The organism is Streptomyces sp. NPDC051018, from assembly GCF_044456085.1.
Lineage (GTDB): Bacteria > Actinomycetota > Actinomycetes > Streptomycetales > Streptomycetaceae > Streptomyces.
The window spans coordinates 115343-155986 of the sequence record NZ_JBITFN010000019.1 but is presented as its reverse complement, the minus strand read 5'-3'; the positions used below and the strand labels follow the sequence as shown (position 1 = coordinate 155986).

Genomic DNA, 40644 nt, shown 5'->3' with positions numbered 1-40644 from the left:
TCAGCCACGTGATCATTCTGGCCTCGGCCCGCCACGCAGGGAACCACCCACGCGGCGGGCCGTCACGAGGCAAACATTGCCTGATACGGCACTAGCGATCGGTTACCGTTCTGCTTCCGGTAGTACCTGATCCTCGCCCCGATCGGCAACTTCGGTGTTTCCCGCATCCGTCCTCCCGTAATGCACCAGCGTAGGACGGACCTTCCCACTATGGAGCCTTTCCGTAACTATCGAGGGACACATGGTGATCAAGCTTGCAGAGGGTCAACGTATGCCTCAACTCGTTCTCTGGGACATCGACCACACCCTCATCGCGTCGCGTGGCGTCGGACGCAGACTCTCCGCAGCGGCGTTCGAGCGGGTGACCGGCCAGCCCATGCGGAGTCAAGCGACGATCGACGGCAGAACGGAGGCGCTGATCTTCCGGGAGACGGCACAGTTGCACGGGCTCTCGACCGACCGTGCCGACTTCCAGAGGTTCGCGCGGGCCCTCACGGAACTGTACGTTCAGCACGCCGGGAAGCTCAGGGAACAGGGCTCCGCCCTCCCCGGCGCCGCCGCTGCACTGGACGCGCTCGCCATCGCGGGCGTTCGTCAGACAGCGGTGACCGGCAACGTGCGTGCCGTCGCAGAGGTCAAGCTGGACGTTTTCGGCCTTGACACTCACATGGAGTGGGAAGTCGGCGCGTACGGAGAAGACGCCGACCTCCGCCCCGCCCTCGTTGACCTCGCCCTGACCCGCTCCTCGGTCACGGCGGCGGAAGCCGTACTGATCGGCGATACCCCTGCGGATGTCGAAGGCGGTCTTGAGACAGGTGTGCGCGTCGTCGCTGTCGCTACAGGCCGCAGCTCCGCATCCGATCTACGCGCCTCGGGCGCAGACATCGTCCTGGAAGACCTCACCGACTTGGATCTCCTTCTCAGGGCCATTGCCACGACAGGTGATCAAGGATTCTGACGCTATAGACGCAGGACGCTGTGGTCCCCCGCTGCTACCGAACTTGATTGGGTGATGTCGGGGTCGTTCGCCTGACGGCGGTCGGTCCTGTCGGGGGTCTTCGGGCCCCTCAGGCCTCAATCACACCCACGACCTCTCCCACACCATCATCCCAACCTCCAAGAATCGACGGATACACGGGCATCTCAGATGAATCACCTCACAGAGGCCATTTCGAAACTGCGTCGGTGGATCAAGGCTTAGTCGTCCACCCGGGGCGGCAGTTCGGGATTTTTGAAGCGGTGCCACGCATCGCGTGCTTTCCCGGCGGAGTCGATCACGTCCGGGACCTGGTCCAGCAGACCCTTCAGAGCGAAGAGCAGCACAGAAGCCACGCTGGCGATGGCGAGAATGACAATGATGACGGTGCTGTCCACCGACCCTGACCTTCCCTGTTGTGGGTCGGATCGGGTGCGCGGGCAGCCTCGATCCGAACCCTACGGTTCGGACCGAGACACCCGCGCTGACGCACGAACGCGCAAATGTTCTCGGACAGGCTGATGCGTGCATCAGCCTGTTGGTACGGGTGGTGCCCGCCGTCATCTTCTCGGTTGCGACTTAGCGTGCGTCGGGCTGGTTTGCGGCCCCGCAAGCCTACGAGTGTGTCAGCAGGGGAATCAGCATTGCGCTGAACATCCACCATGGTGCATCGGAGACCATTGCGGCCTCCGATGACTACCAGTTTAGCGCAGACCGGTCAGCAGCGGGTTAAGACACAACTAGGTCGTTTCTGATGGCTTTTGGGGGGCTGGGTGGATCTCGTGGTTCTCCGGGCAGGTGGCATGTATGGTGCGGTGACACGAGCTCACGGACGCGCAGTGGTAGAAGATCGAACCTCTCCTTCCCGCTAATGGCAAGCCGGGCGGGCAGTGGGCGGATCACCGCAGGGTGATCAACGGGGTGCTGTTCCGGGCCCGCGTGGCGCGCCTTGGCGTACCGGGCACGTACAAGTCCTTGTGCGCGAGCTGGTTCGGGCGAGTGCGCGTTCTGGACGCCGCCGCGCAGATCGCGGCCCGGGTTCGGACTGCGCCACCAGCTCGCCAGCATCGACACCATCCGCACCCCCACCGGCCCTCAGCCTCGATCCGCATGACGAAGGACGTCCGTGAGCAGCAGCACCCGGCACACGATCACCACGACTCACAAGGAGCAGGCCCGCCTCATCTGGGACTACCACCAGATGGGTCACGAACTCCGCCCGGCGGACGTGGCGATCGGCCTCGGTAGCCACGACCTCGGTGTCGCCGCCACCACGGCCCGCCTCTACCACCAGGGCCTGGCCAAGATCATCGTGTTCACCGGCGGCACCAGCCCCACCACCCGCAACACGTTCCCCCGCGGCGAGGCCGTCCACTACCGCGAGCACGCCCTCACCCTCGGCGTCCCCGACCACGCCATCCACACCGAGCCCCACGCCACCAACACCGGCCAGAACATCACCTACAGCCGCGAACTCCTCGCCCAGAACGGCATCGAACCCCACACAGTCATGCTGGTCACCAAGCCCTACATGCAACGCCGCGCCTACGCGACCACTCGCCACGTATGGCCCGGGCCTGAGGTGATCTGCGCCTCCGAAGACCTGCCCTGGGAGAACTACCTCGCCGGAATCGGCGACGAGCGACTCGTGGTCGACATGCTCGTCGGCGACCTCCAGCGCGTCATCGAATACCCGCACCTCGGCTACGCCATTGAGCAGGACGTACCCAACGAGATTCGCAACGCCTACGAGGCCTTGGTCGACGCCGGTTTTACCAGCCGTCTCATCACCTGAACCCGCAGCGCCACCGACCGTTCCCACAGCATGACGACAGATGGCCACCATCTGCCCCATTGCCACGGACCGAGCGTGCGCAGCCGGCCCGGTCCGCCGACCGCCTGACCGAGTACGTCAGGGTGAAGGGTGCCGCATGACCCCGCTCACGTACGAACGCCACGATGGCCAGACCGCCCGCAGGCGACTCGACGACTTCCTCTCCGCCTATGAGGAGGTCTACGCCGAGCCCCCGTACAACGAGGGCCCCAGCGACGTCGCGCAGTTCATCGACCACTACCTGGTTCACGTCCAGCGGGACGGGATGCGCCTGGTCATCGCCCGCGACGGCGAGGAGGTGGTCGGGTTCTCGTACGGCTACCTGCTGCCCGCCGACACCGGCTGGTGGAGCAATGTGGACCAGGACCTCTCCGCCGACTTCACGCGCGAGGACGGCACCCGCACCTGGGTGATCCTGGAACTCGCAGTCCGCAAGCCGTGGCGCCGACGCGGGATCGCCGCCGCCCTGCACAGCGCGCTCCTCGACGGTCTGGCCGTCGAGCGCATTACCCTCACCGTCCGGCCGGAGCCCGAAGCCGCCCCCGCACAGGCCGCGTACGAGAAGTGGGGTTACCGCACCGTCGGCATCTCCCATCCCTGGGAGGATGCCCCGTACTACCGGGCGATGGTCCTCGACCTCGTCGGCCGCGCCGGGTAGACCCGATATGACGAAGGCACCCCGTTCGATTCCAGAGAGCGGGGCGCCGTGCTTCCCGCGCGAGCGGGGATGGACCGAAGGTATCCGGACTACGTTTCGCGGCTTTCCGCTGCCACCCATGACAGATACTCGGCCGACCCGCCGTCTACGGGCAACACGATCCATTGCGGCACCTCGTATCCATGGGTAGCGGCCACCCACGCGGCCAGCTCGGGCAAGCGCTCCCGCGTCGTCTTGTACGAAATGCGCCACTCCGTCTCCGACTGCACCGCACCTTGCCAGCGGTAAACCGCCCTGAGCGGAGGGTCAATGTGGGCGCCCGCCGCCAGCCTGCGGTCCACCGCCCCCCGCGCCAACTCCATTGCCTTCGTCTCGTCATCGATGGTGGTTTGTGCAACTACGACGTCTGCGGCCACGCCAACTCTCCCTGGTCCGGGGATACCGTCACCAGCAGACTAGTCATCCACCGCAGCCCCTTCGCCTCGGACCTGCCAGAGGACGTCACGCAGAACACGTGCCCAGACGACGAGAGGATCGCCGAGCGTGGAATTGCAGCACCAGCGGACTGTCCAAGATCGGCTCGCTGCCGAACCCGACGTCTTGTTCGTCTACGGGACGCTCCAGTTCCCGGAGGTTTTGCAAGCGCTGTTGGGGCGGATACCCCGCAGCACCCCAGCTATCGCGCGCGCGTGGCGCGCTGCTGCCCTCGACCGGAGGGTCTATCCCGGTCTGGTCGAAGCTGAGCAGGACGCGAACGGTCTTCTTCTGGACGATCTGAGTGCCAAGGAATGGCGGGCTCTCGACAGTTTCGAGGATGACAAGTACGCCCTCCGGGAGATCCACCTCGTCGGCGGCGCACATGGGTGGGCGTACATCTGGCCGGGCATTGACGTACTTCCGGAGAACTGGGATCCGACGCGCTTCCGCACCGATCACCTGACTGCCTACGCAGCACGCTGTGGAGCGCTCACGGCGCGACGGGTCTCACCAGCCTCCTGACAGATGCCGCTGAGAAAGAGACAAGGCACCCCGCTCGGTTCCGGAGAGCGGGGTGCCGGGCTCACTTCCCTTCGGGCGGTCGCTCCTCGTCGTACTCCGGGCACAACTGCGACAGGCGACGATTCGCCTGGTCCACGGCATCCCTCAGCGAGTGGTTGACGCGCGGGCGGACGGGGCCGGAGGGCTCAGGGCTTCGCGTACGGCGATTCGGGCTGGGGGCCGCTGCCCTCGCGGGCCGCGATCCACTTGTCGTGCAGCCACATCTGCGTGCCGCGCCGGCCCTCGGAGTCGTCCCAGCGGATATCGCGCTCGTAGGTGATGATCTCGCCCTTGTCGTTGACGATCACCCAGGTGTAGAGGCCGTTGTCGTGGCGGCTCTTGACCTTGGCGCCGGAGACGGTGTGCTCGGTTCCGGCCTGGTCGCGTACCTCCTCGTCGTGACGGTTCACCCACTGCACGTCGAGCCCTTCCGCGTGCTCCGGGACGAAGCGCTCCATCCAGTCGAAGGCCGCCTTCTCCGCGGCTTTCTCCGCGGCCTTGTCGGAGGACACGGACGAGGAGGCCGCGTCCAGGGTCATCCGGGTGTAGCCGAGCAGGGTGCCCCGGCCGTCCACGACGGTGGTGATGTGCTCCCCGCCGAGGGTGCGCTGGGCACCGCGCTCGTAACGGACGACGGTCACCGGGCGGTCGTCGTGCTCGTCCTCGCGGACCTGTACGGGCCGCCAGCCGTCCGGGACCGCGAGCCCCGCGTCGGTCAGGGACTCCTGGGACTGCCGGGTGGCGGAACGCTCCTTGGCGCTGCCCGGGGGTACGGGTTTCACGTTCTTCTTCTCCTGGTTCTCCGTGCCGCCGCCCGTCGGCCCGGTGGCCGGGGCGGAGGCCGTGGTGGTGGGGGACGCGTCGCTGTCGTCGGCGTTGACCAGCAGCGCCGTGCCCAGCACGCAGACTCCGCCGAGAGCGAGGGCCGGGATGAGGATGCGAGATCGCATGGGCTTGTCGTTCCTTCCTTGTGGTGAGGGCCTTCCGTGAATGTGAGCGCCTTCCGTGCGGTTCCGGCGGTGGTGGTGCGCCCTGGCCATGGGGCCGTCCCTGTGGCCAGGTGCCGGGCCGTATCGGTCCGGCACCCGCGGTGATCAGCGGCGCAGGCGCTGCCCCGTGGCCGCCAGCGCCGCACCGGCGCACAGGACTCCGGCGATCACGGCGGAGACGGTCGCGAAGCCGTCGCCGGAGGAGGTCGCCAGCAGGGGGCCGAGGCTCGCACCGGCGAAGAGGGCGAACGTGTAGAGCGCGACCGCCGCGCCCCGGGCCGGACCCGCCTGCGATCCGATGGCCTCGACGAGGGCGGGCGCGGTGACCGCGACTCCGAGGACGAAGACGAACAGCAGGGCCCCGAGGACCAGGGGACCGAGGCCGTCACCGGAGCCGAGCAGGGCGGTCGCCCCGCTCACCGTGCCCGCCAGGAGCAGGGCCCCGACCACCCGGTGCGCGGCGGGCAGCCGGACGAGGAAGGGGGTGAGCAGCGGTATCAGCACCATGGCGGGCAGCGAGCCGGCCCGCAGGAGCAGCATCGCGTCGGGCCGGCCGGTCAGCGAGGGCGGGCCCATGACCTGGAGCGCGGTGTAGAGGGCGACGAAGCCGCACAGCAGGGTGACCGTGGCCAGCAGAAACAGGATCAGGGAGGGCTTGGTGAGCAGTCGGCCCATGGCCCGGTAGGCGTCCATGGCCGAGGCGGCGGCGGTGCTCCGGTCGGGCAGGAGCACGAGGTGCAGCAGTACCGCGCCGCCCACCATGGCCATGGCGCAGATCAGGAAGACCGCCTGCCAGTTCCAGGCCTCGGCCACGGACTGGGAGAAGATCTGGCCGAGGACACCAGCCGAGAGGAACGAGCTGGTCAGCCAGGTCATCGCGGCGACTCGCCGGGCCGGTTCGACCCGTTCGGCGATATAGGCGAAGGCGGCGGGCGCGAAGGCGGCCGCCGCCAGGCCCTGCACGGCACGGACGGCGCAGCCCGTCACGAGTCCGGGCGCCATCGTGACGGCGACCGTGGCGAGGGCGGTGAGCAGCAGCCCGGCGACGATGACCCGGCGCCGGCCGAAGCGGTCCGAGAGAGGGCCGGAGAGCAGGAACCCGGCGGCGTATCCGAAGCCGAAGGCGGTGGTGGCCCAGCCGGCCGCCGAGGTGGTCGTGGACCAGGAACCGGCGAGGTCGTCGAGGACCGGGAGCATCGTGTAGAGCTGCCCGACGACCAGGATGCCCACCGCGCACAGGGCCGGGACGGACTTCCCGAAGGAGGCGGCGCCGGTCCCTGCCCCGCCCCCGTACGGGGCAGGGACCGGCGCCGGGATCTCGACCGGGCCCGGCGCACGGACCGAGGTCGGGGCCGGGGCACCGACTGAGGTCGGGGCGCCGAACGCGGCTGAAGCGCCCGTGGTGCGGGGCGAGGCCGGCGCGGGGGCCGGCGTACCGACCCGGAGCGCCGACTGCGGTGTGACGTTCGAGTCGGTGGTCATGTCCTGTATTCGACCAACCAACTAGTTGGATGTCAAGAGAAGGCCAACCATTCGGTTGGGTAAGGTGGGGGCATGGCAAGAGACACAGCCGTGACGAAGCAGAAGCTCCTGGCGGCCGCGCGGCAGGAGTTCGCCGCCCTGGGGGTGGCGGGGGCCCGGGTCGACCGCATCGCGGAGCTGGCCGGAGTCAACAAGGAGCGGGTCTACGGCCACTTCGGGAGCAAGGAGGGGCTGTTCGCGGCGACGGTGAGCGCCGCGATGGAGGAACTCACCGAGGAGGTGGGCACGCCGGGCGACGACATCGCGGCCTGGGTGGGGTCGGTGTACGACTTCCACCGCGAGCGGCCGGAGCTGCTGCGGCTGCTGCTGTGGGAGGCGCTGAGCCGTGGCGAGGGCGAACTGCCGGGCGAGCAGCGGCGCGCCGAGGGCTACGCCCTGAAGGTGGAGGCGCTGGCGGACCGGCTCGGTGTCGAGCCCGGCCCCCGTACGGCCGTCGTGCTGCTCTCCCTCATCAGCCTCGCCGCCTGGCCGAACGCGGTGCCTCAGCTCACCCGATTGATCCTCGGCTCCCACGCGGACGCGGCCGACTCGCCCGAGGCCGTCCGTGGCACCGTCGTGGAGCTGGCATCGGGCCTGGTGCGGGGGTTCGGCGAGGCCGGAACGGCGGAGTAGTCCGGGTGGACCCGGTTGCGCCGGGTACCTCCGCGCGGCCCGTCACGGTCAAGGGATCCATCGGACCCTCGGGCTCGGGGGCGGAGTGAGCGGGATTCCGGTCACCGCCCCGGCAGGGGCGCCGGATCCCGGACCGCCCGGCCTGTTCCGGGGAGTCGCGGGCGCCCGGCCGCCGCGTACGACCGCCGCCGGGCAAGGCGGTCGAGAAGGGCATCGGCGAGACCTTCGTGCGAGCTTCTGAGGCCCACCCCGCTCCTCCGCGCGGGCCCCGGAGGCCCGCCCCGCACCTCCGTACGAGCTCCTGGGGCTCACTCCGCTCCTCCGTGCGGGCCCCTGAGGCCCCGCTTCAGGGCTCCGCGCGCTCCCGCGCCACGGGCTTCCGCAGCCGTCGGTCCAGTGCCATCGACAGCTCGGCCTCCACCACACTCCGCGCCAGCGGGCGGAGCCGGTCCGCGTCCTCCCCGGGGGCGTGCTCGGCCACCATTCCCACGAAGAGGTCCGCGAGGGCGTCCGCGTGGGCGCGGACCTGCCGGCCCGCCTCCAGGACCGCCGAGAGCGGCACACCCTCCCGTACCAGCGCGGAGGAGGCCTCCAGCAGCCTGCGGCTGATGTGCACGATCATGTCGCCGTCCGTGGCGAGATAGCCGAGGCCCAGCGCCGCCGCGAAGTTCTCCGGGGTGACCTCGCCCTCGAAGTGGTCGGCCAGTTCCTCGGGTGTGAGGCGGACCGGGGTCTCCTCGGTGGGTTCACCGAGGCCGAGGACCTCGCCGACGTCCCGCCCGCTTTCGAGGGTCGCGGCGAGGTCGGCGATGCCGTTGAGGGTGTGGCCGCGCTCCAGCAGGGCGGCGATCGTCCGGAGCCGGGCGAGATGGCGGTCGTCGTACCAGGCGATACGGCCCTCACGGCGAGGCGGCTGGAGCAGGCCCCGCTCGCGGTAGAAGCGCACGGTGCGCACCGTGATACCGGCCTGTCCGGCCAGCTCTTCCATCCGGTACTCATGTCCGTGTGCCACGGGGTGAAGCCTATGTTGTACCGCCGGTAACTCATCCTGTCGTCCCTCTGTCCGGGGTACTTTCGCTGCTCTACTCTTCTTATCGTGCCAGTGATTACTGGCGCGGTTGTGTGGGTGACACGTTCGGCGAGAGGCGGCGGCATGGGTCGGCGAGAGCGGGTACAGCACCACGGGCAGAACGTACGGCGGCCGGAAAGGCACGGGACCGTCCCGGAAGGCCGCGAGGGCGTACCGCCCGGACAGAGCGCACCGCGCCATGACCCCGCACCGCACCACGGCCCGGCGCCGGACCCCCGGCATCCGCCGGAGACACCACACCCGCGGCCCACGCAGGACTGGCAACAGCACACAGAGGACTCACGGCACGCACAGCACGCGCGGCACGCACAGAACTCACAGCACACACAGAACACGCGGAACTCACGGCACACACCGGATCCGTCGGGTCCACGGCATGTCCGCGTCGCCGTCATCGGGTCCGGTTTCGGCGGGCTCGGCGCCGCCGTCCGGCTCCGCCGGGAGGGCATCACCGACTTCGTCGTCCTGGAGCGGGCCGCCTCGGTCGGCGGCACCTGGCGGGACAACAGCTATCCGGGCTGCACCTGTGATGTGCCCTCGCATCTGTACTCGTTCTCCTTCGCCCCTCATCCCGACTGGCCCCGCACCTTCTCGGGGCAGCAGCACATCCGCGCGTATCTGGAGCGGGTCACCGACACCTTCGGGCTCCGCCCGCACATCCGCTTCGGCCATGACGTACGGATGATGACCTGGGACAACGACGAGCTGCGCTGGCGGATCGAGACCAGCGGCGGCGACTACACCGCCGATGTGGTCGTCTCCGCGACCGGCCCCCTCTCCGACCCGAAGATCCCCGAGATCCCCGGACTCGCGGAGTTCCCCGGCAAGGTCTTCCACTCCGCACGCTGGGACCACGACTACGACCTGCGCGGCAAGCGCGTCGCCGTGATCGGGACGGGCGCGTCCGCGATCCAGATCGTGCCCCGGATCCAGCCGGAGGCGGCCCGGCTGACGCTCTTCCAGCGGACCCCGGCGTGGGTCCTGCCGAAGGCGGACCGGCGGACGACGGCCCTGGAGCGCACGCTGCACCGGCGGCTGCCGTTCACCGCGTCGGCCCGGCGCGGACTGCTCTGGGGCGTACGGGAGTTGCAGGTCCAGGCGTTCACCAAGCGGACGAGTGTCCTCGGGCTGGTCGAGAAGGTGGCCAGGGTCCATCTCGCCACATCCGTCAAGGACCCGGCGCTGCGGGCCAGGCTGACACCCTCGTACCGCATCGGCTGCAAGCGGGTCGGGCTGTCCAGCGACTACTACCCGGCCGTCACCCGCCCCAATGTGGAGGTGGTGGCGTCCGGACTCGCGGAGATCGAGGGCTCCACCCTCGTCGCGTCCGACGGCACCCGGGCCGAGGCCGACGCGATCGTCTTCGGCACCGGATTCCATGTCACCGACCTCCCGATCGCGGACCGGGTCGTCGGCGCGGACGGCATCACCCTCGCCGAGGCGTGGAAGGACGGCATGAAGTCGCTGCGCGGAGCGACCGCGTCCGGGTTCCCCAACTGGATGTCCGTCATCGGCCCCAACACGGGCCTCGGGAACTCCTCCATGATCCTGATGATCGAATCCCAGCTGAACTATCTGGCCGACTATCTGCGGCAGTTGAGCGTTCTCGGCGGCCGTACCGCGCTCGACGCCCGCCCGGCCGCCGTGACCGCGTGGAACGACCGGGTGCAGGAGCGGCTGAAGCGGACCGTGTGGAACACCGGCGGCTGCACCAGCTGGTATCTGGACGCGGCGGGACGCAACACCACCGTCTGGCCCGGTACGACGGGCGAGTTCCGGCGGGCGACACGGGAGGTCGACCTCGGGGAGTACGAGATCCTGCGGGCCGGCCCGCCGACGACGGCCGGCCCGCCCGAGCCGGCACCCGCCGCCGAACCCGCGCCCGAGACCACACCCGTCTCCGCGCCCGGAGCCACGGCGAAGAGCTCCGCCCCCGAGAAGGCCGCCCCCGAGAAGGGCGACCCCTCGGAGCCGACCCCGGCCGAAGAGGCCCTCGGATGAGCGCCAGGACCCTGTCCGCCGTCTCCGCCGACGGCACCCGGATCCACACCGAGGTGTACGGCCCCGAGGACGCGCCCACCGTCGTCCTCGTCCACGGCTGGACCTGCTCCACACGGTTCTGGTCCGCGCAACTGCGGGACCTGGCGGCCGAGTTCCGGGTCGTCGTCTACGACCAGCGCGGACACGGCCGTACACCCGCCGCTCCCGTCGGCACCGAGCTGCTCGCCGACGATCTCGAAGCCGTACTGCGCGCCACCCTCGCCCCCGGGCGGAAGGCGGTGCTCGCCGGGCACTCCATGGGCGCCATGGCCCTGATGGCCGCGTCCGGCCGGCCCGCCTTCACCGAGCACGCGGCGGCCGTCCTGCTGTGCAGTACGGGCGGTTCGCATCTGGTCGAGGAGTCCCGGGTCGTCCCGCTGCGGCACGGTCCGCTGCGGACCCGGCTCACCGGCTCGGTCCTCGGCTCACGCGCCCCGCTGGGCCCGGTGACGCCCCTGTCCCGGCGGATCCTGAAGTACGCCACCATGGCGCCGGGTTCGACCCGTGCGCAGGTGGCGGAGTGCGCCCGTATCGTGCACGCCTGCCCGCGCCCGGTCCGGGTGGCCTGGTCGCGGGTGCTCGCCGGGCTCGATCTCCGCTCGGGGGTACGGGAGTTGAGGGTGCCCGCGATCGTGGTCACCGGTCTGGCGGACCGGCTCACCCCGCCCGTGCACGCCCGGCGGATCGCGGCGACGCTGCCCGACTGCCGGGCGCTGGTGGAGCTGCCGGGGACGGGCCATATGACCCCCGTTGAGGCACCAGGGGTGATCAACGCCGAGATCCGCCGGCTGGTCCGGGCCCACACGGCCGAGCGGACCGCCCCCGAGGCCGCCCCGAAGGCCGCCCCCACGACGGCCCGCGAGGGGAGTGCCGTGCCGGGCGGCCGGGGGAGCGCCGGATGATACGGGGAGCGAGCCGGAACGGAGCGGGCCTGGAGGGACAGGTCGCGGTCGTGACGGGCGCGGCGCGGGGCGTCGGCGAGCTGCTGGCGCGCAAACTCTCCGCGCGCGGCGCACGGGTGGCGCTGGTCGGGCTGGAACCGGACGAGCTGAAACGGGTCTCGGCGCGGCTGCACACCGAGAGCGGCTGGTGGCACGCGGATGTCACGGACGACGAGGCCATGGCGGTGGTCGCCGCCGGGGTCGGGGAGCGCTTCGGCAGGGTCGACACCGTCGTCGCCAACGCGGGTGTGGCGGCGGGCGGTCCCTTCGCCGACTCCGACCCCGCCGCCTGGCGCAGGGTCGTGGAGGTCAATCTGATCGGCAGCGCGGTCACCGCCCGCGCGTTCCTGCCCGCCCTGACCGGGAGCCGCGGCTACTTCCTCCAGATAGCCTCCCTGGCGGCGATCGCACCGGCGCCGATGATGACCGCCTACTGCGCGTCCAAATCGGGCGCCGAGGCGTTCGCCCACAGTCTGCGCGCGGAGGTGGGCCACCGGGGCGTGAGGGTCGGCGTCGGCTATCTGTCCTGGACCGACACCGATATGGTCCGGGGCGCCGACGAGGACGAGGTGATGCGTGAACTGCGCGCACGGCTGCCGTGGCCGGCGAACCGCACCTACCCGGCGGGCCCGGCCGTCGACCGGATCGTCACCGGGATCGAGCGCCGCTCGGCCCATGTGTACGCGCAGTGGTGGCTGCGCGGGACGCAGTCCGTACGCGGCCATCTCCCCGCCCTGGTCGCGGCGGTGGGGCAGCGGGAGATGCGGCGCGTCGCATCCCGGCTGGGCGGGGTCTCCCGGGGGCTCGTGGGCGCGGGCGGCGCGGCGGACGAGGCGCACGCCCGGAGTTCGCGTACGCACAGTGACTGATCGACATGCGTTGTATGTCCGGGCGTGTCACGCTGAGGGAGCCCCAGGGATCGTCACTCCCCTGGGCTTCCCCCCACACCCCTCACGAGGAGTGAACAACGCATGGGCATCAAGGACCAGTTCCAGGACAAGGCGCGGGAACTTCAGGAACAGGCGAAGCAGCGCACGGGCGGCAAGTCGAAGGAGCAGCCCGGGGAGCGCGGACAGCAGCGCCCCCAGGAGCAGGGACGGCAGGAGCAGGGCCGGCAGCGGGACCAGCGGCCCGGCCGTCCCGAGGACGAGCGCCGCGGCGAGCGCCCGCCGCACGACGCCGCCCGTGGCGCGGAGGACCGGTTCAGCCAGTCCCCGGACCGCAACGCCTGATATCGCGGGCGTGTTCCGAAGGGGCGCACCCACCGGACCCGGCGGGTGCGCTCTGTCCTTGCCGCTTGCCGCCCGGGGCGCTCCGGTACGCGTGCCCGCCGGATCCCGGCGCGGGTACCGGAAGGTCCCACCGGCCCCGCGTTCTCGCCGGCGGAATCCCCGAACCAGAACCCGGACCCGGACCCGGAAACCCCGGAACACGGACCCGAACCCGGAACCCGGAAGCACGAGCCCGCCCCGCGCACCGCCCCGCTCACGAAACCGGCCCGGCCTCGGCAACACCACGTACGCGCACTCGTACCCGTACGCGCACACCCCCCTTGCCTTCTTGGCGGCCCCGCAACCGCCCCGCCGTACGGCTATCCCTTCGCGGGCCCGTCCTTCTTCCGGCGCTTCTTCGGAGCCCCCGGAGCCCCCGGAGCCCCCGGAGCCCCCGGAGCCCGCCCCGCCCGGCCGGACGGCTGTGGCCCGGAGCGCGGTGGCAGGGGCGGCCGGCTGCGGTCCGGTACCCGGTCGTAGCCCGGCGGGTCGAGCGCCGGACGCTTCTCCAGCATCTCCAGTGCCAGACGTACCGCGTCGTCCATCCCCACATGCCTGCCCTCCGCCCAGTCGAGCGGCGTCCGCAGCGCTTCGAGATCGGGCTCGACCCCGTGGTTCTCGACGGACCAGCCGTAGTCGTCGAACCAGGCCGCGTTCATCGGCACGGTGATCACCGTGCCGTCGCCGAGCCGGTGCCGCCCGGTGATCCCGACGACCCCGCCCCAGGTGCGGGTGCCCACCACGGGCCCGATGCCCAGCAGCCGGAAGGCCGCCGTGATCATGTCGCCGTCCGACGAGGTCGCCTCGTCCGCGAGGGCGACGACCGGGCCGCGCGGTGCGTTGGAGGCGTACGAGACGGGCTGGGCGTCCCGGGTGAGGTCCCAGCCGATGATCTTCCGGGTCAGGTTCTCCACCACCAGTTCGCTGATGTGCCCGCCCGCGTTGCCGCGTACGTCCACGATGAGCGCCGGGCGGGACACCTCCAGCCGCAGATCCCGGTTGAACTGGGCCCAGCCCGAGCCGCCCATGTCGGGGATGTGCAGATAGCCGCAGCGGCCGTCGCTCAACTCCCGTACGACCTCACGGCGCTTGGCCACCCAGTCCTGGTAGCGCAGCGGGCGTTCGTCGATCAGCGGGACGACCGCGACCCGCCGGGACGCCGGGGCGGCCCCGGCCGTGCCGTCCGCCGTACGGAACGTCAGCTCGACCGTGGTACCGCCCGCCGCCGACAGCATCGGGAAGGGGCCCGCGACCGGGTCCACCGGGCGGCCGTCGACATGGGTGAGGACCGCGCCCTCCCGGATACCGGTACCCGCCAGCGGCGAACGGGCCTTGGAGTCCGAGGAGTCGCCCGGCAGGATCCGCTGGACCGTCCAGTTCCCGTCCCGGGGGACCAGATTGGCGCCCAGCAGGCCCATCGGCCGCTGATAGTGCGGCGGGCCCTCGTTGCGGCGGGCGGGGGTGACGTACGCGTGGGACGTTCCCAGCTCGCCGAGGACCTCCCGCAGCAGATCCGCGAACTCCTCCGGCGAGGCCACCCGGTCCAGCAGCGGCCGGTACTGGTCGAGCACGCCCTCCCAGTCGATGCCGCTCATGCCCGGGTCCCAGAAGTACGAGCTGATCAGCCGGCCCGCCTCCGCGTACGCCTGGCGCCACTCGGCGGGCGGGTCCACCTCGTGGTGAATCCGCCGCAGATCGATATAGACCGTGGAGTCGACGTCGCCGGACTCGGTCGCCGGGACGGCCCTCAGCTCGCCCTCGTCGACCACGACCAGCCGGGTGCCGTCGCCGCTGACCGCGAACCAGTCGAGATGGTCGACGAGTTCGGTCCGGCGGGCCTTGGTGATGTCGAAGTGTTCGAGGGTGGGGCGGCCGGAGGTGTCCGCCGGGTTGGCGAAGGTCTCGCCCAGCGCGCCCGAGATGGGCCAGCGCAGCCAGACCAGCCCGCCGCCGCTGACCGGGCGCAGCGCCGAGTACTTCGACGCGGCCACCGGGAACGGCGTCACCCGGCTCCCCAGTCCCTCGGTCTCCACGACCACCGTGACCCCGCCGTCGGGGCCGCCGAAGTCCTCCCCGGTCACCGGCGCTGTGGTGTCGGCCTCCTCCAGCGGGTCGAGACCGCCGGCGGCGGGCCGCCCGTCCGGCAGCAGCGCGAAGGGCGACGGTGTCGCCGACGACAGCGGTACGAGGTAGGGGCGGCAGCCGAGCGGGAAGGACAGATCGCCGGTGTGGACGTCGTACACCGGGTCGAATCCGCGCCAGGACAGGAACGCGAGATAGCGGCCGTCGCTGGTGAAGACCGGGTTCTCGTCCTCGAAACGGCCGTTGGTGACATCGACGATCGTGCCGTCCTTTATCCGCGCCATGCGGATCTGCCGCAGGGTGCGGCCGACGCCCGGCTGGGCCCAGGCGAGCCAGGCGCCGTCGGGGGAGAAGGCGAGATCGGCGACGGGCCCGTTGAGGGAGCGGACCAGTTCGACGACCGTACCGCCGCCGCCCTCCGCTTCCTGATCGGCGGCCGGAGGCGCGGCGGCCTCCGCGTCGGCGCCCGTACCCCCTGTGTGCTCACGGCCCTTGCCGGCAGCCCCTGCTGCCTCGCCGCCCGTGTCCGTAGCGTCCGTGTCTGTGCCGCCCGTCTTCGTACCGCCCGTCTTCGCACCACCCGTCTCCGTACCGCCCGTCTTCGCACCACCCGTCTTCGTACCACCCGTCTTCGCACCACCCGTCTCCGTACCGCCCGTGTCCGCGCTCTCGGGGCCGGGTGTTCCGGGGTCCTCGGTGTCGAGCAGCAGCAGCCGGCCGTCGTGGGAGGCGACCGCCAGCCGCTTCCCCTGCGGATCGGGCGCCAGTTCCCGTACCCTGCCCAGCCGCCCGGAGGCCAGCCGCCGGGGCGCGCGCTCCCCGGTGGCCCGGGGGAGGTACGCGATCTCCACCGCGTCCTCGCCGTCCGCGTCCGTCACATACGCCACCTGGCCGCCGGTCCCCAGCATCACGGGCATCCGCACCCGTACCCCGGGGGTGTCGGCGATGGTCCGGGCCGGCCCGTCCCGATGGGTGAGCCAGTACAGACTGCCGCGTACCGATACGGCGCTCGCCCGGCCGGTGGTGTCCACGGAGATCGCGTTCACATGGTCGGAGGCCGGGACCTGGTACGTACGCCGTCCCGCGCGCGGCCCGCCCAGCCGTACGGCCAGCTTGCGCGGCACCGCGTCCGGGACGGTCAGATCGTCGACGATCCACAGCTCGCCCGCGCACTGGTAGACCACCCGCTGTCCGTCGCTGGAGGCGTGCCGGGCGTAGAAGGCGTCATGGTCGCTGTGCCGCCGCAGATCGGAGCCGTCGGGCCGGCACGAGTACAGATTGCCGACGCCCTCGTGGTCGGAGAGGAAGGCGATCCGCCCCCGGACGAACATCGGGCAGTCCAGATGCCCGTCCAGATCGGCGAGCAGCCGCTTCCCGTGCAGCCACAGCCGCCCGGTCGCCCCGCCCCGGTACCGCTTCCACGAGGCGGGCTCGTGCGGCGGCTTTCCCGTGAGCAGCAGGGTGCGCCGCTCGCCGTCGACATCGGCGACGGCGATGTCCGAGACCGGCCCCCAGGGCAGTTTGCCGCCCGGGGCGCCGTCGAGCGGGACGCTGTAGGCCCAGGAGAAGTAGACGAAGGGCTGGTTGTGCGAGGAGACCGCGAGGATCTGGCCGTCGGGGGTCCAGCCGCAGACCCGGGTGTCGACGGAGCCCCAGTAGCCGAGCCGCCGGGCGGGGCCGCCCTCCACGGGAGCGATATGGATCTCGGGGTCGAGGCTGCGCCAGGTCGTGTACGCGATATGGCGGCCGTCGGGCGAGAAGCGGGGGTGTCCGATCCGGGTCCGGTCGACGGTGACCCGCCAGGCCCGCCCCGGCCGTTCGCCCTCCGCCACGAGGGGCGCGATCCACAGATCGTCCTCGGCGGCGAAGCACAGCAAGTCGTCGTGCAGATGCGGGAAACGGAGATACGCCACGTCGTCACTCACCTTCCCATGCTTTCCGCGTGAGGGTGCCGGGGCAACTCCTGGGCGGGGGCGAACTGCTGCCCGGTTCCCTCCGGGTCCCCTCCGGCCCATGGCCACCGGGTACGGACGCCATACACCTACTTTTGGTTGAAGTCAGCACCACGTGAGGAAGCCCACAGCGAAACGGTTTCGTTTCGCTGGGTCCGCGGGTTATCTTTTATGAGTCAGATGTACGAAACCGTTTCGTTCGAATGGTGAACCGACCGGCGAGGGGAGGCCGATTCCATGACGCGCAGCCGACTGACCCCCGAGCGCGAGAACGAGCTGTTCGAAGCAGTGCTCGATCTGCTGCGTGAGGTCGGCTACGACTCCCTGACGATGGACGCCGTCGCCACCCGGACCCGATCCAGCAAGGCCACGCTCTACCGGCAGTGGCACAGCAAGCCCGAGCTGGTGGCCGCGGCCCTTGAGCACAACCAGGTCCCCGGCGCCCACGAGATCGACACCGGAAGCCTGCGCGGCGACTTCCGCGCGATGATGACCGCCGCGGACGATCTCCAGATGGAGAAGGACTCCGCGCTGATGCGGGGACTCATCCACGCGATACACACCCACCCCGATCTCCACGAGGCTCTGCGCAAGAAGCTGATCGAGCCGGAGACCACGGCGCTGAACAGGGTGCTGCGGCGAGCGGTGGACCGGGGGGAGATCGGCGCGGACAATCCGGCGGTGGAGTTCGTTCCGCACATGCTGTTCGGTGCGTTCTTCGCGCTCCAGATCATCGACGACCGCATCCCCGACCGGGACTTCCTCACCCGCTACATCGACGGCGTGGTGCTTCCTGCCTTGGAGGCGCGATGACCGCGTGGCGGTGGTCGCCGGGGGTCCGGGGGTTGTCCCCCGGGTCGGCACAGTATCGACGGCGTGGCGCTTCCGGCTCTGGAGGCGCGATGACCGCGCGGTGGTGGTTGCCAGTGGTCCCGGCGGCGGCGAGGTGCCGGTTGCCGGGGGCCGTCGCCCGGGTACCTCCCGGACCGGCGCGGCGATGTAGCGGCGTCGGAGGACTTACGGGCCCACCGCCTCCCCGGGGCTGAGTCCCTTCCCCCGGGTCCGGGCCCGCCGAGGCCCGAACCCCTGAACCCCGAACCCATGGATTCCCCGGCGGTGGCCAGGGCCCGTACCCGAGGTCCCGAGCGCCCCGCCCCCAGATTTCCCCACCCTCCCCAGGCACCGTTGCCGTCCTCCCCGGACACATCCGGTTGCTGTTGCATCACCCGTAACACCAGAAACACCTGACGCGCGCCGCTCTCGTCGTCGGGCCGACTCCCCCTGCCCATGTCGTCTCAACAACGGGAGTACGCCCTCGTGGCCACGTTCCTCTACAAACTCGGGCGGCTCGCCTTCTTGCGCCGCCGAATCGTCGCACTGCTCTGGGTCGCACTTCTGGTGCTCGCCGGAGTCGGTGCCTCCTCAGCGTCCACGCCCAAGGAACCGGGCTTCGCCCTGCCGGGCACCGAGTCCCAGAAGGCGTTCGACCTTCTGGAGCAGCGGTTCCCCGGCGGTGACGCCGACGGAGCCACCGCCCGGATCGTCTTCAAGGCGCCCGACGGCCAGAAGATGACCGACGCCGAGAACAAGGCGGAGGTCACCAAGGCGGTCACGGATCTCCAGAAGTCGCCACAGGTCGCCAGTGTCGCCGACCCGTTCACCGCCGACGCGGTCTCCGAGGACGGCGATATCGCGTACATCCTGGTCACCTACAAGGTCAACTCCATGGAGCTGACCGACAAGGCCAAGGACGCGCTGAAGGACACCGGCGACACCGCGCGTGACACCGGGCTCACCGTGGAGATCGGCGGTGACGCCGCCATGGCCGAGGAGCACGCGGCCTCCACCGAGATGATCGGTATCGCGATCGCCGCGGTCGTCCTGGTGATCACCTTCGGCTCGCTGGTCGCCGCCGGTCTGCCGCTGCTCACCGCGATCATCGGCGTCGGCATCGGCATCTCCTCCATCACCGCGCTCGCGAACGTCTTCGAGCTCGGCACCACCACCTCCATGCTGGCCATGATGATCGGCCTCGCGGTCGGCATCGACTACGCGCTCTTCATCGTCTCCCGCTACCGGGCCGAACGGGCCGAGGGCCACAGCCCCGAGGAAGCGGCGGGCCGGGCCACCGGCACCGCGGGCTCCGCGGTCGTCTTCGCCGGTCTGACCGTCGTCATCGCCCTCTCCGGTCTGGCCGTGGTCAATATCCCGCTGCTCAGCAAGATGGGCTTCGCCGCGGCCGGTACGGTCGTGATCGCCGTCGTCATCGCGCTCACCCTGATCCCGGCGCTGCTCGGCTTCGCGGGCGACAAGGTACTCGGCCGCAAGGCCCGTAAGGCCGCCAAGGCGGGAGCCCACTCGGCCGCCGCCCGGACCGGGGCCGAGGGCAAGCCCAATGGGGGCACCCGCTGGGCACGCTTCGTTCTGCGCCGCCCGGTCGCCGTGCTGATCGCCGGTGTCGTCGGCCTCGGTGTGATCGCGCTGCCCGCGGCGTCGCTGGAAGTGGGCCTGCCCGACGAGGGCTCGTCCTCTCCCGCGTCCACCCAGCGCAAGGCGTACGACCTGCTCTCCGAGGGCTTCGGCCCCGGCTTCAACGGTCCCCTGACGGTGGTCGTCGACGCGGCGAAGAGCGAGGATGCCAAGGGAGCCGTCGACGACGTCGTCGAGCGGATCGACAAGCTGGACGGTGTCGCCGCCGTCGGCGCCGGCCCGCTCAACAAGGCGGGCGACACCGGAATGATCAACGTGGTGCCCGAGGACCGGCCGTCCTCGCTCAAGACCGAGGACCTGGTCCACGACATCCGGGACATCAACAGCGCGGTCAGGGCCGACACCGGCGCGACCGTTCTGGTCACGGGTATGACCGCGATGAACATCGACTTCTCCCAGAAGATGAACGACGCCCTGGTGCCGTATCTGGCGCTCGTCGTCGGACTCGCGTTCCTGCTGCTGGTCCTGGTGTTCCGCTCGATCCTCGTCCCGCTGAAGGCGGCCCTCGGCTTCCTGCTCTCCGTCCTCGCGGCGCTGGGCGCAGTGGTCGCCGTCTACCAGTGGGGCTGGCTCAGCTCGATCTTCAATGTGGAGCAGCCCGGCCCGATCATGTCGATGATGCCGATCTTCATGGTGGGTGTCGTCTTCGGTCTCGCGATGGACTACGAGGTCTTCCTCGTGACCCGGATGCGCGAGGCGTACGTCCACGGCGAACGGCCGGGCGAGGCCGTCGTGACGGGCTTCAACCACGGCGCGAGGGTGGTCACCGCGGCAGCGGTGATCATGGTCGGTGTCTTCGCCGGCTTCATCGGCTCGGGTGAGCAGATGGTCATGATGGTGGGCTTCGCACTCGCCATCGCGGTGATCTTCGACGCCTTCGTGGTCCGGATGACGATCGTCCCCGCGGTCCTGGCGCTGCTGGGCCACAAGGCGTGGTGGCTGCCGCGCTGGCTGGACCGTGTGCTGCCCAATGTGGACGTCGAGGGCGAGAAGCTCCAGAAGCAGCTGACCGCCGACGGCGACACGGACCGCGAACTGGCCCGCGTCTGATTTTCCCACCCCTCCCATCCGGTGGCCGTACCCTCCCTTCCCGGGGCGGGTACGGCCACCGCGCTGTCGGGGGCCGGCCCCGCGTCATCTCAGCCTCGCCGGCGGGCGGGTGGCACCAGCGAGCCACAGTCGCGCCGACGTTCGACGCCCAGCGAACAACTTCGGCCTTGCCTACGTTCAAGGTGCGGCTGAGTACTTTCAGCCCTGCCTGCGTCCGTGGTGCGGGTGAGTATCTTCAGCCTCGCCGGCGTTTGAGGCGCGGGGTCCGGGGCGGAGCCCCGCAAGCGACCTGTCCGGGACGGGCGGCGGTCACACCACCAAGCCCGTCCGGCGCTTGAGGACAGAAACCCCAAAGCTCACGCGTTCAACTGATCCGCCGCGTCCACCGCCGCATACGTATGCCTCAGAAACCGGTCCAGCACATTCGTATCGAACTGCACCACCGCCACCCCCTCCGGCCCGTGGAACTCCATCACCGCCTGCACCCTCCCGCACGGCCAGACCTCCACATCGCCGCTGCGCGCGGGCGCCCGCAGCCCCGTCTCCAGCAGCTCGCGGGGGAACGTCCAGCCCCTTCCGCCCGGCAGGGCGAAGCGCACCGCCTTGGGGTCATCGGCGGGCTCGTACGACATCGATACCCGGACCGGCCGGTATTGGGGAGCGTCGGTGACTATCCGGGCCCATGCGTGGTCCCTGACGGCGTCGGCGGACATCGCTCGCTCCTCACACTCGTCGTCTATGTCCTCTAATGTCCCATATTTTGCCCAAGGGCTCGATCTGTAGCTGTGACGGAGACGCTCTTGCAAGGTATGTGCAGGAGGGCGAAATCATGGGCAGTCATGCAGCGGGACGGCCGGATCCGTTCTGCTCGCCGCCTCTTCCGGCCCTTCCGTCACACCGCCCCTCCGTGCCCCTCCGTCTCCCTGCGCTTCCGTCTTTCCGCACCGCGCCACAGCCGTCCGCACTGCCGGACTACCGCACTGCCGCTCGTCCGTCCTCGCGCCCTTCCGTTCCTTGCGTCTTGCCGAAGCGGAGCCAGCCATGCATGTTCCCGACGGATTTATCAACGCACCCGTATCGGTCGCCGCCGGCGTTCTGGCCGCCGGGGCCGTCGCCGTCAGCCTCCGGGGAGCCCGCCGGGAGCTGAGCGGGGGACCGGCGGCGGCCACCGGTACGGGCGGTGAGCGGACCGCGCCCCTCGCCGGGCTCGTCGCCGCGTTCATCTTCGCCGTACAGATGCTGAACTTCCCCGTCGCCGCGGGCACCAGCGGCCATCTCCTCGGCGGCGCGCTCGCCGCGATCCTCGTCGGGCCCTGGACCGGGGTCCTGTGCATATCCGTCGTCCTTCTGATGCAGGGCATCCTCTTCGCCGACGGCGGCCTCACCGCGCTCGGGGTGAACATCACCGTCATGGGCGTGGTCACCGTGCTCGTGGCCCACGGCCTCTTCCGGGTCCTGCTCGCGCTTCTGCCGGCGGGCCGCCGTACGGTCACCGCGGCCGCGTTCGCCGCGGCGCTCGTCTCCGTACCGGCGTCCGCCGCCGCCTTCACCCTGCTGTATGCGATCGGCGGGACCACCGACGTACCCATCGGCAAGGTCCTCACCGCCATGGTCGGCGTCCATGTCCTCATCGGCATCGGCGAAGCCGTGATCACCATGCTGACGGTCGGCGCGGTCATCGCCGTACGCCCCGATCTGGTCCACGGCGCCCGCGGACTGAGCACCCCGCTCGAACTCCGGGTCGGCACCCGCCCCGTCGACCCCACCTCAACCGCTCCGACGGCCCCCACGACCCCCGCGGCCACCACCCCCACGATCACCCCCACCCCCACCCGTATCCCCGCCCGCCCCCGCTCCTCCACCCGCGCCCTGTGGGCGACCGGCCTCGTCACCGCGCTCGTCCTCGCGGGCTTCGTCTCCTTCTACGCCTCCGCCAGCCCCGACGGTCTGGAGAAGGTCGCCGCCGACCAGGGCATCGACAGAGAGGTCCAGGAGCACGCCGCCGCCGACTCCCCGCTCGCCGACTACGGCGTCGAGGACATCACCGACGCCCGGATCTCCGGTGGCCTCGCGGGAGTCATCGGCGTCACCGCCACGGTCGCGGCCGGCAGCGGTGTCTTCTACGCCGTCATCCGCAGGCGCCGCGGCGACCGGGAAGAGGGCGAAGCCACCCGCGTACCGGACGCCAGAGGCTGACCGTGGGCGCCGGACACGGCCAGGGGCTCCACCGCCCCGGCGACACCCCGGTCCACCGTCTGCCCCCGCACTGCAAGCTCGTCGCCGTCCTCTGCTTCGTCCTGGCCGTGGTCTCCACCCCGCGCGAGGCGATATGGGCCTTCGGGATGTACGCGGTGCTGCTCACCGCGGTCGCGGCCCTCGCCCGGATCCCACCGGGGTTTCTGCTCAAGCGGTTGCTGATCGAGATCCCGTTCGTGGCCTTCGCGCTGCTCATGCCGTTCGTCGTCCCCGGCGAGGAGACCACCGTGCTGGGCTTGCGGCTCAGCCTCCCGGGCCTGTGGGGCGCGTGGAACATCCTCGCCAAGGGCACCCTCGGCGTCGCCGCGTCCGTGATCCTCGCCTCCACCACCGAGCTGCGCGCCCTGCTCCTCGGTCTCCAGCGGCTCCGGCTGCCGCCGCTGCTGGTGCAGATCGCCTCCTTCATGATCCGCTACGGCGATGTCATCACCGACGAGATGCGCCGGATGTCCATCGCCCGCCGCTCCCGGGGCTTCGAGGCCAGAGGCGTACGGCACTGGAGGGTCCTCGCCGCCTCGGCCGGGGCCCTGTTCATCCGCTCCTACGAACGAGGAGAACGTGTGCATCTGGCGATGGTCAGCCGTGGCTACACGGGCGCGATGCCCCTGATCGACGAGGTCCCCGCGTCCCGGGCCCAGTGGTCGTCCGCGGCCGCCCTGCCCGTCTGCGCGCTCGCCGTCTGTCTGCTGGGATGGTGGACCCGGTGACCCTCTCCCTCGACGTACAGGGCCTCGCCTTCGCCTACCCGGACGGCCATCAGGCGCTCTACGGCGTGGAGTTGGCGGTCGCGCGCGGCGAGCGGGTCGCCCTGCTCGGCCCCAACGGCGCGGGCAAGACCACGCTCGTGCTGCACCTCAACGGCATCCTCGGCGGCGGACTCGGCACCGTCACCGTCGCGGGCCTGCCGGTGGTCGGACGGAACCTCGCCGAGATCCGGCGCCGGGTCGGCATCGTCTTCCAGGACCCGGACGACCAGCTGTTCATGCCGACGGTCCGCGAGGACGTCGCCTTCGGCCCGGCCGCGTCCGGGCTGCGCGGACCCGCCCTGGAGGCGCGGGTGGCGGACGCGCTCACCCGGGTCGGCATGGAGGAGTACGCGGACCGGCCGCCGCACCATCTCTCCTTCGGGCAGCGCCGCCGGGTCGCGGTCGCCACCGTGCTCGCGATGGAGCCGGAGATCCTCGTACTCGACGAACCCTCATCCAACCTCGACCCGGCGTCCCGGCGTGAACTCGCCGACATCCTCCGGTCGTTGGACGTGACCGTACTGATGGTGACGCACGACCTCCCGTACGCGCTGGAGCTGTGCCCGCGCTCGGTGATCCTCAGTGACGGGGTGATCGCGGCGGACGGGCGCACCCGGGAGCTGCTGGGCGACGAGGAGCTGTTGCGGGCCCACCGGCTGGAGCTGCCGTTCGGGTTCGATCCGCGGTCCGTGCCCACGGGAGCGTGAACCGGGATCCTCCCGCGACGCCGGACGCCCCGGCCCGGCCGTCCGGAAGCGGCCCCGCCCCGCCGCGTGGACCGGCCCACGGCGCCGGACACCGCCCCATGTCACCGGCGGTGTGTCCGGCATGCTGAGCTGACCTGGAAGGATGGGACTCCCGCGGCCGTTGCACCATGGGGGGACGAACGGGAGCGGGAGGACAGGCACAGTGGACGTGCGGGGCACGGTGGCGGAGGGCTACGAGCCCGTCAGGGACGCTTTTGTCCGCAACTTCGAGCAGCGCGGCGACCGGGGCGCGGCCGTCGCCGTCTACCGCCACGGCCGCAAGGCCGTCGATCTGTGGGCGGGCACGCGCGATGTCGACGGCCCGGCGCCCTGGGCCGTGGACACCGCGCAGATCGTCCGCTCCGTCACCAAGGGGGTCGCCGCGGCCGTCGTCCTCCTGCTCCACCAGCGCGGGCAGATCGACCTGGACGCCCCGGTCGGCACCTACTGGCCCGAGTTCAAGGCGGCGGGCAAGGAGCGGGTCCTCGTACGGCAGTTGCTCTCGCACCGCGCGGGACTGCCCGCCCTCGACCGCCCTCTCACTCCCGCCGAGGCCGTCGACGGCGTCAGCGGCCCGGCCGCGCTCGCCGCGCAGAGCCCGGCGTGGGAACCCGGCACCGACCACGGCTACCACGCGCAGACCTACAGCTGGCTCACCGCCGAACTCGTACGCCGGGTCACCGGACGCGGTATCGGCCGCTGGGTCGCCGAGGAGATCGCCCGCCCGCTCGGCCTGGACTTCTGGATCGGGCTGCCCGACGAGGAGGCGGGCCGCGTCGGCCGGATCGGACCCGTCGACGAGCCGCCCCCCGCCGAGGGCGGGGGACTGCGGCTGCGCCCCAAGCGGTCCGTGGCCGAGGCGTACCGCGACCCGGACTCGCTCACCCGCCGGGCCTTCGGGGCGATCACCCCGCTGCCCGACGAGAACGACCCCGTCTACCGGGCCGCCGAACTCCCCGCGTCCGGCGGTATCTCCACCGCCCGCGCGCTCGCCCGCTTCTACGCCGCCACGATCGGCGAGGTCGACGGCGGCCCCCGGCTGTTCGCCCCGGCCACGCTCGCCCTCGCCCGCACCGAGGAGTCGGCGGGCCCCGACCGGGTCCTCGTCGTGCCCACCCGTTTCAGCCTCGGCTTTATGCTCCACGGCCCGGCCGCGCCCCTGCTGGGCCCGGGCTCCTTCGGCCACCCCGGCCGCGGGGGCTCCCTCGGCTTCGCCGACCCGGAGTCAGGGATCGCGTTCGGCTATGTGACCAACGGCCTGAGGAAAGGAATCACCGCCGACCCCCGTGCCCAGGCGCTGATCAGGGCGGTACGTTCGGCCCTATGACGCCTACGACACCCATGACTCCTGCGACTCCCGGGGTGACACGTTTCCACGGCCACGGCGCGCTCATCACGGGCGCGGCGCGCGGTATCGGCGAGGCCACCGCCCGGCGGCTCGCGTCCGAGGGCGCGCGGGTCCTCGTGACCGATGTCGACGCCGAGGCCGGGGCACGCACGGCGGAGTCCATACCCGGCGCGGAGTTCACCGTCTGCGATGTCTCCGACCGGAGGCAGGTGGAGGCGGCCGTCGCGTACGCCGTCGAACGCTTCGGCACCCTCGACGTCCTCGTCAACAACGCCTTCTCGTGCGCGCCCGACACCCCGCGCTTCGAGGACCAGCCCGACGACACCTGGCAGCGCGACCTCGACATCACCCTCGCCGGTGCCTTCCGCTGCGCCCGTGCCGCCCTGCCCGCGCTGGAGGCGTCGGGGCGGGGCGCGATCGTCAACATCGGCTCCGTCAACGGCGAACACGACTTCGGCAACCACGCCTACAGCGCGGCCAAGGCCGGGCTCGCCTCCCTCACCCGTACCCTCGCGGGCGACGCGGCGCCCCGGGGCGTCCGCGTCAACCAGGTCAACCCCGGCACCGTCCGCACCCCCGCCTGGGCGGGCCGCGAGAAGGCTCTCGACGCCCTCGCGGCCCTCTACGCCCTCGGCCGCGTCGGCGAGCCCTCCGACATCGCGGCGGCCGTCGCGTTCCTCGCCTCGGCCGACGCGGCCTGGATCACCGGTACGACCCTCCGCGTCGACGGCGGCCTGCTGGCGGTCAACACCTCGTTCGGCCCGACGATCGGCGCGGCGCTGGGGGCGGAGGCGCCGGAAGCGTCGGATGCGTCGGAAGCAGACGCGTAACGGGCTCCGCCCGGCCCGGGTCACCGGACGGCGAGGCTCTCGCGCGGGTCACCGGACGAAGAAAGCCCCGCGCGCGGGTTCCCCGGCCTCCACGGCTCCCCGGCCGCCACGGCCCCATCGAACGGGCCGACTCCGGATCGGTGTGGGTGTGATCCGGGGTACGGGGGTGACATCCGCGTCAGGATAGGGGCATGGCGACCCTGCCGGCCTTCCACGCCCACCCCGACGACGAAGCCCTTCTGACCGGTGGCACCCCTCCGCCCCAGTGGGCTCGACGGCTGAACTGGGAGGGCGCCCGCACTCTTTCCCTTCGCCCGTCGGGCCTGGCGGCTGAACTGACATGGGGCCTGCACCCTCCTCTCCGTGGGCCTGGCGAGTGAGCTGACGAGGTCCCGCTCCCTTTCCCTTCACTCCGTGGGCTCGACGGGTGAGCTGAAGAGGGCCTGCGCCCTTCCCTTCACCCGTTGTGCCTGGTGGCTGAGCCGAAGGGGTCCTGCGCCCGGGTGCCCCGACGGGTGAGCTGAAGAGGGCCTGTGCGCTCCCCTTCGCCCGTTGTGCCTGGTGGCTGAGCCGAAGGGGGGTCTGCGCCCGGGTGCCCCGACGGGTGCGCTTCAGGGGGCCTGTGCCCTCCCCTTCGCCCGTTGTGCCTGGTGGCTGAGCCGAAGGGGGCCGTGGGTGTCGAAAGGGAGAACGCGCGGAGGCCGCGAGGAACGAGTGGTCGAGCACGATCGACCGTCGACACACACTTGAGGCCCCCGGAGGTGAACCGAGCCACAAAAAAATAGGCCGCGCGTCGGTCACTGTTCGGAGACCCCTCGCCCGGCCTACCGGTCGAGCACGATCGACCGTCGACACACACTTGAGGCCCCCGGAGGAGAACCGAGCCACAAAAGAAACAACCGCGCGTCGGTCACCGTCCGGAGACCCCCCGCCCGGTGCCGTCGGCCGAGCACGCTCACCCGCCCCCACCCGCTGAAGCCCTCTGGAGCGGGTAAGCCACGACACCGGAACCGGACAGCGGGTCCCGTACGTCACATGCCTTGGCTCAAGGGCCCCGACCACCCGCAGTCCCCTCAGTTCATCCGTAGTCCCCCGTAGTCCACCGCTGGAGGTGCGCCGTATGTGGGTCGCAGCGGGCCTGCTGTTCGCCGTCGTACCGCTGGTGGCCTGGTGGCTGCTGGCGCGGACCCGCCGGATCGGGCCGCCGGTCGCCGCCGTGCTGCTGGCCGGTGCGGTGGTACTGGTGGCCGTACACGGCTGGATCTCCGCCTACCGGGCCGACGCCCACCTCGTGCACGCGGTCGGCGCGGCCCTGCTGATCGCCGTCGGCACGGCCCTGGAACGCCGCCACGCGGGCCCTGGGACCAGGGCGTGGGCCGGCAACAGAAGCGCGGCCACCGGCCTGCTGGGCGTCCACCTCGCCCTCACCGTCTGCGGCTCGGTGCTGTACTCGCTGGCGCTGGAGGCGTCGTTGCCGTCCGCGCGCGCGGTACCGGCGCTGCCGCCCGATCTCACGGTGGTCGGGAAGCGCAGCGGCTGCGGCTCGGGGAGTTGCTTCCACGAGCTGGAGATCGGCAGTACAAGGGGACTGTCCCGTGAGGAGATCATCCGCGCCCTCGACCGTCCCCACGAGACCTGCCGTCCGAACGGCTGGCTGCTGGACCGGCGCGACCTCTGTGTCGGGGTCGACGACTCCGACGCGACGACGGTCCGGCTCTATGTGAGCCTCTCCGGCACGCTGGACTGAGTGACCGGGCCTCCGCCGTGCCTCCGCTTGGGCGTTCGGCCTGGCGGCAATCCGCTCCACCACGCACAAGGGCCCTGCCCGGTACCGGGTACCGGGTACCGGGTACCGGGCAGAGCCTTCGAAGGGACCGAAGCGGCGACGGCTTGTGCGGTCGCCGTACGAGCACCGCGCACACCGGCCGCACACCGTACGCACTCCGCACGAACGCCGACCCCGGCGCGCGGGGCCCACCGCCGTGGTCAGGGCTTGCGGGCCACCGCCCCGTACATCCCGACCTGGCTCTTGTCGACGGACTCCTGCTCCGGCTCCGGGCGCCAGCGGTGTACCTGGGCCAGCCCCGGCTCCACCATCTCCAGCCCGTCGAAGAACGCCTCGACCTGCGCACGGTCACGGGTGACCACCGGGATGCCCCGGCTCCGGTACAGCTCCATCACCCGGTTGATCTCCTCGGGGGCGAACTCGTCGGTGACCGTGGAGATCGCCAGATAGCTCCCGGAGGGCAGCTGGTCGAGCAGCCGCCGCACCAGCGCGTAGTCGTCCGGCGGGGGTACGAACTGGAGCATCGCGATGATCGTCAGCGCGACCGGCTCCTTCAGATCGAGGACCTCGCGGAACGCCTCGGACTCCAGGATCGCCCCGGGATCGCGCATATCGGCGTCGACGTAGGCGGTCAGGCCCTGGGGGGAGCTGGTGAGCAGCGCCTCGGCGTGGGCCAGCACGATGGGATCGTTGTCGACGTAGACGATCGACGCGTCCGGCCGCTCCTCCTGCACCACCTCGTGCAGATTCGGGGAGGTCGGCAGCCCGGTCCCGATGTCGAGGAACTGTCTGATCCCCGCCTCCCGCGCCAGATAGCGCGCCACACGATTCATGAACAGCCGGTTCTGACGCATGCTCACCGGCATGGAGGGCCACTCGGCGACCATCGCGTCGCCCGCCTCCACATCCACCGGATAGTGGTCTTTCCCGCCGAGGCACTTCCGCTAAGCGCAGACAGCGCGGAGACGGAGCGGGCAACGTGACGACCATCAAGGGCATGTCGATGACTTCCGCTGGTGAGTCGGAGCCGGAGAGCACGCCGTATGACGGGTGTGGCAGGTGCTTCCTGGGCATGCGCCGTCTGTCGAGGAAGTCAGACACGACGGACAGCCCGGCCAAGCAGGCTGAGAAGACGATCCGCGCCGTTGCAGCGGTTGGGGGTCACATCATTGCGTGGGCGGACGACATGGAGGTCTCGGGCGCTACGGACCCGAGGACGCGGCCGGGATTCGGCCCTTGGCTTCGTGACGAGAGGGGGCCGTATGACGGGATTGCGGGGAGCGCCGTCGACCGGATCGGCCGCAACCTCCGGGATATTCTGAACACTGCTCACACCAACCACGAGCAGGGCAGGAAGCTTGTTACAGCCGATCATGTCGGCTTGTGGGACTTGGACAGTCCCAGCGACGAGCAAGAGCTTGCCATTAAGGCGTTGGGAGCCCAGATGGAACACCGGGCGGTCCGGACCCGGAACCAGGACGACACGGTCAGGGCGCGTGAGCGGGGGCGGAAGAAGAGTGCACCGTCCTATGGGTACATGTTTGTGCGGAGCTTCCCCAACGGGCCGATTACTGGTTTGGGGGTGCACGAGCACGCTACGGCCGTCGCACGGGAGATGAAGGACCGCATCCTTGCCGACGAGACGGGCATGGTCACTCGGGCTACTGAGGCTGCTCGGCTTACGCGTTCGGGTGAGCTTTCTCCGAAGGATCACTTGCGGGTGTTGTACGGCAAGGAGCCTTTGGGGTCCCCGTGGACGCCGAAGACTGTGGAACACATTCTGACGTCGTGGGCATCGGTCGGGTACCTCACGCACAAGGGGGAGCCGGTTCTTGGAGCGGATGGGCATCCGGTGCAGATCGCGCCGCCGATGTGGGACCGGGCGACTCGGGCCGCACTGGTCGCCAAACTCGCTCCGCGCCGCAGGCACGGCAGCACCCGTGCGCCCAGGAGGGACTACCGGCTGAGTGGGCTTGGCTGGTGCGGGAACTGCGCACAGAAGCTGTGGCGCGGTGGCACGGCGGCGCATCTCACCTGGGGATGTACTGCTCGGGTGCGTGGCATTGTCGTGTCCCAGCATTGCAAGCCCGCGCCTTCCATGTACATGGAGCTGATGGATGCGGAAGTGGAGACCTGGTTCCTTGCACGGCACGGGAGCGCAATGGAGCTGAAGAGGACCTTCGACCCTGGCACTGGGTATGCGGCACGGATCGCGGAGCTTGAGGCGGACCGCGAGCGGCTGAAGAGCGACCGCAAGGCAGGGATTTACGACTCAGACGCTGACACCTTGTGGTTCCGCACGGAATACGCGCGGATGGGACGTGAGATCGGCGAACTCAGGGCCCTTCCCGAGCGTCCGGCCGCTATGCGTCTGATGCCGACTGGGCGAACGGTGGCGGACAAGTGGGTTGCCTCTGATGAGGCAGGGCGCCGTCTGATGCTCGCTGAATTCTCTGTGAGGGTGGTTCTCCTCCCGGAAGGTGCAGCAGAGCGCTTGGTGATCACGTCGGCGAACCCGTTCACGACGCCGCTGGGCGGGGCCGCTTAGCGAAGATCTGGGTAATCGAGAACCCCCGGGGAGTCTTCTCCGGGGGTTCTCGGGTTGTGGGCGGTTGGTCAGGGAACGGGGATGGTGAGCAGAGGGCGCGTGTACCAGAGGTGCATGCCGTTGCGCGTTCTGAATTCCGCTGTGGTCAGGGCTAGTTCATGGACCGTGTTTCCTTCGGTGTCGTTCGGGGGTGTCACGTTCCCCATGACTTCGGGGAGTGTCCAGGTGGGGAAACAGAGGAGAAACGGGCCGGGGATGGTGCCGGGGGTGGTGGTGGGGAGTCTGAAGGTCAGGGCTCGGTCGGTCACATCGTCCACGTGGATGAGCACGGTGGCGGTAGTGGTGAGGATTTCGAGGCGGTCAGGTCCGGGTGACTGCCAGGTCTGGAGAGCACCGCCGAGCCGTCGTGCCACCTGACGGGCAATGTGGGGATAGCTGGTGGTCACTCGCCAGTGCTTCAACGGCTGGACGCGTTTGCCTGTCGCAGGGCGTTCGTAGTGGAACCAGCCCACGGCCTCAGCCATCCGGGCCCCCGGTGATCCGGATCTCTCGTTGGATGTCCCGGAGGGTGGCGAGGTCTGCCGCGATTCCCGCCGCAATCTCTGCTGCACCTGGTGTGTGCCCGCTTCCGACATAGCGCCAGTCCCGCTCGGTCACGGTGCCCGGTGCCGTGTCGAGGGGGATGGTTCCGGCTTGCCCGGCCAGGTGCGCGGCACGGTCGGCCCGCAGTTGGGCGTAGGTGGTCGAGTAGTGGCGAGACTTGGTGAGTACGTGGCCCCTGTAGCCGAGGGTGTGAGCCCACTCCCGCAGCCGCAGGTGTTCGAGGGCGGGGAGGCTTCCGAGCCGCCAGCACCGGGCCATGAGCGCCCGAATGTGCGGTGACGCAGGCAGAAGGTCAATCGCGTCGAGGCTTGAGACGGGGTGATCGGTGCCGCCTGTGTCGCCGACGGACTTGGATACGTACTTCGCGACGTACGCGGCTACTGCCTGATCGGTCACGGGGGTGTCGCCTCCGCTGCCGGTCCGGATCGGGTGGACATCGATCTGACGCCCCCACCGGAAAACCTGTTCACCCAAGGCAGGGCTGTAGGCCATGGGGACTTCCGCAGATGCGACAGCCGCCCGAACAGCGTTCGTGAGGACTCCGGGCGTAGCCCAGGAGGGCGGAGGCGATCCAGGCCCGTCCGGGCCGTCAAGCCGGATGACAGAGTGAACGTGGACAGCTCCCCGCCGCTGATACTCAGCCACCTTGGCGAACGACAGCCGCACATGTGCGCTGACGCAGGACTGCGGAATTTCACCTGTGGTCGCCAGGCGACGGCGAATGGTCCGGACAGTACGGGACCACAGTTCACCGGCGTGCGCGTGCCACAGGACGTGTCCGCAGTAGTCATAGCAGACGGGGCAGAGTGGCTGTCCGGCCGCGCGGTCGGATTCGGTGTGGACGAGGCCGCAGCCGAGGGGGCGATCATGCTCGCAGACCCCGCCATCGCGCCTCGGGCGACAGCGTGCCGTGTGATCGCTCACACGGTGCACCGGGCCGAAGGAGGGGGCGGTGAGGGTGAGGAAGAGCCGAGGGTGCGAGGCAACCGTCTGTGGGGTGCCCTTGCCGCCCTGAAGCCCCGAGCGGACGAGATGGAAAGTGTCGCCCGAGTGCAGACGTGAGCACGGCTCACAGACGGACTCGCGCCGGTTGCGGCACCGGACCGCAAGTCGCCCGTTGGGCTCAGTCTCGGTGGTGAAGTGGCGCAGGATCGCGCCGGTATGGATCTGGATGGTGGTGGTGTATCCAGCCAGGTAGACGGGATGGGAGCACCCGCCGGTGGAGCGGATCTGTTCCAGCCAGCGTGTGAATCCGGGATCCTGCGCCAGGCGGACCAGGTCGCGTTCGGTGTCGCTGAGAGGGAGGCGCCCCGGTACTGAGGGACCGGGGCGCCGGGGAGTGCGGTTCATGCAGGTGGTGACCTTTCGTTGGGTGTCGCCCATGGGGCTGGGCTGGGCTGGCTGGGGTGGGGTGTCACAGGACGCTCCTTGTCTGGGCTCTTAGGACGGGAAGGCGGTCAGTGCTGAGGGGGCCTGCGCCGTGCGCAGGTACAGCGCCGGAGCTTGCCGCCAGTGGTACGGAGGCGGATACGCAGGCACACACGGCAGCGGATGTAGCGGGTCGGCATAGGCGGGTACCTCTGTTCTTCCGAGGGTGGGGTTTAGGCGGTGAACCGCTCGATGAACCAGGACACGAGTCCGGTCACGGTGTAGACGAGGGGGGTGAGCGCGGCGTAGATGCCGAACAGGAAGATCACCAGTGCCTGCCACCAGGAGATCTCACGTGAGCGGACCAGAAGGAGGGTCATGATGCCGAAGACGAGCATCAAGGACATGGCCGTCTCTTCGCTCACTGCTCACTTCCTACGGCCAGGACGGTCAGGCGGGGGGTGATGTGCGCGTTGTCTTCTGCGCAGGCCCGGGCCGATTCCGGTGTGGTGAGAAGGGACCGGGCCCTCAGCCAGTGCCCGTCAACCGTGGTCACGGCGACCCCGGGTTCTGTCTCGGGGATGTTCTGCGCGACCGAGACCGCGTCCGGAGACAGGTCCCCGAGTGCCATTTCCGCTGTGGCAGGGTCATGAACTCGATGGCAGACCCGACCGCCCAACTGGGCCCGCAGCGCAGTTACACCGGGTCCGAGTTCCGAGCCGAACCGCTGACCGGCCACGACCAGGTGAATCCCCAGCGCTGCCCCGAGCTGAGCAAGCCGCAGCAGTGCCGTTGCGCATTCGGCGGACTCGGCCCGTGCTTCCTTGCTGCCGTCCGACAGGTAGAGCTCTGCGATTTCATCGACCAGCACCACGATGGGCACGGGCCGCAGCTCCTCCCGTAGCTCCCAGATGGACCGGGCTCCCGCAGTACGGCACTCCATCATCCGGTACGCCGCCTCAGTCAGCAGGGCGTTCAGGAGCTGTACCGCCTCGCTCCGGGATGCCGCTAGAGCGGACAGCCGGGGTGAGAACAGCCCGAGTTCCATGCCGCCCTTGCAGTCGATCCCGACCAGTGCGACACGCTGTGGCGCAAGCTGAGCTACCAGGGTGGCCATCCAGTTGGACTTCCCGGTACGCGTGGCCCCGACGACGAGCCAATGAGGGATCCGGCGGAAGTCGACTGTCCACGCGGCACCGTCGCCTGTCCGGCCGATGAGCGCGGCCAGCAGCCGGGACCTGTGCGCGGGCAGGGCTCCGGGCGAGTCGCTGAGCGGGTCGCGTGCAGTGGCGATCACGAGGACGTGTCCGCGTTCAGGGGAGATGACCCGCACTGAGAACACCCGCCAGGCATGTGCGAGAGCGTCACGGGCAGCGATGACCTGAGCGGGAGTCTGCCCGGGATGAAGCCGAACCTGAGCGGTGAACCCCCCGCGCATGGCCCGGATCGGCCCCAGCTTCGGAGCGATCGGCCGCAGTGCCGCGCCCTTGATCATCAAGTCACCCACAACCGCGTGAGTGTTCCTACGAGTCACCGCCAAGTCCGTGACCTGGCACAGCCGACGCCAGGTCCACCGCACCCGCACCACAGCGACCGGAAACCCGATCAGATACCACCGCCAGGGAGCGGCCTCCATCCGGTGAGCCCAGGCCGGTTGGGTGAGGAGCCCCAGGCACAGGGCACCGGTAACCAGCCACACCACGAGTTCCGCTGTCACTGAGCACCACCGCCGGACTTGGCAGCCCGCCCACCGGCACCGGCCGCAGGAGGCGGGGCAGCGCTCTCCGGGCGAACGGCAGACGCTCGGAACGACGTCCCCTTGCGTCCGTCGATTTCCCAGCTCACGGCTACCAGGTCGACCACCGAGACCCGCATGCCCTCAGTCAGTCCCTCAGGCTCACCGGAGACGGCCACCTCGATCATGTCCGTCCGTCGGGTGTTCTTCTGACGGATTGCCAGGCCGATGACCCACACGGGGTCGCCATCCCGGTTCTTGCGGATCTCCCCTGTCTCCTTGTTCACACGCGGCTCGGGTGGCACCACGCACAGCGCTGGCCCCAGCCGCGCCATGTCCACAGGAATGCTCTGCATCTTGTTGCCCTTTCCGGTTCAGCGGGGACAAGCTCACCTGTCCACTCGCACGTTACTTGTTCTGATGAGTATCGAGTGTAGCCACACTTGGTCCGGGAAAGGCAAACACATATCCTGACGAGTGCAGGGCTTATGTGCCCCGTATCATGAGGCACTGACAACGGCCGCTCACGGCGGCTGACCACGAGGAGAGCAGGACCGATGCCCGGAGAGATCACGCGACCGGACCCCATGTACGTACAGCTCGCGGGACGACTGGCCGACGCGATCGCTTCAGGCGAGTACGCACCCGGTGCCCAGCTCCCGAGTGAGACCCAGCTCATGGAGCGTTACGGCGTGTCCCGCCCCACGGTCCGCCAGGCCGTAGCCGAGCTGCGCAATATGCGACTGGTCGAAAGCCACCACGGCAAGGGCTCATTCGTCACCCAGCGCAGCACCCCAGGGCTCACCCTGCCCAGGACCGTCCGGCGCACCGGCAAGCGCTACACGCCTGATTCAGACCTGACGGAGATCGAGGCTCCGGCCATCATCCGTACCCACCTGACCGCCGAGGACGCCGCCACCCTTGAACGGGAAGAAGAGGCCGCCGCGTTCGCCGTGGACCGCCTGCTCACCGATCCTGCAACCGGAACACGCGCGGCCCACCGGACCGTGATCCCGTTCGATGTCGCCGACGAGAACACCCTCCTTGCCCTCAACCCGGACACCGACCCCGCCGACATCTACGCGCTCCTGACCGAGGCAGGGCACGCCCTGACATGGTCCGAGACAGTCTCCGCGCACATTGCCCTACCCGATGAACGCTCCAGCCTCCAGGCCGAAGCCGGGGCCCCCGTGCTCGTCACCCGACGCGTCACCAGCACCGCTGAAAGCCGCCCGCTCATCCTTGAGGAGACGCGGACCAGCGCCGCCCACGTGCAGTTCCGGTTCCGGGTCATCCCCGAGAAGGCCCCAGCCAAAGGCCGGAACTGAATCGGTCCAAACCTCCTTCACTTACTCAAGGGCGCGCCTTGCGGCGCGCCGGACGCCCGGCCACCAGCGGCAGGGCTGCGGCGTTCCGCCGGTCCCTGCCGCGCGGCCAGCGCCCGCCCCCGGCATCCACACCTTGAACAGTGAGAGGAAACCGCATCAGCGCGGCCAGCGGGCATCCACGGGAGTCCGTCACCGGTCGCACTCGGCAGCGTGATCCCGCGCCCTGAAGAATGCGGACGACACCCCCGGCGCGAACCGGTCGAGACGGCACCCGGTGCACGTCAGCCACTGACGGCCCTTCTCGTCCTCCAACACCCGCACTTTGCCCCGCCTGCTGGTGTAGAAGGTCCGGCCCACCTGATGACGCCTAGGCATGTCCCCTCCTCCCTGTCCGCCGGTCGCACCGCTGTTGCTGGGGCAACCCCCATCGTGGCTTGGGGTGGACGGCAGGGAGAAGCTTTAGGCAGCCACCATGGGGCGAGCCTCGAAGATCGGGGGCCCATCTCGGGCCTTGCGGGCAGGTCCACGGACTGCCCGAGTCGCGGAAGCTTACGGGCCCCCGATCTCTCGCCCCATGGCAGCTCCCGCCCAAAGCCCCTCCCCGCCGGCCACAGCTCCCACCAGACCCACACGGCCACGAGGTCACCCCGAACCCCTCGCCCTCCGCCGCGCCGAAAGTGAAGAGGTCCCCAGCCGCAGCAGCCAGGCCGCGCGCTCCGCGCCCACCGGCGACCCTCGGAACCGCACCACCCCTTCCCCGCCCGCGCCCGTACTGGGAACCGCCCGCAGCTCATCCGGCGACAGCCCCGCAGCCGCGAAAGCCGCGTTCACCTCATCCGCAGCCACCGCCGCAGCACGCCACCCAGTGAGGTAATCCTCACCACGCACCCAGACCGCATCCCCAGGACTGTCGTCTGACACCCCCGGCATTACATCCTTCACCCGGCACCTCCCCGCAGGGGCCTCAACCCCATGAAGATCATTGCTACAGCAAACCATAGAGCCATTACCCCTGTACAGGGAGTGAAGAGAGTACACCCATTCCGCCTACGACGTGTCACAACTCGATCCATCACATACCAGGTTCAGGTGATTGGTCCTCAGAAGAAACGCTTACCCTCAGCAATTGCAAGCCTCAAGATCCAAAAATTTGCGATCCCTAATGCAACGAAAATATCGAACGCCGGTTCCCCTCTAGCTGAAGAGAGGAACCGGCGCACCGAACCAGCCGTGTCTACCGGCGGTAGATCGTCATCCAGTTCAGGTATCCGCTGTGAACCCACCCCCAGGTCCCCCGTCGCAGGCCGGTCCGCGAATCCCGGTACCAGACCACCACCTCAACCCACGGGCCCGACCGGTGACCGCTCCTCACCATGCAGTCGCCCCGGTACAACAGACCCTTCGCCCGGCCCGAATAGCCCGGCCGGGAACGCAGGCGCAGCCCGTCCACGCTTGGGGTCGACACCCTCGCCGAGTACGACACCGCACCCGACTGCAATACCGGCGTGGCCGTGACGGCAGACGCCCTTGCCGGAACCGCACACGTCGCCACCAGCACGCCAAGGGTGATCCCCAGCACCGCCAGCCACAGAACCCTCATCTTCAGCATGATCGAAGCCCTCTCCGTCGTCTCGTGCATGCGCCCACTTATGCGGACGCAACATATCCTGACGAGTAGTGAGTATGGAGGGGTGAGATTGGGGAAGGCAACGACTTATTCGCATGACTCACGACAGGCGCAACCCCACGTAGGAGTGATCCACTTTCCTGAGGCGTAACTTCCCACCCAGACGGGACCGTTGAGTGGCCATGCGAAAGATGATCACAACGGCCCTGTTAGCAGCGGCTGTACTCACGCTGCCTGGCCCGCTGGCCCCTGCCCACGCCGCCAACCCCGCCACGGCCCCACACGCGCAGAAGTTCAACAAGTGCGGGTACCACCCCACAACTACCGTCAAGTTGCGCAACAAGCCGAGCCCCAACGGCGTCGCTCTCGGTCTGCTCTCCCCGAGAGACTGGGTGAGGGCCACCAAGAAGTCCGGTCACTGGTACAAGGTCACCACCAACACCAAGACCACGTCCGGACTCAAGGAAGGCACATCAGGATGGGTGCGCAGCCGACACCTGAAGCCTGAAACGTGCATGCAGATCAACTAGATTCAGCCCATGCGCGAGCGGCCCCCTTCATCTGTTTGCAAGAACAGGATGAAGGGGGCCGCCCCACGCTCGAAGAAGAACACATAAGGACCCTCTCAGGGAGGCCCATACACGTTCCGGCTCTGCGGCAACCTACCTGCGCTCCTGATTGCAGGACCGCGCGGTCACCCTGTCTCTGCGGTTCCGCAGATACTTGGAAAGCCACCACTTGAAGCGTTCAGACCGGCCAGCACGCACCTTCGGCCGATCGGGGAACAGGACCTGAGAGAAGGCGGATTCATCCGGGATCAGGTCACCAGTGAGTAAACCGTTCTCAGACAGAAGCCGCTTGAGTTCGACGACTTGAGGTAGCCCCCTGAGAGCTGCAATATCCGGGCTGTTCAAGAAAGCGTCCCACGCCGGGTCACACAATTCGAATGAGTGCCCGCCAGGGTGCCGACGGAACAACACACAGCCCCCTTCATCGAAGGTGCTCCGGCCAAGACGACGCCCGCAGGCCCGAGCCACAAACAGCCGCTCAGGCTCGCATCCTTCGACCCACTCAGTCCACACACCTCGGCCGTCTCTACTGAGCGGCCACCGTACCGCATCGAAATGGAGGCCCGTTTCATGCTCCTCCAGATCACACACCAAGGAAATGGACACCTCAGCCTCTTCGGGATGTGGATCGGGGAGAACGCTATCCACGAGCGGAACAAGGTCAGACGGAAGAAGAGCCGTCGCCCCGCAAATCCTCCGTACCTCTTGCGATGTCATCCGAACTAACCTTCCGAAATGTAGAGCGAGGAATTTCCAGGGGGCGGGTCGCCCGGCCGTCGAGGATGGGAAATCTCAGCAGCCGAACGACCCGGTGTCGTTCCCGCCGGGATGTCTCCCCGTCTGAGGGGGCGCTGACAGATGCCCGGCGGGAATGGAGTCTCAGGAACGCGCCGGATTTCGTTCCCCCCGCCGACAGAGACGGAGCTTGCAGCGGCAACCCGTCAGCTGTCCCTGGGGAGGAGAAGCCATTCGTCCGCGTCGGCCCCTGGGGTGGCCGTCAGGGCGCAGTCGGGGCAGGCGTACCGAGGCACATCGGGCGCGGTCGCGCAGAGGCCGAAGCCAACCTCTACGGGGACGCCGGTCACGCGGTGGCAGCAGAAGCAGCGCGCGCCCACGAAGGGTACGGGCTCAGCGGTCAAGCTCTCGCGGGTCATTGGTTCACCCCCTGGCCATCGCGGAACGCGGTAGCGGGGAACGGAGCACCCGGGTAGACGTACGAGAGATCAACGCCCCGAGTCGCGTAGTGGAGCACCCTTCGCCGCTCACGTTGCCTCAGCCGGAGTTCCATCGTGGTTTCCGACTGCTGCTGAAAGATCGCGCGGGCTTGCTCTTTGGTCGGCCCCGTCCAGGGCCCGGACCACGGGTCAACCGCTACGGGCTCAGGAGCGACAGGCCCGTTCAGGTACCGGGCGGAGTGCCGCCCCGGCTCAGTGCGCAGGGGCCAGGGCAGGAGTGCCAGAACCCAGCCCAGTGCACGAACGATAGGATCGCGCATACGGTCGATCAGCTCCTCTGTAGCTGTTCGGTCGGAGCCCCGGTGGGCCGGTCCTACCCGGCCTGTCGGGGCGCTTTCAGTTGTGCCGGAGAGAGCCAATCGGCTCTCAAGCCGGTTTCTAGCGGCGGTCTACCCGGAAGTGCCGGGCTCCCACGGGCCGTCATGGTCTTCCAACGCCCGGACCAGTTCGGCGAATGCGTCGTCCATCTGCCGTTGCACCAGCGCGCCATCGAGGTACGCGCAGAACTCAGCGACGAACGCAGGATCGGACTCCAGACGCTGCAACTCTGGCAACAACGCCAGACGCTCAGCACGGGGCGTTGTCACGTACCACATCAGCCGGGGGAACCACTGCCGCAACCGGACCTCGGCAATCCGCAAGGCGAGTGCGGGCCACACAGGCACACGCGTCACGGCAACCGCCTGCCTCGGTTCATCTGATGTACACGCTCCCGCAGTTCCTGTAGTGCGGGGGAGCCAGTCTCGGCCCGAGGGCGGACGGGGTCAGCCTCGGCTTCCTCGTCTCCTGAGTCCGGGCACACTGACTGTCCGCACAGACAGGGCGGCCAGTCCAGCGCTGATGAGACCGCGCGTTCCCCGATAGCGTGGAAGCCGACCCAAGGATGTGGACTCTGTTGGTGATTCTGGTCTGTCATGGCGTTCGCCGTCCTCTTCGGCTCGCTGTCTGTGACCAGCCAACTACCATGGTTCAAGATCAGTTAGCACAAGACATGCACAACCTGGCGTTGTCCGCGTCGAGTTGTGGTGTCAAGGGTCCTTGCGCGTGGGAGAGTGAAACTATGGAGAAGAAGCCCACGCCAGGGGAGAACATTGCAGTCCTGCGTAAGGTGCGGGGAATGGGGCAGGCCAAGCTATGTCGAGAGATGGGCATCACTCTCTCGTACCTGAGCAAGATCGAGACCGGTCTTCGCCCGGCAACGCCGACCGTGGTGGCAAGTGCTGCCAAAGCACTACACGTGACTACGGCACGCATCAATGGTGAGCCCTTCTCTGACCCATCCGAGCAAGCAGATCTCATTCAAGAGCTGCGTGGTGCAGTGCGGAGGCACACTCTGCCTTCCGAAGACACGCCG

36 protein-coding genes and 1 pseudogene (1 of these 37 running past the window's edge) are annotated in these 40644 nt (G+C 69.6%); 21 read left to right on the top strand and 16 right to left on the bottom strand.

All coding sequences use genetic code 11. The annotated features are described in order from the left end of the window. Nucleotides 1–271: 271 nt before the first annotated feature. Nucleotides 272–958, top strand: coding sequence for an HAD family hydrolase (locus ACIBCM_RS27915; protein ID WP_399247877.1), 687 nt, complete (start codon nucleotides 272–274; stop codon nucleotides 956–958). 239 nt (nucleotides 959–1197) lie between these two features. Here ACIBCM_RS27915 and ACIBCM_RS27910 read toward each other — a convergent pair whose 3' ends face one another. Beyond that, nucleotides 1198–1374, bottom strand: a complete 177-nt coding sequence (locus ACIBCM_RS27910; protein WP_399247858.1) for a hypothetical protein — start codon at nucleotides 1372–1374, stop codon at nucleotides 1198–1200. Between the two features lie 728 nt (nucleotides 1375–2102). Here ACIBCM_RS27910 and ACIBCM_RS27905 point away from each other — a divergent pair. Both ACIBCM_RS27905 and ACIBCM_RS27900 read left to right on the top strand, forming a co-directional pair. Next, the gene (locus ACIBCM_RS27905; protein ID WP_399247856.1) at nucleotides 2103–2771 is read left to right on the top strand and encodes a YdcF family protein; all 669 of its coding nucleotides are present in this window, start codon (nucleotides 2103–2105) and stop codon (nucleotides 2769–2771) included. A gap of 136 nt (nucleotides 2772–2907) precedes the next feature. Next, nucleotides 2908–3468, top strand: a complete 561-nt coding sequence (locus tag ACIBCM_RS27900; RefSeq protein WP_399247854.1) for a GNAT family N-acetyltransferase — start codon at nucleotides 2908–2910, stop codon at nucleotides 3466–3468. A gap of 89 nt (nucleotides 3469–3557) precedes the next feature. On the opposite strand, the gene cutA is transcribed toward ACIBCM_RS27900, so the two are convergent. Continuing rightward, the gene (gene cutA, locus ACIBCM_RS27895) at nucleotides 3558–3884 is read right to left on the bottom strand and encodes a divalent-cation tolerance protein CutA (RefSeq protein WP_399247852.1); all 327 of its coding nucleotides are present in this window, start codon (nucleotides 3882–3884) and stop codon (nucleotides 3558–3560) included. 127 nt (nucleotides 3885–4011) lie between these two features. Here cutA and ACIBCM_RS27890 point away from each other — a divergent pair, with 127 nt between their 5' ends. Beyond that, nucleotides 4012–4467: a gamma-glutamylcyclotransferase family protein gene (locus ACIBCM_RS27890; protein WP_399247850.1), complete on the top strand. Its 456-nt coding sequence runs from the start codon at nucleotides 4012–4014 to the stop codon at nucleotides 4465–4467. 185 nt (nucleotides 4468–4652) lie between these two features. Here ACIBCM_RS27890 and ACIBCM_RS27885 read toward each other — a convergent pair whose 3' ends face one another. Continuing rightward, nucleotides 4653–5456 carry a hypothetical protein gene (locus ACIBCM_RS27885; RefSeq protein ID WP_399247848.1) on the bottom strand — a complete coding sequence of 268 codons (804 nt, stop codon included), beginning with the start codon at nucleotides 5454–5456 and terminating at the stop codon, nucleotides 4653–4655. 144 nt (nucleotides 5457–5600) lie between these two features. After that, on the bottom strand, nucleotides 5601–6977 hold the full coding sequence (locus tag ACIBCM_RS27880; protein WP_399247846.1) for an MFS transporter: 1377 nt from the start codon (nucleotides 6975–6977) through the stop codon (nucleotides 5601–5603). Between the two features lie 72 nt (nucleotides 6978–7049). Between ACIBCM_RS27880 and ACIBCM_RS27875 the strand changes: the two genes are divergently transcribed. Continuing rightward, entirely contained in the window at nucleotides 7050–7649 is a 600-nt protein-coding gene (locus ACIBCM_RS27875; RefSeq protein WP_399247844.1) for a TetR/AcrR family transcriptional regulator, read from the top strand. 346 nt (nucleotides 7650–7995) lie between these two features. Here ACIBCM_RS27875 and ACIBCM_RS27870 read toward each other — a convergent pair whose 3' ends face one another. Beyond that, the gene (locus tag ACIBCM_RS27870) at nucleotides 7996–8637 is read right to left on the bottom strand and encodes a MerR family transcriptional regulator (RefSeq protein WP_399247874.1); all 642 of its coding nucleotides are present in this window, start codon (nucleotides 8635–8637) and stop codon (nucleotides 7996–7998) included. 165 nt (nucleotides 8638–8802) lie between these two features. Here ACIBCM_RS27870 and ACIBCM_RS27865 point away from each other — a divergent pair, with 165 nt between their 5' ends. The 4 genes from ACIBCM_RS27865 to ACIBCM_RS27850 all read left to right on the top strand — a co-directional run bounded on the left by ACIBCM_RS27865 (nucleotide 8803) and on the right by ACIBCM_RS27850 (nucleotide 12952). Continuing rightward, on the top strand, nucleotides 8803–10740 hold the full coding sequence (locus tag ACIBCM_RS27865; protein WP_399247842.1) for an NAD(P)-binding domain-containing protein: 1938 nt from the start codon (nucleotides 8803–8805) through the stop codon (nucleotides 10738–10740). Further along, nucleotides 10737–11681 (top strand): alpha/beta fold hydrolase, encoded by a 945-nt coding sequence (locus ACIBCM_RS27860; protein WP_399247840.1) that lies wholly within the window; start codon nucleotides 10737–10739, stop codon nucleotides 11679–11681. Before ACIBCM_RS27865 ends, ACIBCM_RS27860 begins: the two co-directional genes overlap by 4 nt. Next, nucleotides 11678–12589, top strand: coding sequence for an SDR family oxidoreductase (locus ACIBCM_RS27855; protein WP_399247838.1), 912 nt, complete (start codon nucleotides 11678–11680; stop codon nucleotides 12587–12589). The genes ACIBCM_RS27860 and ACIBCM_RS27855 overlap by 4 nt, the downstream gene beginning before the upstream one ends. Before the next feature lie 102 nt (nucleotides 12590–12691). After that, entirely contained in the window at nucleotides 12692–12952 is a 261-nt protein-coding gene (locus ACIBCM_RS27850) for a hypothetical protein (protein WP_399247836.1), read from the top strand. Nucleotides 12953–13311: 359 nt separating this feature from the next. Here ACIBCM_RS27850 and ACIBCM_RS27845 read toward each other — a convergent pair whose 3' ends face one another. Continuing rightward, nucleotides 13312–16998, bottom strand: a complete 3687-nt coding sequence (locus tag ACIBCM_RS27845) for a S41 family peptidase (protein WP_399247834.1) — start codon at nucleotides 16996–16998, stop codon at nucleotides 13312–13314. A gap of 264 nt (nucleotides 16999–17262) precedes the next feature. Between ACIBCM_RS27845 and ACIBCM_RS27840 the strand changes: the two genes are divergently transcribed. Both ACIBCM_RS27840 and ACIBCM_RS27835 read left to right on the top strand, forming a co-directional pair. Continuing rightward, a complete protein-coding gene (locus ACIBCM_RS27840; RefSeq protein WP_399247832.1) occupies nucleotides 17263–17838 on the top strand; it encodes a TetR/AcrR family transcriptional regulator in 576 nt (191 codons plus the stop codon). A gap of 504 nt (nucleotides 17839–18342) precedes the next feature. Beyond that, nucleotides 18343–20565 carry an MMPL family transporter gene (locus ACIBCM_RS27835; protein ID WP_399247872.1) on the top strand — a complete coding sequence of 741 codons (2223 nt, stop codon included), beginning with the start codon at nucleotides 18343–18345 and terminating at the stop codon, nucleotides 20563–20565. A gap of 356 nt (nucleotides 20566–20921) precedes the next feature. On the opposite strand, the gene ACIBCM_RS27830 is transcribed toward ACIBCM_RS27835, so the two are convergent. Then, entirely contained in the window at nucleotides 20922–21278 is a 357-nt protein-coding gene (locus tag ACIBCM_RS27830) for an SsgA family sporulation/cell division regulator (protein WP_399247830.1), read from the bottom strand. A 328-nt stretch (nucleotides 21279–21606) separates the two neighbouring features. Here ACIBCM_RS27830 and ACIBCM_RS27825 point away from each other — a divergent pair, with 328 nt between their 5' ends. The 6 genes from ACIBCM_RS27825 to ACIBCM_RS27800 all read left to right on the top strand — a co-directional run bounded on the left by ACIBCM_RS27825 (nucleotide 21607) and on the right by ACIBCM_RS27800 (nucleotide 28238). Next, nucleotides 21607–22761: an energy-coupling factor ABC transporter permease gene (locus tag ACIBCM_RS27825; protein WP_399247828.1), complete on the top strand. Its 1155-nt coding sequence runs from the start codon at nucleotides 21607–21609 to the stop codon at nucleotides 22759–22761. A 2-nt stretch (nucleotides 22762–22763) separates the two neighbouring features. After that, nucleotides 22764–23528, top strand: a complete 765-nt coding sequence (cbiQ, locus tag ACIBCM_RS27820; protein WP_399247826.1) for a cobalt ECF transporter T component CbiQ — start codon at nucleotides 22764–22766, stop codon at nucleotides 23526–23528. Continuing rightward, nucleotides 23513–24274, top strand: coding sequence for an energy-coupling factor ABC transporter ATP-binding protein (locus tag ACIBCM_RS27815; RefSeq protein WP_399247824.1), 762 nt, complete (start codon nucleotides 23513–23515; stop codon nucleotides 24272–24274). Before cbiQ ends, ACIBCM_RS27815 begins: the two co-directional genes overlap by 16 nt. Nucleotides 24275–24416: 142 nt before the next feature. Beyond that, on the top strand, nucleotides 24417–25640 hold the full coding sequence (locus ACIBCM_RS27810; RefSeq protein ID WP_399247822.1) for a serine hydrolase domain-containing protein: 1224 nt from the start codon (nucleotides 24417–24419) through the stop codon (nucleotides 25638–25640). Next, on the top strand, nucleotides 25637–26491 hold the full coding sequence (locus tag ACIBCM_RS27805; protein WP_399247820.1) for an SDR family NAD(P)-dependent oxidoreductase: 855 nt from the start codon (nucleotides 25637–25639) through the stop codon (nucleotides 26489–26491). Before ACIBCM_RS27810 ends, ACIBCM_RS27805 begins: the two co-directional genes overlap by 4 nt. A 1120-nt stretch (nucleotides 26492–27611) precedes the next feature. Then, nucleotides 27612–28238 carry a hypothetical protein gene (locus tag ACIBCM_RS27800; RefSeq protein WP_399247818.1) on the top strand — a complete coding sequence of 209 codons (627 nt, stop codon included), beginning with the start codon at nucleotides 27612–27614 and terminating at the stop codon, nucleotides 28236–28238. A 239-nt stretch (nucleotides 28239–28477) separates the two neighbouring features. On the opposite strand, the pseudogene ACIBCM_RS27795 reads toward ACIBCM_RS27800, so the two are convergent. Further along, nucleotides 28478–29212: pseudogene (locus ACIBCM_RS27795) on the bottom strand (SAM-dependent methyltransferase); the annotation flags it as partial. A 44-nt stretch (nucleotides 29213–29256) separates the two neighbouring features. Between ACIBCM_RS27795 and ACIBCM_RS27790 the strand changes: the two are divergent. After that, on the top strand, nucleotides 29257–30825 hold the full coding sequence (locus tag ACIBCM_RS27790; RefSeq protein WP_399247817.1) for a recombinase family protein: 1569 nt from the start codon (nucleotides 29257–29259) through the stop codon (nucleotides 30823–30825). Nucleotides 30826–30893: 68 nt separating this feature from the next. Here the strand turns inward: ACIBCM_RS27790 and ACIBCM_RS27785 are convergent, their stop codons facing one another. The 5 genes from ACIBCM_RS27785 to ACIBCM_RS27765 all read right to left on the bottom strand — a co-directional run bounded on the left by ACIBCM_RS27785 (nucleotide 30894) and on the right by ACIBCM_RS27765 (nucleotide 34887). Beyond that, on the bottom strand, nucleotides 30894–31349 hold the full coding sequence (locus tag ACIBCM_RS27785) for a hypothetical protein (RefSeq protein ID WP_399247815.1): 456 nt from the start codon (nucleotides 31347–31349) through the stop codon (nucleotides 30894–30896). Then, nucleotides 31342–32778 (bottom strand): replication initiator, encoded by a 1437-nt coding sequence (locus tag ACIBCM_RS27780; RefSeq protein ID WP_399247870.1) that lies wholly within the window; start codon nucleotides 32776–32778, stop codon nucleotides 31342–31344. The genes ACIBCM_RS27785 and ACIBCM_RS27780 overlap by 8 nt, the downstream gene beginning before the upstream one ends. Before the next feature lie 251 nt (nucleotides 32779–33029). Then, nucleotides 33030–33221, bottom strand: a complete 192-nt coding sequence (locus ACIBCM_RS27775; protein WP_399247813.1) for a hypothetical protein — start codon at nucleotides 33219–33221, stop codon at nucleotides 33030–33032. Continuing rightward, entirely contained in the window at nucleotides 33218–34093 is an 876-nt protein-coding gene (locus ACIBCM_RS27770) for an FtsK/SpoIIIE domain-containing protein (protein WP_399247811.1), read from the bottom strand. Before ACIBCM_RS27770 ends, ACIBCM_RS27775 begins: the two co-directional genes overlap by 4 nt. Nucleotides 34094–34509: 416 nt before the next feature. Continuing rightward, a complete protein-coding gene (locus ACIBCM_RS27765) occupies nucleotides 34510–34887 on the bottom strand; it encodes a hypothetical protein (protein ID WP_399247809.1) in 378 nt (125 codons plus the stop codon). 201 nt (nucleotides 34888–35088) lie between these two features. Between ACIBCM_RS27765 and ACIBCM_RS27760 the strand changes: the two genes are divergently transcribed. Then, the gene (locus tag ACIBCM_RS27760) at nucleotides 35089–35859 is read left to right on the top strand and encodes a GntR family transcriptional regulator (RefSeq protein ID WP_399247807.1); all 771 of its coding nucleotides are present in this window, start codon (nucleotides 35089–35091) and stop codon (nucleotides 35857–35859) included. A gap of 189 nt (nucleotides 35860–36048) precedes the next feature. Here ACIBCM_RS27760 and ACIBCM_RS27755 read toward each other — a convergent pair whose 3' ends face one another. Both ACIBCM_RS27755 and ACIBCM_RS27750 read right to left on the bottom strand, forming a co-directional pair. Continuing rightward, nucleotides 36049–36234, bottom strand: a complete 186-nt coding sequence (locus ACIBCM_RS27755; RefSeq protein WP_399247806.1) for a hypothetical protein — start codon at nucleotides 36232–36234, stop codon at nucleotides 36049–36051. A gap of 859 nt (nucleotides 36235–37093) precedes the next feature. Beyond that, nucleotides 37094–37498 carry an SH3 domain-containing protein gene (locus tag ACIBCM_RS27750; RefSeq protein ID WP_399247805.1) on the bottom strand — a complete coding sequence of 135 codons (405 nt, stop codon included), beginning with the start codon at nucleotides 37496–37498 and terminating at the stop codon, nucleotides 37094–37096. A 320-nt stretch (nucleotides 37499–37818) separates the two neighbouring features. Between ACIBCM_RS27750 and ACIBCM_RS27745 the strand changes: the two genes are divergently transcribed. After that, a complete protein-coding gene (locus ACIBCM_RS27745; RefSeq protein ID WP_399247803.1) occupies nucleotides 37819–38016 on the top strand; it encodes a hypothetical protein in 198 nt (65 codons plus the stop codon). 1663 nt (nucleotides 38017–39679) lie between these two features. On the opposite strand, the gene ACIBCM_RS27740 is transcribed toward ACIBCM_RS27745, so the two are convergent. Then, complete coding sequence (locus tag ACIBCM_RS27740) at nucleotides 39680–39955, bottom strand: hypothetical protein (protein WP_399247801.1); 276 nt, start codon at nucleotides 39953–39955, stop codon at nucleotides 39680–39682. A 395-nt stretch (nucleotides 39956–40350) separates the two neighbouring features. On the opposite strand from ACIBCM_RS27740, the gene ACIBCM_RS27735 reads away from it, so the two are divergent. Beyond that, nucleotides 40351–40644, top strand: partial view of a helix-turn-helix domain-containing protein gene (locus tag ACIBCM_RS27735; protein WP_399247800.1) — the 5' portion only. The gene runs 885 nt beyond the window's last position; only the first 294 of its 1179 coding nucleotides appear in the window; its start codon is at nucleotides 40351–40353; the stop codon falls past the right edge of the window.

Excerpts from the sequence above, each read along its gene's own strand:
- ACIBCM_RS27915 (WP_399247877.1), top strand. The coding sequence starts at position 272 with ATGCCTCAACTCGTTCTCTGGGACATCGACCACACCCTCATCGCGTCG.
- ACIBCM_RS27900 (WP_399247854.1), top strand. The coding sequence starts at position 2,908 with ATGACCCCGCTCACGTACGAACGCCACGATGGCCAGACCGCCCGCAGG.
- ACIBCM_RS27885 (WP_399247848.1), bottom strand. The coding sequence starts at position 5,456 with ATGCGATCTCGCATCCTCATCCCGGCCCTCGCTCTCGGCGGAGTCTGC.
- ACIBCM_RS27880 (WP_399247846.1), bottom strand. The coding sequence starts at position 6,977 with ATGACCACCGACTCGAACGTCACACCGCAGTCGGCGCTCCGGGTCGGT.
- ACIBCM_RS27875 (WP_399247844.1), top strand. The coding sequence starts at position 7,050 with ATGGCAAGAGACACAGCCGTGACGAAGCAGAAGCTCCTGGCGGCCGCG.
- ACIBCM_RS27870 (WP_399247874.1), bottom strand. The coding sequence starts at position 8,637 with ATGGAAGAGCTGGCCGGACAGGCCGGTATCACGGTGCGCACCGTGCGC.
- ACIBCM_RS27865 (WP_399247842.1), top strand. The coding sequence starts at position 8,803 with ATGGGTCGGCGAGAGCGGGTACAGCACCACGGGCAGAACGTACGGCGG.
- ACIBCM_RS27860 (WP_399247840.1), top strand. The coding sequence starts at position 10,737 with ATGAGCGCCAGGACCCTGTCCGCCGTCTCCGCCGACGGCACCCGGATC.
- ACIBCM_RS27855 (WP_399247838.1), top strand. The coding sequence starts at position 11,678 with ATGATACGGGGAGCGAGCCGGAACGGAGCGGGCCTGGAGGGACAGGTC.
- ACIBCM_RS27850 (WP_399247836.1), top strand. The coding sequence starts at position 12,692 with ATGGGCATCAAGGACCAGTTCCAGGACAAGGCGCGGGAACTTCAGGAA.
- ACIBCM_RS27840 (WP_399247832.1), top strand. The coding sequence starts at position 17,263 with ATGACGCGCAGCCGACTGACCCCCGAGCGCGAGAACGAGCTGTTCGAA.
- ACIBCM_RS27830 (WP_399247830.1), bottom strand. The coding sequence starts at position 21,278 with ATGTCCGCCGACGCCGTCAGGGACCACGCATGGGCCCGGATAGTCACC.
- ACIBCM_RS27825 (WP_399247828.1), top strand. The coding sequence starts at position 21,607 with ATGCATGTTCCCGACGGATTTATCAACGCACCCGTATCGGTCGCCGCC.
- ACIBCM_RS27815 (WP_399247824.1), top strand. The coding sequence starts at position 23,513 with ATGGTGGACCCGGTGACCCTCTCCCTCGACGTACAGGGCCTCGCCTTC.
- ACIBCM_RS27810 (WP_399247822.1), top strand. The coding sequence starts at position 24,417 with ATGGGACTCCCGCGGCCGTTGCACCATGGGGGGACGAACGGGAGCGGG.
- ACIBCM_RS27805 (WP_399247820.1), top strand. The coding sequence starts at position 25,637 with ATGACGCCTACGACACCCATGACTCCTGCGACTCCCGGGGTGACACGT.
- ACIBCM_RS27800 (WP_399247818.1), top strand. The coding sequence starts at position 27,612 with ATGTGGGTCGCAGCGGGCCTGCTGTTCGCCGTCGTACCGCTGGTGGCC.
- ACIBCM_RS27785 (WP_399247815.1), bottom strand. The coding sequence starts at position 31,349 with ATGGCTGAGGCCGTGGGCTGGTTCCACTACGAACGCCCTGCGACAGGC.
- ACIBCM_RS27780 (WP_399247870.1), bottom strand. The coding sequence starts at position 32,778 with ATGAACCGCACTCCCCGGCGCCCCGGTCCCTCAGTACCGGGGCGCCTC.
- ACIBCM_RS27765 (WP_399247809.1), bottom strand. The coding sequence starts at position 34,887 with ATGCAGAGCATTCCTGTGGACATGGCGCGGCTGGGGCCAGCGCTGTGC.
- ACIBCM_RS27760 (WP_399247807.1), top strand. The coding sequence starts at position 35,089 with ATGCCCGGAGAGATCACGCGACCGGACCCCATGTACGTACAGCTCGCG.
- ACIBCM_RS27755 (WP_399247806.1), bottom strand. The coding sequence starts at position 36,234 with ATGCCTAGGCGTCATCAGGTGGGCCGGACCTTCTACACCAGCAGGCGG.
- ACIBCM_RS27750 (WP_399247805.1), bottom strand. The coding sequence starts at position 37,498 with ATGCACGAGACGACGGAGAGGGCTTCGATCATGCTGAAGATGAGGGTT.